At 71.9% G+C, this 55276-nt stretch carries 58 protein-coding genes and 1 pseudogene (2 of these 59 cut by a window edge); 44 read left to right on the top strand and 15 right to left on the bottom strand.

Annotated elements, in window-relative coordinates:
* Nucleotides 1-36 carry the 3' end of a M50 family metallopeptidase gene (locus ACZ63E_RS07255; protein WP_465335092.1) on the top strand. 690 nt of this gene lie to the left of the window's left edge, so the window shows 36 of its 726 coding nt (coding positions 691-726); its start codon lies off the left edge, out of view; the stop codon is at nucleotides 34-36.
* Here ACZ63E_RS07255 and ACZ63E_RS07260 read toward each other — a convergent pair.
* Together ACZ63E_RS07260 and ACZ63E_RS07265 are read right to left on the bottom strand one after the other, a co-directional pair.
* A complete protein-coding gene (locus ACZ63E_RS07260; RefSeq protein WP_465309763.1) occupies nucleotides 33-683 on the bottom strand; it encodes a response regulator in 651 nt (216 codons plus the stop codon). The two genes, ACZ63E_RS07255 and ACZ63E_RS07260, sit on opposite strands and share 4 nt — an antisense overlap.
* Entirely contained in the window at nucleotides 658-1896 is a 1239-nt protein-coding gene (locus tag ACZ63E_RS07265; protein ID WP_465335094.1) for a sensor histidine kinase, read from the bottom strand. Before ACZ63E_RS07265 ends, ACZ63E_RS07260 begins: the two co-directional genes overlap by 26 nt.
* A 167-nt stretch (nucleotides 1897-2063) precedes the next feature.
* Between ACZ63E_RS07265 and ACZ63E_RS07270 the strand changes: the two genes are divergently transcribed.
* The 5 genes from ACZ63E_RS07270 to ACZ63E_RS07290 all read left to right on the top strand — a co-directional run bounded on the left by ACZ63E_RS07270 (nucleotide 2064) and on the right by ACZ63E_RS07290 (nucleotide 6901).
* Nucleotides 2064-3518, top strand: a complete 1455-nt coding sequence (locus tag ACZ63E_RS07270; RefSeq protein ID WP_465335096.1) for an ArnT family glycosyltransferase — start codon at nucleotides 2064-2066, stop codon at nucleotides 3516-3518.
* An 11-nt stretch (nucleotides 3519-3529) separates the two neighbouring features.
* Nucleotides 3530-4183, top strand: a complete 654-nt coding sequence (locus ACZ63E_RS07275; RefSeq protein ID WP_465335098.1) for a GOLPH3/VPS74 family protein — start codon at nucleotides 3530-3532, stop codon at nucleotides 4181-4183.
* A 194-nt stretch (nucleotides 4184-4377) separates the two neighbouring features.
* Entirely contained in the window at nucleotides 4378-5142 is a 765-nt protein-coding gene (locus ACZ63E_RS07280) for an isocitrate lyase/PEP mutase family protein (RefSeq protein ID WP_465335100.1), read from the top strand.
* A 39-nt stretch (nucleotides 5143-5181) separates the two neighbouring features.
* The gene (locus tag ACZ63E_RS07285; RefSeq protein ID WP_465335102.1) at nucleotides 5182-6192 is read left to right on the top strand and encodes an aminotransferase class V-fold PLP-dependent enzyme; all 1011 of its coding nucleotides are present in this window, start codon (nucleotides 5182-5184) and stop codon (nucleotides 6190-6192) included.
* 79 nt (nucleotides 6193-6271) lie between these two features.
* Complete coding sequence (locus ACZ63E_RS07290; protein ID WP_465335512.1) at nucleotides 6272-6901, top strand: hypothetical protein; 630 nt, start codon at nucleotides 6272-6274, stop codon at nucleotides 6899-6901.
* Between the two features lie 40 nt (nucleotides 6902-6941).
* On the opposite strand, the gene ACZ63E_RS07295 is transcribed toward ACZ63E_RS07290, so the two are convergent.
* On the bottom strand, nucleotides 6942-7871 hold the full coding sequence (locus tag ACZ63E_RS07295) for a ferritin-like domain-containing protein (protein ID WP_465335104.1): 930 nt from the start codon (nucleotides 7869-7871) through the stop codon (nucleotides 6942-6944).
* A gap of 119 nt (nucleotides 7872-7990) precedes the next feature.
* Between ACZ63E_RS07295 and rimP the strand changes: the two genes are divergently transcribed.
* From rimP to ACZ63E_RS07330, 7 genes are all read left to right on the top strand, one after another.
* Nucleotides 7991-8533: a ribosome maturation factor RimP gene (rimP, locus tag ACZ63E_RS07300; protein WP_465335106.1), complete on the top strand. Its 543-nt coding sequence runs from the start codon at nucleotides 7991-7993 to the stop codon at nucleotides 8531-8533.
* Nucleotides 8530-9576: a transcription termination factor NusA gene (gene nusA, locus ACZ63E_RS07305; RefSeq protein WP_465335108.1), complete on the top strand. Its 1047-nt coding sequence runs from the start codon at nucleotides 8530-8532 to the stop codon at nucleotides 9574-9576. The genes rimP and nusA overlap by 4 nt, the downstream gene beginning before the upstream one ends.
* 110 nt (nucleotides 9577-9686) lie before the next feature.
* Complete coding sequence (locus tag ACZ63E_RS07310; RefSeq protein WP_465335110.1) at nucleotides 9687-9971, top strand: YlxR family protein; 285 nt, start codon at nucleotides 9687-9689, stop codon at nucleotides 9969-9971.
* A 77-nt stretch (nucleotides 9972-10048) separates the two neighbouring features.
* Nucleotides 10049-13042, top strand: coding sequence for a translation initiation factor IF-2 (gene infB, locus ACZ63E_RS07315; protein ID WP_465335112.1), 2994 nt, complete (start codon nucleotides 10049-10051; stop codon nucleotides 13040-13042).
* Between the two features lie 70 nt (nucleotides 13043-13112).
* A complete protein-coding gene (locus tag ACZ63E_RS07320) occupies nucleotides 13113-13406 on the top strand; it encodes a DUF503 domain-containing protein (RefSeq protein WP_465335114.1) in 294 nt (97 codons plus the stop codon).
* Between the two features lie 9 nt (nucleotides 13407-13415).
* On the top strand, nucleotides 13416-13892 hold the full coding sequence (gene rbfA / locus ACZ63E_RS07325; RefSeq protein ID WP_465335116.1) for a 30S ribosome-binding factor RbfA: 477 nt from the start codon (nucleotides 13416-13418) through the stop codon (nucleotides 13890-13892).
* A gap of 3 nt (nucleotides 13893-13895) precedes the next feature.
* The gene (locus ACZ63E_RS07330; protein WP_465335118.1) at nucleotides 13896-14720 is read left to right on the top strand and encodes an alpha/beta hydrolase; all 825 of its coding nucleotides are present in this window, start codon (nucleotides 13896-13898) and stop codon (nucleotides 14718-14720) included.
* On the opposite strand, the gene ACZ63E_RS07335 is transcribed toward ACZ63E_RS07330, so the two are convergent.
* Together ACZ63E_RS07335 and ACZ63E_RS07340 are read right to left on the bottom strand one after the other, a co-directional pair.
* Complete coding sequence (locus ACZ63E_RS07335; RefSeq protein WP_465335120.1) at nucleotides 14712-15326, bottom strand: class I SAM-dependent methyltransferase; 615 nt, start codon at nucleotides 15324-15326, stop codon at nucleotides 14712-14714. The genes ACZ63E_RS07330 and ACZ63E_RS07335 overlap by 9 nt on opposite strands.
* Nucleotides 15323-15865, bottom strand: coding sequence for a TetR/AcrR family transcriptional regulator (locus ACZ63E_RS07340; RefSeq protein ID WP_465335122.1), 543 nt, complete (start codon nucleotides 15863-15865; stop codon nucleotides 15323-15325). Before ACZ63E_RS07340 ends, ACZ63E_RS07335 begins: the two co-directional genes overlap by 4 nt.
* Before the next feature lie 173 nt (nucleotides 15866-16038).
* Between ACZ63E_RS07340 and ACZ63E_RS07345 the strand changes: the two genes are divergently transcribed.
* Both ACZ63E_RS07345 and ACZ63E_RS07350 read left to right on the top strand, forming a co-directional pair.
* Entirely contained in the window at nucleotides 16039-16278 is a 240-nt protein-coding gene (locus tag ACZ63E_RS07345; protein ID WP_465335123.1) for a hypothetical protein, read from the top strand.
* A 20-nt stretch (nucleotides 16279-16298) separates the two neighbouring features.
* On the top strand, nucleotides 16299-17447 hold the full coding sequence (locus ACZ63E_RS07350) for an SPFH domain-containing protein (RefSeq protein WP_465335125.1): 1149 nt from the start codon (nucleotides 16299-16301) through the stop codon (nucleotides 17445-17447).
* A 12-nt stretch (nucleotides 17448-17459) separates the two neighbouring features.
* Here ACZ63E_RS07350 and ACZ63E_RS07355 read toward each other — a convergent pair whose 3' ends face one another.
* Nucleotides 17460-18491 (bottom strand): TRM11 family SAM-dependent methyltransferase, encoded by a 1032-nt coding sequence (locus ACZ63E_RS07355; RefSeq protein ID WP_465335127.1) that lies wholly within the window; start codon nucleotides 18489-18491, stop codon nucleotides 17460-17462.
* Nucleotides 18492-18516: 25 nt separating this feature from the next.
* Between ACZ63E_RS07355 and ACZ63E_RS07360 the strand changes: the two genes are divergently transcribed.
* Both ACZ63E_RS07360 and ACZ63E_RS07365 read left to right on the top strand, forming a co-directional pair.
* The gene (locus ACZ63E_RS07360) at nucleotides 18517-19506 is read left to right on the top strand and encodes a DHH family phosphoesterase (protein ID WP_465335129.1); all 990 of its coding nucleotides are present in this window, start codon (nucleotides 18517-18519) and stop codon (nucleotides 19504-19506) included.
* Nucleotides 19507-19557: 51 nt separating this feature from the next.
* Entirely contained in the window at nucleotides 19558-20877 is a 1320-nt protein-coding gene (locus ACZ63E_RS07365; RefSeq protein WP_465335513.1) for an MATE family efflux transporter, read from the top strand.
* Between the two features lie 142 nt (nucleotides 20878-21019).
* On the opposite strand, the gene ACZ63E_RS07370 is transcribed toward ACZ63E_RS07365, so the two are convergent.
* On the bottom strand, nucleotides 21020-21832 hold the full coding sequence (locus ACZ63E_RS07370) for an SDR family oxidoreductase (protein WP_465335131.1): 813 nt from the start codon (nucleotides 21830-21832) through the stop codon (nucleotides 21020-21022).
* Nucleotides 21833-21989: 157 nt separating this feature from the next.
* Here ACZ63E_RS07370 and ACZ63E_RS07375 point away from each other — a divergent pair, with 157 nt between their 5' ends.
* The 13 genes from ACZ63E_RS07375 to ACZ63E_RS07435 all read left to right on the top strand — a co-directional run bounded on the left by ACZ63E_RS07375 (nucleotide 21990) and on the right by ACZ63E_RS07435 (nucleotide 34028).
* A complete protein-coding gene (locus ACZ63E_RS07375) occupies nucleotides 21990-23315 on the top strand; it encodes an MFS transporter (RefSeq protein ID WP_465335133.1) in 1326 nt (441 codons plus the stop codon).
* A 121-nt stretch (nucleotides 23316-23436) separates the two neighbouring features.
* A complete protein-coding gene (truB, locus tag ACZ63E_RS07380) occupies nucleotides 23437-24342 on the top strand; it encodes a tRNA pseudouridine(55) synthase TruB (RefSeq protein ID WP_465335135.1) in 906 nt (301 codons plus the stop codon).
* Between the two features lie 28 nt (nucleotides 24343-24370).
* Nucleotides 24371-25354, top strand: coding sequence for a bifunctional riboflavin kinase/FAD synthetase (locus tag ACZ63E_RS07385; RefSeq protein ID WP_465309804.1), 984 nt, complete (start codon nucleotides 24371-24373; stop codon nucleotides 25352-25354).
* Between the two features lie 82 nt (nucleotides 25355-25436).
* Complete coding sequence (locus tag ACZ63E_RS07390) at nucleotides 25437-25910, top strand: XRE family transcriptional regulator (RefSeq protein ID WP_465309805.1); 474 nt, start codon at nucleotides 25437-25439, stop codon at nucleotides 25908-25910.
* Nucleotides 25910-26413: an RNA 2',3'-cyclic phosphodiesterase gene (thpR, locus tag ACZ63E_RS07395; protein WP_465335137.1), complete on the top strand. Its 504-nt coding sequence runs from the start codon at nucleotides 25910-25912 to the stop codon at nucleotides 26411-26413. Before ACZ63E_RS07390 ends, thpR begins: the two co-directional genes overlap by 1 nt.
* Before the next feature lie 144 nt (nucleotides 26414-26557).
* Nucleotides 26558-26827: a 30S ribosomal protein S15 gene (gene rpsO / locus ACZ63E_RS07400; RefSeq protein WP_003084034.1), complete on the top strand. Its 270-nt coding sequence runs from the start codon at nucleotides 26558-26560 to the stop codon at nucleotides 26825-26827.
* A gap of 231 nt (nucleotides 26828-27058) precedes the next feature.
* Nucleotides 27059-29308, top strand: coding sequence for a polyribonucleotide nucleotidyltransferase (locus ACZ63E_RS07405; protein ID WP_465335139.1), 2250 nt, complete (start codon nucleotides 27059-27061; stop codon nucleotides 29306-29308).
* 134 nt (nucleotides 29309-29442) lie between these two features.
* Complete coding sequence (locus ACZ63E_RS07410) at nucleotides 29443-30807, top strand: M16 family metallopeptidase (RefSeq protein WP_465335141.1); 1365 nt, start codon at nucleotides 29443-29445, stop codon at nucleotides 30805-30807.
* On the top strand, nucleotides 30804-31544 hold the full coding sequence (gene dapB, locus ACZ63E_RS07415; RefSeq protein WP_465335143.1) for a 4-hydroxy-tetrahydrodipicolinate reductase: 741 nt from the start codon (nucleotides 30804-30806) through the stop codon (nucleotides 31542-31544). Before ACZ63E_RS07410 ends, dapB begins: the two co-directional genes overlap by 4 nt.
* Nucleotides 31541-31987, top strand: coding sequence for a tetratricopeptide repeat protein (locus tag ACZ63E_RS07420; RefSeq protein WP_465335144.1), 447 nt, complete (start codon nucleotides 31541-31543; stop codon nucleotides 31985-31987). The genes dapB and ACZ63E_RS07420 overlap by 4 nt, the downstream gene beginning before the upstream one ends.
* Nucleotides 31988-32011: 24 nt before the next feature.
* Nucleotides 32012-32764, top strand: a complete 753-nt coding sequence (locus tag ACZ63E_RS07425; protein ID WP_465335146.1) for a hypothetical protein — start codon at nucleotides 32012-32014, stop codon at nucleotides 32762-32764.
* 23 nt (nucleotides 32765-32787) lie between these two features.
* Nucleotides 32788-33621, top strand: a complete 834-nt coding sequence (locus tag ACZ63E_RS07430) for a helix-turn-helix domain-containing protein (protein ID WP_465335148.1) — start codon at nucleotides 32788-32790, stop codon at nucleotides 33619-33621.
* An 11-nt stretch (nucleotides 33622-33632) separates the two neighbouring features.
* Complete coding sequence (locus ACZ63E_RS07435) at nucleotides 33633-34028, top strand: DUF397 domain-containing protein (RefSeq protein ID WP_465335150.1); 396 nt, start codon at nucleotides 33633-33635, stop codon at nucleotides 34026-34028.
* Between the two features lie 207 nt (nucleotides 34029-34235).
* Here the strand turns inward: ACZ63E_RS07435 and ACZ63E_RS07440 are convergent, their stop codons facing one another.
* Nucleotides 34236-34754: a hypothetical protein gene (locus ACZ63E_RS07440; RefSeq protein WP_465309814.1), complete on the bottom strand. Its 519-nt coding sequence runs from the start codon at nucleotides 34752-34754 to the stop codon at nucleotides 34236-34238.
* On the opposite strand from ACZ63E_RS07440, the pseudogene ACZ63E_RS07445 reads away from it, so the two are divergent.
* Nucleotides 34708-35304 (top strand): annotated as a pseudogene (locus ACZ63E_RS07445) (GtrA family protein); the annotation flags it as partial. The gene ACZ63E_RS07440 and the pseudogene ACZ63E_RS07445 sit on opposite strands and share 47 nt — an antisense overlap.
* A gap of 66 nt (nucleotides 35305-35370) precedes the next feature.
* On the opposite strand, the gene ACZ63E_RS07450 reads toward ACZ63E_RS07445, so the two are convergent.
* Nucleotides 35371-35928, bottom strand: a complete 558-nt coding sequence (locus ACZ63E_RS07450; RefSeq protein WP_465335152.1) for a GNAT family N-acetyltransferase — start codon at nucleotides 35926-35928, stop codon at nucleotides 35371-35373.
* A gap of 59 nt (nucleotides 35929-35987) precedes the next feature.
* Between ACZ63E_RS07450 and ACZ63E_RS07455 the strand changes: the two genes are divergently transcribed.
* A complete protein-coding gene (locus tag ACZ63E_RS07455) occupies nucleotides 35988-37202 on the top strand; it encodes a winged helix-turn-helix domain-containing protein (RefSeq protein ID WP_465335154.1) in 1215 nt (404 codons plus the stop codon).
* Between the two features lie 3 nt (nucleotides 37203-37205).
* Here ACZ63E_RS07455 and ACZ63E_RS07460 read toward each other — a convergent pair whose 3' ends face one another.
* Nucleotides 37206-37787: a TetR/AcrR family transcriptional regulator gene (locus ACZ63E_RS07460; protein ID WP_465335156.1), complete on the bottom strand. Its 582-nt coding sequence runs from the start codon at nucleotides 37785-37787 to the stop codon at nucleotides 37206-37208.
* 74 nt (nucleotides 37788-37861) lie between these two features.
* Here ACZ63E_RS07460 and ACZ63E_RS07465 point away from each other — a divergent pair, with 74 nt between their 5' ends.
* Nucleotides 37862-38569, top strand: a complete 708-nt coding sequence (locus ACZ63E_RS07465) for an alpha/beta fold hydrolase (protein WP_465335158.1) — start codon at nucleotides 37862-37864, stop codon at nucleotides 38567-38569.
* Nucleotides 38570-38692: 123 nt separating this feature from the next.
* On the opposite strand, the gene ACZ63E_RS07470 is transcribed toward ACZ63E_RS07465, so the two are convergent.
* Together ACZ63E_RS07470 and ACZ63E_RS07475 are read right to left on the bottom strand one after the other, a co-directional pair.
* Nucleotides 38693-39643, bottom strand: a complete 951-nt coding sequence (locus ACZ63E_RS07470; RefSeq protein ID WP_465335160.1) for a DUF4097 family beta strand repeat-containing protein — start codon at nucleotides 39641-39643, stop codon at nucleotides 38693-38695.
* 11 nt (nucleotides 39644-39654) lie between these two features.
* A complete protein-coding gene (locus tag ACZ63E_RS07475; RefSeq protein WP_465335162.1) occupies nucleotides 39655-40173 on the bottom strand; it encodes a toxin-antitoxin system HicB family antitoxin in 519 nt (172 codons plus the stop codon).
* A gap of 111 nt (nucleotides 40174-40284) precedes the next feature.
* Between ACZ63E_RS07475 and thyX the strand changes: the two genes are divergently transcribed.
* The 8 genes from thyX to ACZ63E_RS07515 all read left to right on the top strand — a co-directional run bounded on the left by thyX (nucleotide 40285) and on the right by ACZ63E_RS07515 (nucleotide 49458).
* Nucleotides 40285-41037 (top strand): FAD-dependent thymidylate synthase, encoded by a 753-nt coding sequence (gene thyX / locus ACZ63E_RS07480; protein ID WP_465335163.1) that lies wholly within the window; start codon nucleotides 40285-40287, stop codon nucleotides 41035-41037.
* Nucleotides 41037-41435 carry an ACT domain-containing protein gene (locus tag ACZ63E_RS07485; RefSeq protein WP_465309822.1) on the top strand — a complete coding sequence of 133 codons (399 nt, stop codon included), beginning with the start codon at nucleotides 41037-41039 and terminating at the stop codon, nucleotides 41433-41435. The genes thyX and ACZ63E_RS07485 overlap by 1 nt, the downstream gene beginning before the upstream one ends.
* Nucleotides 41436-41564: 129 nt before the next feature.
* Nucleotides 41565-42806 (top strand): Nramp family divalent metal transporter, encoded by a 1242-nt coding sequence (locus tag ACZ63E_RS07490; RefSeq protein ID WP_465335165.1) that lies wholly within the window; start codon nucleotides 41565-41567, stop codon nucleotides 42804-42806.
* A gap of 23 nt (nucleotides 42807-42829) precedes the next feature.
* Nucleotides 42830-43273 (top strand): hypothetical protein, encoded by a 444-nt coding sequence (locus ACZ63E_RS07495; protein WP_465335167.1) that lies wholly within the window; start codon nucleotides 42830-42832, stop codon nucleotides 43271-43273.
* Nucleotides 43274-43343: 70 nt separating this feature from the next.
* Nucleotides 43344-44828 carry a serine/threonine-protein kinase gene (locus ACZ63E_RS07500; protein ID WP_465335169.1) on the top strand — a complete coding sequence of 495 codons (1485 nt, stop codon included), beginning with the start codon at nucleotides 43344-43346 and terminating at the stop codon, nucleotides 44826-44828.
* Between the two features lie 102 nt (nucleotides 44829-44930).
* Nucleotides 44931-45944, top strand: a complete 1014-nt coding sequence (gene dapA / locus ACZ63E_RS07505) for a 4-hydroxy-tetrahydrodipicolinate synthase (RefSeq protein ID WP_465335171.1) — start codon at nucleotides 44931-44933, stop codon at nucleotides 45942-45944.
* Nucleotides 45941-47638, top strand: coding sequence for a ribonuclease J (locus ACZ63E_RS07510; protein ID WP_465335173.1), 1698 nt, complete (start codon nucleotides 45941-45943; stop codon nucleotides 47636-47638). The genes dapA and ACZ63E_RS07510 overlap by 4 nt, the downstream gene beginning before the upstream one ends.
* A 173-nt stretch (nucleotides 47639-47811) precedes the next feature.
* The gene (locus ACZ63E_RS07515; protein ID WP_465335175.1) at nucleotides 47812-49458 is read left to right on the top strand and encodes a VWA domain-containing protein; all 1647 of its coding nucleotides are present in this window, start codon (nucleotides 47812-47814) and stop codon (nucleotides 49456-49458) included.
* Here ACZ63E_RS07515 and ACZ63E_RS07520 read toward each other — a convergent pair.
* Nucleotides 49455-50354 (bottom strand): TIGR03621 family F420-dependent LLM class oxidoreductase, encoded by a 900-nt coding sequence (locus ACZ63E_RS07520; RefSeq protein ID WP_465335177.1) that lies wholly within the window; start codon nucleotides 50352-50354, stop codon nucleotides 49455-49457. The two genes, ACZ63E_RS07515 and ACZ63E_RS07520, sit on opposite strands and share 4 nt — an antisense overlap.
* Nucleotides 50354-51385: a Gfo/Idh/MocA family protein gene (locus ACZ63E_RS07525; RefSeq protein WP_465335179.1), complete on the bottom strand. Its 1032-nt coding sequence runs from the start codon at nucleotides 51383-51385 to the stop codon at nucleotides 50354-50356. The genes ACZ63E_RS07520 and ACZ63E_RS07525 overlap by 1 nt, the downstream gene beginning before the upstream one ends.
* Nucleotides 51386-51507: 122 nt before the next feature.
* Here ACZ63E_RS07525 and ACZ63E_RS07530 point away from each other — a divergent pair, with 122 nt between their 5' ends.
* Complete coding sequence (locus ACZ63E_RS07530; protein WP_465309832.1) at nucleotides 51508-51942, top strand: VOC family protein; 435 nt, start codon at nucleotides 51508-51510, stop codon at nucleotides 51940-51942.
* A gap of 7 nt (nucleotides 51943-51949) precedes the next feature.
* On the opposite strand, the gene ACZ63E_RS07535 is transcribed toward ACZ63E_RS07530, so the two are convergent.
* Entirely contained in the window at nucleotides 51950-52903 is a 954-nt protein-coding gene (locus tag ACZ63E_RS07535) for a cyclase family protein (RefSeq protein WP_465335181.1), read from the bottom strand.
* Nucleotides 52904-53212: 309 nt separating this feature from the next.
* On the opposite strand from ACZ63E_RS07535, the gene ACZ63E_RS07540 reads away from it, so the two are divergent.
* On the top strand, nucleotides 53213-54562 hold the full coding sequence (locus ACZ63E_RS07540; protein WP_465309834.1) for a nucleotide disphospho-sugar-binding domain-containing protein: 1350 nt from the start codon (nucleotides 53213-53215) through the stop codon (nucleotides 54560-54562).
* A 152-nt stretch (nucleotides 54563-54714) separates the two neighbouring features.
* On the top strand, nucleotides 54715-55276 hold the start of the coding sequence (locus tag ACZ63E_RS07545) for a class I SAM-dependent methyltransferase (RefSeq protein ID WP_465335183.1). It continues 668 nt past the right edge of the window; 562 of the gene's 1230 nt are visible here — the first part of the coding sequence; its start codon is at nucleotides 54715-54717; its stop codon lies beyond the right edge, outside the window.

Below are 55276 nucleotides of genomic sequence, written 5' to 3' on the forward strand. Positions count from 1 at the left end.
GCGGTGTGGCGCGCCGTCCCCTTGCTGTGGCCTTAGCGGGCCACCAACCCCGCCTCATGCGCCAGCAGCCCCGCCTGAGTCCGGTTCGCACAGTCCAGCTTCACGAGCATCCGCGACACATAACTCTTCACCGTCGCCTCAGCCAGATGCAACCGCACGGCGATGTCCGCATTGGACAGTCCCTCGCCGAGGCACGCCAGCACATCCCGCTCCCGTTCCGTCAACCCGGCCGTCCGCCGCCGCGCGTCGTCGGACCGCTCGCGTCCGTCCGAAGACAACGCCACCAGCCGGCGCGCGGCCGACGGGGACAGCACCGTGTGCCCGTCCGCCGCCACGCGGACCAGGCCGATCAGGTCCTCCGGTGGGGTCGACTTCACCAGGAACCCCGCCGCGCCCGCGCGCAACGCGCGGATCACGTACGTGTCCGCGTCGAACGTCGTCAGCGCCACCACCGCCGGGGGATCCGGGAGCTCGACGATGCGCGCGATCGCCGTCAGGCCGTCGACACCCGGCATGCGCAGGTCCATCAGCACCACGCGGGGGCGGTGGCGGACCACCGCTTCGACCGCTTCGGCGCCGTCGGAGGCTTGGGCCACCACCTCGATGTCGCCCGCCGAACCCAGGATCGTGCGCAGGTGCGCGCAGACCATCGGCTCGTCATCGACCACGAGCACCGGGATCACTGTGCGTGCCTTCCGCCGTCGGAACGTAGGCGGGCAGTATCGCACCGACGCGGAACCCGCCGCCGGGCGCGGGGCCCGCGTCGAACCGGCCGCCGACCAGCTCGACGCGCTGGCGCAGGGCCGCCAGGCCCGACCCGGAACCGCTGCCCGCCAGCGCCGGGTCCGGCGGCCCGGCCGCCGCGGTGTTGCCCACCGAAACGTCCAGACCACCCGCGTGGTAGCGCAGCGAGACCGCCGCCGACGCGCCCGGCGCGTGCTTGCGGACGTTCGTCAGCGCCTCCTGCACCAGCCGGTACGCGGTGCGCGCGACCGTCGGCGACACCTGCGCCGGGTCGCCGTCCACCACCAGCTCCGTCGCCACCCCGACCGAGCGGGACGCCTCGACCAGCCGCGCCGGGTCGCCCGGCTCCTCCGGGCGCAGCGTCCGCGCGCCGCCGGTTTCCGCGCCGTTGCGCAGGACGCCGACCAGGTCGCGCAGCTCGTCCAGCGCCTGCGCGCCCTCACGCCGGATGTCCTCGGCCGCCGTCCGCACGGACGGCTCGGCCGACGTCACGCCGAGCGCGCCGGCGTGCAGCACCATCAGGCTGAGCCGGTGCGTGACGACGTCGTGCATCTCGCCCGCGAGCCGCCGCCGTTCCTCCGCGCGGGCCTGCTCGGCCAGCAGGTGCTGCTCGCGCTCGGCGCGTTCCGCGCGGTCCCGCAACGACTTGAGCAGCTGCCGCCGCGCCTCGCCGTACAGCCCCAGCATCGCCGGCAACGTCGTGCTGAGCACCGCGAACGGCGTGGTGCTCCAGCTCGGCACCCACGGCCGGGCCGCGATCAGCGTGAGGGCCCCGGCCACCCAGAGCACGGTCCGCCGGTCGAGCACCCGCGCCAGCTGCGTCAGCACGACGGGGGTGATGGTCGGCACCGTCGTCAGGGCCAGCGGGTGCGCGGCCACCAGCAGGCCGGGCGCGAACAGGTCGGACGCCAGCATCGCGACCGCCACCACGACCAGCGACCAGGCCACCTGCAGCGGGAACCGGAAGATCAGCACGAGCGAGAGGTCGCAGGCCACCTGCAGCACCAGGCCGGCCGCCGGGCCGAGCGGCCCGGTCGTGACCTCGCCCAGCGCGTACAGCAGGACGTTCAGCCCCGCGAACGCGAACGCCGCGAGGAACAGCCAGAAGGCGTCCGCGCGGCTCGGCCACAACGGCCTCCGGGTGCTGGTCACGCGGTCACGGTAGCCGCTCGCCGAAGCCGCCGCGCCGGATGCGCAACCAAAGTTGCGGCTGTCGCGCCGGTGCGCAACTTTTGTCGCCGCGACGACCTTCCTTGCCCGGTTACGGCCGGGGGCCCCGATCCGGTGGAGTGGGACCACCACAAGCGAGGGAGGCCATCGTGGTGACTGTCCAAACGCGACCCGCGACGCGGGTGGCGTTCGCCCGTGCCCCGGTCCTGGTGATCGCTGGGCTGGCCGGGCTCGCGCTGCTCCTCACCAGCGGGCGTTACGCCGGCGGGTTCGACGAGCTCTACTTCCTGGTGGCTGGTCGAAATCACCTGAGCTGGGGGTATTTCGACCAGCCACCGCTCATCCCGGCGCTCGCGGCGCTGATGGACTGGCTCGCGCCGGGCTCGCTGGTCGTGCTGCGGCTGCCGATGACGCTCGCCGCGGCCGCCGGGGTCGTCGTCACGGCGCTGATCGCCCGCGAGCTCGGCGGCGGCCGCGCGGCCCAGGCGATGGCGGCGGCGTGTTACGCGACGTCCAGCATCGTCATCGTCAGCCACTGGATCGGGACCTACGTGCTGGACCCGTTCCTGTGGACGGTCGTCGGCTGGCTGCTCGTCCGCTGGACCCGCACCCGCCGCGACGGCCTGCTCGTCTGGGCCGGCGTCGTGACGGCGGTGTCGCTGGAGACGAAGTTCCTGATCCCCGCGCTGTGGGCCGCGGTGCTGCTCGCCGCGCTGGTGTTCGGGCCGCGGGAGCTGCTCCGGCGCCCGAAGCTCTGGCTGGGCGCCGCGATCGCCGTCGCCGCCACCGTGCCGACGCTGGTCTGGCAGGCCACGCACGGCTGGCCGTACACCCACATGAGTGAAGTCGTCGCCGCGGAGTTCCCGGGGTACGGGGCCTGGGTGCGCGACGGGCTGCTCGGCGCTGGCATCGGGGTCGGCGTGCTGGCGCTGCTGTACGGCGTCTGGCGGCTGCTGCGGTCGCCGGAGCTGCGGGCCTACCGGTACCTCGGGGTCGCGCTGGTCCTGGTGGCGCTCGCCGTGGTCGCGACGCAGGGACGGTCCTACTACCTGATGGGCTGTTACGCCGTTCCGTTCGCGGCGGCGGCGACCGAGCTGACCCGGCGGAACCTGGCCGGCTGGTGGAAGGCCGTGGCCTGGCCGGCGTTCGTGTTCTCGGCGGTGGTCACGCTCGTCGCGCTGCCGGTGTGGCCGGCTTCGACGACGCGGACGTCCTTCGGGCCGTTTTCGCTCGGCAGCGCGTTCGCGCAGGGGGAGCTGCCGCAGCAGGAGCTGGCGAAGGCGATCGGGCAGACCTACGCGGCCCTGCCGGCCGAGGCGCGGGCGCGGACCGCGGTGTACGCCGAAATCTACCCGTTCGCGGCGGTGACGGAGTTCTACGGTGCGCCGTACGGCATCCAGCGCGTCTACAGTGGACACCGGGCGTACTGGTACTTCGGCCCGCCGCCGGAGACGGCCGACGCGGTGCTGTTCGCCGGGTTCGACCCGGGGCTGCTGCGGCCGTACTTCGCGCACGAGACGAAGCTGGTCGACGGGCTGGTGTGGGAGTACGACGGGCGGACGGCGCCCTGGTCGCGGATCTGGCCCGCGCTGAAGCGGCAATGAGAAGGAGCGAGATGAGCACGTTGTCCCTGCCCGCCCGGGCCTACCTGCTGGCCTGCGACACCGGGCGTGACCGGCTGCCCGACCGGGAGCGCGTCGCGCTGCTGGTGCGCGCGGCGGCGTTGACCGACCTGGTGCTGCGCGGCCTGGTCGCCGACGGCGACGGGCGGCCGGTGGTCACCGGCGCCGGCGGCACCGGCCACCTGGTGCTCGACGACCTGCTGGCCGAGCTGGCGGCCGACCCGCACCGCAAGTGGCGCGCCTGGGTTCGCCGCGACGCCCGCGAGACGCTGCGGTCGCTGGAAACCCAGCTCGACGCGGCGGGGGTGCTCACGATGCGGACGTCCCGCGTGCTGGGGCTGTTCCCGCGCCGCCGTCCGGTCGTCGCCGACCGCGCCGCGGTGGAGCGGCTGCGTCAGCAGGTGGCGGGGGCGCTGGCGAGTGACGCGCCGGTGCCGTCGGACGTCGCGGCGTTGACGGCGCTGGCCGGGACGGTGGAGCTGGGCACGGTGCTGCCGCGCCGCGAACGGCGGGCACACAAGGAGCGGATCGCGACGCTGGCGGAGCAGACGGGCGCGACGGTCCCGGCCCTGCGCAAGGTGATCCGCGAGCTGAACTCGGCCCGCAGCGCGTCGATCGCGGCGAGCTCCGGCGGCGGTGGCGGCTGACCGCTCCGGCCGACACGCGTGTCTGGACGGACGACACGGCGTGGGCCGGTTCCGGTGACCGAGGGAGGCGAGGGGGCTCCCTCGGTCACCGGCGCACCGCCGTCCGGGTCGCGGTAGTCCACTGTGGACATTTCCTCGGCCTGCGTCGTTCGCTTCGGCGGCCGCCGAAGCGTCGCGGGCCTAGGTTCGAGGGCATGGACGAATTCCGTGCCCTGCACGTCCCCGGGTCCCCGCTGCTGCTGCCGAACGCCTGGGAGTTCGGCGTCGGCGCCTTCCTCGCCGCCCAGGGGTTCCGCGCCCTCGGCACGACCAGCCTCGGGGTGTCGGCCGCGGCGGGGGAGCCCGACGGCGCGCCGTCGACGCGGGACACGACCGTCGCGCTGGCCGCGCGCCTGGCCCGGCTGGACGCGCTCGTCAGCGTCGACATCGCCGACGGTTTCAGCGCGGACCCCGCCGCGGTCGCCGATCTCGCCGAGGAGCTGGCCGGAGCGGGCGCGGTGGGCGTCAACCTCGAAGACGGCCGCGCCGACGGCTCCCTGGCCGCCGTCGACGTCCAGTCCGCGCTGGTCAGGGCGGTGAAGGAGCGCGTGCCGAGCCTCTTCGTCAACGCCCGGGCCGACACGCACTGGGCGGGTGACCGTTCGGTGGCCGAAGCGGAGAAGCGGGCGCGCGCCTACGCGGCGGCGGGCGCGGACGGCGTCTTCGTGCCCGGCCTGGCCGACCCGGCCGACGTCGAGCGGATCGTGGCCGTGGGCCTGCCGGTGAACCTGCTGTTCCTGCCCGGGAAGGTGACGCTCGCCGGGCTGGCGGAGCTGGGCGTCGCGCGGGTCAGCCTGGGGTCGCTGCCGTACCGGATGGCGCTCGCGGCGGCGGCCGGGACGGCGTCGGCGGTGCGGGACGGCCGGGAGCTGCCGCTGAGCCCGCCGAGCTACGCCGACGTCACCGCGCTGCTCCCGTGAATCCGTAATCGGCTTGCCCCGGTCTGCTTCGCTCAGGACATGCACGCCTTCGGAAGCGACTTCGCCGTCCCGCCCGGCTACCTGAACACCCCCAGCGTGGGCGTCCCGCCCGCGCCGGTGGCCGCCGCGGTGGCCGAGTCGGTCGACCGCTGGCGGACCGGCGCGAACCGGCCGGGGGACTTCGACGAGCATGTCGCGCGGTCACGGGCGGGGTTCGCGCGTCTCCTGGGGGTCGACGCCGGGCGGGTCGCGATCGGCGCGTCGGTCTCGCAGCTGGTCGCGAACGTCGCCGCCGCGCTGCCCGCCGGCACCCGCGTGCTCGCCGCCGAAGGCGACTTCACCAGCGTGACCTTCCCGTTCGCGGCGCAGGACGTCTCGATCACCGAAGTGCCCCTCGAGCTGCTGCCCGAGCGGGTCGAGGGGCACGACGTCGTCGCGGTGAGCGTCGTGCAGTCCGCCGACGGCCGGATCGTCGACCTCCCGGCGCTGCGTGCGGCCGCCGAAGCCGCCGGGGCGGCCGTCCTGCTCGACGCGACCCAGGCGGTCGGCTGGCTGCCGCTGGACGTCGCCTGGGCGGACTGGGTCGTCGCGGCGGGGTACAAATGGCTCCTCTCGCCCCGCGGCAGCGCGTGGCTCGCGGTGCGCCCGGACGCCCAGGAGCGCACGCGGCCGGTCGCGGCGAACTGGTACGCGGGGGAGGACCCGTGGACCACGGTCTACGGCCTCCCGCTGCGCCTGGCCCGCGACGCCCGCGCGTTCGACCTCTCGCCGGTCTGGCTCGCTCAGGTCGGCGCCGCGGCAGCGCTGGACTACCTCGGCGAGCTCGACCTCACGCAGGTCAGGGCACACAACACCGGCCTGGCCGACCTGCTGCTGGAGAAGCTCGGGCTGCCGCCGCGCGGCACCGCGATCGTGGCACTCGACGCCGACCCGGAGCGGGTCGCGGCGGCCGGGATCGTCTCGAGCGTGCGGGGCGGCCGGGTGCGCGTCGGATTCCACCTCTACAACACCGCTGACGACGTCGAACGCGTCTTACACGCATTCGAGTGAACGCCGCCGAGCCGGTGAACTACCGTATGGCCCCGTGGTTGGTGCGCATTTCACCCCAGGCCCGTCCGACACGGCCCCGCTGGGCGCGGTTCCCCCGCAGCCCCGCCCGCCGGCGCCGGGCCCGCCGGCGCGTGACACCCGGTCCCTGCTGCTCAGGGGCGCCGGGCTGGTCGCGATCGCCGTCGTCTCCGGCCTGCTCTGGTTCCTGATCCGGCACGACTCGACGCCGGAAGAGCCGGTCGCGCAGCCGCCGGCCAAGAGCACCGGGCAGTACCAGTTCACCAAGGTCGCCGGCCCGGACCGCGTCAACGACTGCACGGCGAAGGCCTACGGCCAGACCCAGAAGTTCTTCCAGGACACGCCGTGCCAGTCGCTGGCCCGCGCGCTGTACACGACGGAGGCCGGCGGCGCGAAGGCGCTGGTGTCGGTGGTCGTGGTGGGGATGCCGGACTCGACGAAGGCGAAGGCGCTCAAGACGCTGACCGACAAGGACGACACCGGCAACGTCACGGACCTGGTGCGGGACAAGACCTACACCGGCGACGGCGCCCCCAGCGTGAGCGGCAAGAACTCGGCCTACTCGTCGAAGGTCGAGGGCACGAGCACGACGATCGTGCTGGCCGACTTCTACGACAAGCACACGGACAAGAACCTGATCGAGAAGATCGCGGACGACGCCCTCCGCCTGTCCGCCGAGCTCCAGGGCTGACCCGCCCCGAGCGCCCCTCGGAGGCGCTCGGGGGCCGGGCTCAGCTCGCCTGGCCCGGCATGGCGATCGCCACCGGCTTCTCGCCCGCCTCGGACCGCCACGGCGTCCCGCGCCGCGAAGCCGCCACCAGCGCGTGCAGCGCCGTGGTCCGCAGCCCCGCGTCGTCGGTGTGGTTCACCACCGCGAGCCAGGCCGACGCGCAGTCCGCCTCGGCCGTCGCGACCACCAGGGCCGCCGACGCCGAGTCCGTCACCGGCTTCTTCGGCACGTACGCCGCCTCAGGAGCCACCGGGGTCGCTCCGGACGCCGCGAGCATCGTCTGCACCAGGTCACGGCGCAGGGCGTGCTCGGCGGCGCCGCTCTTCTCGGCGTCCCCGAAGTCGGCCGGCAGGAACGCGCCGACCAGGCCGTACACCCAGACCGCCGCGTGCTCGGCCGCGAGCGCGACCTGCAGCGGGTCGACGGCCTCGGCGGGCACGGCGCCGCCGGACCCGGTGAGCGCCGGGGCGTCCTCGCCGGGGCCGAGCGCGGGCGCCGTGCGCTGCAGCGCCGCGCAGCCCGCCGCCACCGCCGCGACCAGGCCGGCGCGGTAGCGGGGCAGCCCGCCGACGAGGTCTTCGGCCTGCTTGCGCGCGGTCGCCAGCCGCTCCTTCAGCTCGCTCAGGGCCGCGGGCGCGGGCGGCGGCGCGGCCGACGTCCGGGGCCGGTTGAGCCGGTCCACTTCGGACTTCAGCGCGGCCGCGTGCGCCGCGCGGGCGTCGGCCAGCTGGCCCGCGGCTTCGGCGTCGGCGCCCTTGGCCAGCGCCCGCGCCGCGGCGGCGTCCGCCTCGGCGGCGGCCAGCAGCGGCTGCAGCGGGTCGGGGCTTTCGTCGTAGCCGGGCCCGCACGCGGCCAGGGGGACGGCCAGCGCGGCCAGCGCCCCCGCGCGGAGGGCGGCTCGACGGGTCAGGTCGGTCGGTCTTCCGGTCACGTCGGCCCATCCTGCCAGGCCCCGGGCCGCCCCCGCCGCTCGCGCGTGCCGAGGGGGCGACCGGATAAGCTGGTCCACCACCGACCCGAACGCCCGGACCCGAACAAGGAGAGCCCCACGTGCCAGGAGAACTCGCCAGCCGGCTTCAGCCGATAGTGGCCGAAGCCGTCACCGCCGCGGGTTTCGACCTCGACTCCTTCGAGGTGCAGCAGGCCGGCCGGCGGCAGCTGGTCAAGGTCGTCGTCGACTCCGACGACGGGATCGGGCTGGACGAGGTCGCCGAGATCAGCCGCACGGTCTCCGCGGCGCTCGACGAGAACGACCACGTGCTCGCGAGCGCGTACACGCTGGAAGTCACCTCGCCGGGCCTCGACCGGCCGCTGACCCAGCAGCGGCACTGGCGCCGCGCGCGGTTCCGCCTGGTGAAGGTCACCCCGGCCGAAGGCGCGGCCTTCGTGGGCCGGGTCGGTCACGCGGGCGAGGACGCCGCCCGCGTCCTCGAGGGCGGCAAGCTCCGCGACGTCCACTACGCCGACGTGGCGAAGGCGGTCGTGGAGATCGAGTTCAAGCAGCCGCCCGCCGAGGACCTGAAGCTGTTGGAAGACGACGCGTCCGGCATGATCGGCGCCGGTCAGGCCGAGACGGAGAAGGGGTCGAAGTGAACGTCGACATCGCCGCGTTGCGGGCGATCGAACGGGACAAGGACATCCCCTTCGAAACGGTGATCGAGGCCATCGAGACGGCCTTGCTCACCGCGTACAAGCACACCGAGGGCCACCAGCCGCACGCCCGCATCGACATCGACCGCAAGACCGGCCTGGTGCGCGTGCTCGCGCGCACGCTGACCCACGACGGCGAGACCGACGAGGAGTGGGACGACACCCCCGAGGGGTTCGGCCGGATCGCCGCGACCACCGCGCGCCAGGTCATCCTGCAGCGGCTGCGCGACGCCGAGCACGAGAAGACCTTCGGCGAGTTCTCCACCAAGGAGGGCGAGATCGTCGCCGGTGTCATCCAGCGTGACGCCCGCGCCAACGCGCGCGGCATGGTCGTGGTCCAGGTGGGCGACACCGAGGGCGTGCTGCCCTCGGGTGAGCAGGTGCCGGGGGAGTCCTACGAGCACGGCAGCCGGATCAAGGCCTACGTCGTCACGGTGGCGCGCAGCAACCGCGGCCCGCAGATCACGCTCTCGCGCACGCACCCGAACCTGGTGCGCAAGCTCTTCGCGCTCGAGGTGCCCGAGATCGCCGACGGCACGGTGGAGATCGCCGCCGTCGCGCGCGAGGCCGGGCACCGCACGAAGATCGCGGTCAAGTCGACGGTGCCGGGGGTCAACGCCAAGGGCGCGTGCATCGGCCCGGTCGGCGCCCGCGTGCGCAACGTGATGAGCGAGCTGGCCGGCGAGAAGATCGACATCATCGACTTCTCCGACGACCCGGCCCGCTTCGTCGGGAATGCGCTGTCGCCCGCGAAGGTTGTCTCCGTGCGAGTAGTGGACGAGCGGGCCAAGACCGCTCGTGTCGTGGTGCCGGACTTCCAGCTGTCGCTGGCGATCGGCAAGGAGGGCCAGAACGCCCGCCTCGCCGCCCGTCTGACCGGCTGGCGGATCGACATCCGCAGCGACGCCGCACCGGTGGACGACGAGGGTGATCAAGACCACGCCAGTCCGTCGCGGCCCGCCGCGACAACCGGTTCGGCTGAGTGAAGGTCGAAGCGCTAGACTCAGGAGTGGTTCAACGCCCGCGGCGGGTAGCCGAGCACCAGCCCCACCGGAACGCTCCGGTGCGGACTTGTGTCGGTTGCAAGCGGCGGGCATTGATCGGTGAGCTGCTGCGCGTGGTCGCGGTGGCCGGGCGGGTGGTCGTCGACGAGCGTCGGCGGCTGCCGGGCCGAGGAGCTTGGCTGCACCCCGACCCGGACTGCCTGGCCAAGGCCGAACGGCGGCGAGCCTTCCCGAGAGCCTTGCGGGCTCCCGGGGCGCTCGACGCCCGCGAGGTCCGCGAGCACGTCGGGCGCACCACTACGCACCACGAAGCCGGGACGTTCCCGGCTTCGCGAGGAACCAAGGAAGCAGGTCGACCCGTCATGAGTCAGCCGTGAAGCTGAAGCCATGAACGCGCGACGATAAGGACGAGGTCAGCGGGTCCCCGCCTGGCCTCCCCTAGATGAGGAGAGCTGTGCCAGGCAAGGCCCGCGTACACGAGCTCGCAAAGGAGCTCGGCATCACCAGCAAGGACGTTCTCGCGAAGTTGAAGGAACAGGGCGAGTTCGTCAAGTCCGCGTCGTCCACGGTCGAGGCGCCCGTCGCCCGCCGTCTTCGCGACGCGTACGCCCCCAAGGGCGCCAAGAAGCCGGCGCCGACCCCCGGTCCGTCGGCCCGTCCCGGGCCCCCGGCCGCCAAGCCGGGCGCTCCCGCGCCCAAGCCCCCGGCGCCCGCGCCGCAGCAGCAGGCCCCGGCGGCGAAGGCCGCCCCCGCGCCTGCTCCGCAGCAGCAGGTCCCGGCTTCGAAGCCGGCCGCGAGCTCCGGTTCCCGTCCCGCGGGCCCCGGCCCCCGGCCCGGTCCGCGCCCGCCCGCGCCCGCTCCGCAGGAGCAGGTCCCGGCGGCGAAGGCCGAAGCCCCGGCCGCGCCCAAGCAGGAGGCTCCGGCCGCCTCGGCGGGCAACACCGGTTCGGTCGTCCCGCCCAAGCCGCAGGGCCCCAAGCCCGGCGGTCCCAAGCCCGGTCCGCGCACCCCGCGGGTCGGCAACAACCCGTTCGGCGTCGGCTCCGGCGCCCCGCCGCGCCCGCAGGGCCCGCGCCCCGGTGGCGGTCAGGGCGGCGACAACCGCCCGCCGCGTCCCGGTGGCACCGGTGGCGGCGGTGACCGCCCGGCTCCGCGTCCCGGCGGTGGCGCCGGTGGCAACCGGCCGAGCCCGGGCAACATGCCCCCGCGGCCGAACCCCGGCATGATGCCGGGCCGCACGCAGCGTCCCGCCGGTCCCGGTGGCGGCGCTCGTGGGGGACCCGGTGGCGGCGCCCGTGGCGGCCCCGGTGGCGGCGGCGGTCGTCCCGGTGGTGGCGGCGGCGGTTTCCGCGGCGGTCCCGGTGGCGGTGGCGGCGGCGGTGGCTTCCGCGGCGGTCCCGGTGGCGGCGGTGGCGGCGGCGGCTTCCGCCCGGGTGGCGGCGGCCCCGGTGGCGGCGCCCCGGCCGGTGGCGGCGGTTTCCGCGGCGGCGGCGGTGGCCGTGGTGGCCCCGGTGGCCGTGGCGGCACCGCGGGTGCCTTCGGGCGCCCGGGTGGTCCCTCGCGCAAGGGTCGCAAGTCGAAGCGGCAGAAGCGCCAGGAGTACATGGACAACATGCAGGCGCCCAGCGTCGGCGGCGTCCGCCTGCCCAAGGGCAGTGGCGAGACGATCCGGCTGCCGCGGGGTGCTTCGCTGACCGACTTCGCCGAGAAGATCGACGCCAACCCGGCTTCGCTGGTGCAGGTGCTCTTCCACCTCGGCGAGATGGTCACCGCGACGCAGTCCGTGTCGGACGACATCCTCGAGCTGCTCGGCGGCGAAATGAACTACAACGTTCAGGTCGTCTCGCCGGAGGAAGAGGACCGCGAGCTGCTGGAGACCTTCGACATCACCTACGGTGAGGACGAGGGTGGCGAGGAGGATCTCCAGGTCCGGCCGCCGGTCGTGACCATCATGGGTCACGTCGACCACGGTAAGACCCGCCTGCTCGACACGATCCGGAAGACGAAGGTCCGCGAGAGCGAGGCCGGCGGCATCACGCAGCACATCGGTGCGTACCAGATCGAGACCGAGCTCGAGGGCAACCCGCGCCTGATCACCTTCATCGACACCCCGGGTCACGAGGCGTTCACCGCCATGCGTGCCCGTGGCGCCAACTCGACCGACATCGCGGTGATCGTGGTGGCGGCCGACGACGGTGTGATGCCGCAGACGGTCGAGGCGATCAACCACGCGCAGGCCGCCAAGGCCCCGATCGTGGTCGCGATCAACAAGATCGACAAGGAAGGCGCGAACCCGGACAAGATCCGGCAGCAGCTGACCGAGTACGGCCTGGTCGCCGAGGAGTACGGCGGCGACACGATGTTCGTCGAGATCTCCGCGCGGCAGAACATCAACATCGACGGCCTGCTCGAGGCGATCCTGCTGACCGCCGACGCCGCTCTGGACCTCCGGGCCAACCCGGACATGGAGGCCCAGGGTGTCGCGATCGAGGCGCACCTCGACCGCGGCCGCGGCCCGGTGGCCACCGTCCTGGTCCAGCGCGGCACGCTGCGCGTCGGTGACTCGGTCGTGGCGGGTGACGCCTACGGCCGCGTCCGCCGGATGGTCGACGAGCACAACGTCGACGTCACCGAGGCGCTGCCGTCGCGGCCCGTCCAGGTCATCGGGTTCACCTCGGTGCCGGGCGCGGGTGACACCTTCCTGGTGGTCGACGAGGACCGCGTCGCCCGGCAGATCGCCGAGCGCCGGTCGGCTCGCACGCGGAACGCGCTCAACGCGTCGCGCCGCAAGCGGGTCAGCCTCGAGGACCTCGACTCCGCCTTGAAGGAGACGAACAGCCTCAACCTGATCATCAAGGGTGACAACTCGGGTACGGTCGAGGCCCTCGAAGCCTCGCTGCTCCAGCTGGACGTCGGCGACGAGGTCGAGCTGAACGTGGTCCACCGCGGTGTCGGTGGCGTGACCGAGTCGGACATCGACCTGGCGACCGCGTCCGACGCGATCGTCCTCGGGTTCAACGTCCGCGCCCAGGGCAAGGCGACCGAGCGGGCCACCCGCGAGGGCGTCGACGTCCGGTACTACACGGTCATCTACCAGGCGATCGACGAGATCGAGCAGGCCCTCAAGGGCATGCTCAAGCCGGAGTACGAAGAGGTCGAGCTGGGCCGCGCGGAGGTCCGCGAGGTCTTCAAGTCCTCCAAGATCGGCACGATCGCGGGTTGCCTGGTCATGTCCGGCGAGATCCGGCGCAACGCGCGGGCCCGGCTGCTGCGCGACGGCACTGTCGTCGCGGAGAACCTGCCGATCAGCTCGCTGCGGCGGTTCAAGGACGACGTGGTCGAGGTCCGCGAGGGCTACGAGTGCGGTCTGACGCTCGGTTCGTACGGCGACATCAAGGTCGACGACCAGATCGAGACGTACGAGCAGCGCGAGAAGCCGCGAGCGTAAGGAAGTTCGACACCGGGTGTGCGTTCTCGCGCACACCCGGTGTTTCCCTACTACACCACCAAAACTGCTTATGTTCGTCGGAGCCCTCGAGCTCGACATCCTGCTCGGTGACGTTCACTCGCTGAAGCAGAAGCGATCCGTGGTCCGTCCAGTGCTGGCCGAGGTGCGCAAGCGCTTCGCCGTGTCGGTGGCCGAAGCCGGTTACACCGACCTGCACCGGCGGATCCTCATCGGGGTGGCCGTGGTCGCCGAAGGTGGCGAGCACGTGCGCGACGTGCTCGACTCGTGTGAGCGGTACGTGGCGAGCAGACCGGAGTTCGAGCTGCTCACCGCACGCCGCCGGCTGCTCGGTCCGGAAGACTAGGAGAGAGACATGGCTGATCCTGCTCGGGCTCGCAAGCTCGCCAAGCGGATCTCGCAGATCGTGGCGTCCGCGATCGAGCACGAGGTCAAGGACACCCGGCTGGACTACGTGACGATCACGGACACGAAGGTCACCGGCGACCTGCACGACGCCACGGTGTACTACACGGTGCTCGGTGAGAAGCTGGACTCGGTGCCGGACTTCGCCGGCGCGGCCGCCGCGCTCGAATCGGCGCGCGGGATGCTGCGCACGAAGGTCGGGCAGGGCACCGGGGTCCGCTACACGCCGACGCTGACGTTCGTCGCGGACACGATTCCCGAGGAGTCGAAGCGGATCGAGGACCTGCTGGCGAAGGCCCGTGAGGCCGACGCGGAGGTCGCGCGCCGCTCGGCCGGCGCGCAGCACGCGGGTGAGGCCGACCCGTACAAGGCGCCTCGCGAAGAGGCCGAAGACGACGAGTTCGCGGAGGAGGAGAGCCGGGGCTGACCCGTGCTCTCCCGCCGCGGCCTGCTCGCCGGCAGCGCACTGGCGCTGCTGGCGGGCTGCTCGGCCGCCCCGTCCGGGCCGCCGCCCGGCCCGGCCGCGGTGCCCGCGCCGTCCCGGCCGACCGCGCCGCGCGACCCGGTGACGGTCCAGCGCATGCGGTCGGCGGCCCGCGGCGCCGACGTCGACCTCGTGCTGATCACCCCCGCCGGGGTTCCGGCGTCGGGGCTGCCGGTGTGCCTGGCCCTGCACGGCCGCGGCGCCCGCGCGCGAACCTTCCTCGAGCTGGGCGTCCCGGACCTGCTGACGGCGGCCGTGCGCGCCGGCGCCCCGCCGTTCGCCGTGGCCGCGGTCGACGGTGACCACTACTGGGTGGACGTCGGCTCCGGGGACGACCCGCAGCGCATGCTCACCGAGGAGCTCCCGGGCTGGCTGACCGCCCGCGACCTGCGTCCGGCGTCGGCGGTGCTCGGCATTTCGATGGGCGGCTTCGGCGCGCTCCGGTTCGCCCGCGCCCACCCGGACCTGAAGGCGGTGGCCACGGCGAGCGCGGCACTGTTCGTCAGCTGGCCGGATGCCCGCAGCCGCAAGGTGTTCTCCGGTGAGGACAACTGGCGCGCGGAAGAACCCTTGCTGCACCCCGGTGAGCTGCGTCCGGAGGCGCTCGGCGTCTGGTGCGGGGAGTCCGACCCGTTCCTGGGCGCGGACCGCAAGCTCGTGAAGGCGGTTTCCCCGGCGGTGTCCCGGTTTTCCCCCGGCGGGCACAAAGACGAGTACTGGCGCGGCATCCTGCCGGACGTGCTGAAGTTCGTCGGGCAGCGGCTAGCGTGACGCGAAGAGAATCGCCTGGGGCACCTCGGCTCCCGGGTTCAGCCGCCACTCGGCGTCGACGGTGAACCCCGCGTTCCGCAGCCACCGGGCCAGGTGCGCCGGCTGTCGCAAGTGGACGTTGACCCGCATCGGGTGCCCGTAACCCTCGGTCTTGAGCCGGGTTTCGTCGCCGACGTGGAAGCCGATCACCAGCCGGCCGCCGTGGCGCAGTACCCGCCGGAACTGGCCCAGGGCCACCGGGACCTCGGCGTCCGGCACGTGGATCAGCGACCAGAACACCAGCACCCCCGCGACGGACGCGTCGGGGAGGGCGAGGTCGGTCATCGAGCCGACCTCGAACCGCAGCTCGGGATGGTTCCGCCGGGCCAGCTCGACCATCGCCGGGGACAGGTCGACGCCGGACGCGTCGACCCCCAGCCCGGCCAGGTGTGCGGTGAAGTGCCCGGGGCCGCAGCCGACGTCCACCACCGGACCGTCGGCCTGCGCGGCGAACACCGACAGCGCCGCACGCATGTGCGGGTGCTTCTCGAGGGAGTCCGCCACGAACTCGGCGTAGTTCTCCGCCACCGTGTCGTAGGACGCGCGGGTGTCCGCGAGCCAGGTCATCGGGCGCGCAGCCCGTCCAGGACCATGCCGAGCGCGCGCCGCCAGTCCGGGGTCGCCGTCGCCGCGGCGAACACGATCGCCAGGTCTTCGCCGCGGAAGTCCCGCCGCAGCGCCCCGGCCTCCTGGGCCCGGGTGATGATCCGGTTCATCCGGGAAGCGTTGTCCTGCTTGGCTTTCTCCAGCCCGGACGCCGGGTCGAAGGCCCGCGAGCAGATCTCGGTGAAGCCGCGGTCGGACACCTGCATCAGGACCGACCGTTCGAGGAAGAGCACAAAACCGTCCCAGGGGTCGTCGACGGCGAGCGCCTCGTCGGCGACCGCCCGCGCTTCCTCCAGCGTCGGCAGGAACGCGGCCTCGACGAGGTCGGCCCGCGTCGGGAACCGGTTGTAGAGCGTGCCGATCGCGACCTCGGCGCGGCGGGCGATCTCGTCGAGCGGGGCGTCCACACCCTTGGCCCCGAACACCTCGCGCGCCGCCGCGACCAGCGCCTCCCGGTTGCGCCGGGCGTCCGCGCGCAGGGGGCGTTGCTCGACCGTCACGGCCCGGATTATAGCCAAACCGACGCCCCTCCCAGGTTCCGCACGCGCGGGCGGCCCGTCCGGTTGCCTCCTGATCGGAACCTCACAGTGCCGCACCGCCCCGCCGACCGGGAGCACAATGGGTGAGCGGGGGATGCCCCGCGTCGAGGCGGACGGGGCGAGGAGGCCGGCACATGCATTCCGACCTTTCGCCGTCGGGCCGTACCGGAGTCCTCCTGGTCGGCACCCGCGGGCAGCGGGGGCCCGGGGAGGTGCTGATCAGGATCCGGGGCGGGTTGGAAACCTTCCTGGCCTGGTCCGACACGGAGCTGCCGAAGGGGACGACCGTCCTGGTCGTCGAAACCCGGGGCCGGCGCACGGTCGACGTCGTGGCGTGGGACGTCCCGGAGTCCACGCCAGAACCCCCTTCCTAGTGTTCGTCTAAGGACAGTCGATGTTCGGTTACCGCGTTCCGGCCCCCAACGAGGCCATGCTGATTTCGGGCGGCAAGAGCAGCAAGGGTTCGTCGCCGTTCCGGGTCGTCACCGGTCACGGCGCGTTTGTCATGCCGGTCTTCCGGAAAGTCCGGTTCCTCACGCTTTCCATGTGTGAGGCCGAAGTGACCGAAGTGTGCGTCACGAAACAGGCGATCGCCCTGACCGTGCGGGCGGTGATCGCGTTCAAGGTCGGCAACGACACCGAGAGCATCGTCAACGCCGGGCAGCGCTTCCTCTCCGACCAGGACCAGATGTCGGTGCTGACCGGCCGGATCTTCTCCGGGCACCTGCGCTCGATCATCGGGTCGATGACGGTCGAGGAGATCATCACCGAGCGGCAGAAGCTCGCCACCGAGGTGCTGGACGGCTCGGCGGTGGAGATGGCGAAGATCGGCCTGTCGGTCGACGCGCTGCAGATCCAGTCGATCGACGACATGAAGCTCGGCTACATCGCGGCGATGGCCGCGCCGCACAACGCCGCGATCCAGCGGGACGCCCAGATCGCCCAGGCCGTCGCGAACAAGGCCGCGGCCGAGGCCGAACAGGAGTCGCAGCGGACGCAGGCGGAGTACGCCCGGCAGACGTCGATCGTGCAGGCGCGTTACCGCGCCGAGGTCGAGGCGGCCCAGGCGCAGGCCGCCCAGGCCGGGCCGCTCGCGCAGGCCAAGGCGCAGCAGGAGGTCATCGACGCACGGACCGAGCTGGCCCAGCGCGAGGCCGAGCTGCGGCAGCAGCAGCTGGTGGCCGAGGTGATCAAGCCGGCCGACGCGGAGGCCGAGCGGATCCGCATCCTCGCGCTGGCCGACGCGGAGAAGATGCGTGTGCAGGCGGAGGCGGCGGCGTCGAACAACCGCGTCGCGCTCGACCGGATGCTCATCGACCAGCTGCCGATGATCGTCAAGGAGGCCGGGCGCGGGCTGGCCGGCGCGAACGTCAACATCCTCAACGGCGCCGACGGCCTGGGCGAGATGGCCGCCGGGCTCGTCGGCCAGGGACTGTCCATTCTGGACTCGGTGAAGCGCGGGCTGAGCACCTCGCCGCCGGAGCCCGCCGGGGCGCCGGAGGAGAACGGGCAGGCGCCGGTGCAGGGTGAGCTCACCCAGTAGCGCTTTGTCGACTCAGGAGGCGGGCTTCACCGCGACGACCAGGTCACGCAGGATGGCCTGGTCGACCCGGTGGGTGAACTCCGCCCACGGGCCGCCCTCGCGGACGTCGAGCCCGGCCTTGCGCAGCACCTCGGTGAGCTCCTCGCGGGGCAGGACCGTGGTGTTCCAGGAGATGCCGAGCGCGCCGCCCGGGCGCAGCACCCGCGTCCACACCGGGACGGCCGCCGCCAGCAGGTCACGCGGGCTGCGCTGCAGACCGGCTTCGCGGTGGCTGCCGTGCTGCACGCCGTACGGCGCGTCGGTGACGATCACGTCGCACGAGTTCGCCCGCAGCACCTCGTCGGTGGTGAGCGTGTCGGCCTGGAAGTAGGTGAGCTTGCGGGTGTCGCCGGTTTTGTAGTCTTCCTTGTCCAGCGCGTACTCGATGTCGAGCCGGCGGCCGAGGCGGACCTTGTTGCGCCGCAGCTGTCCCGAGTCGGCCGTGTGCTTGACGCGCTTGTTGCGCAACCAAGTCTTGATGAACGCCTCGTAGGCCTCGAAGTCCTTGGCGTCGACGTCCAGGCCGGTGGCGTGCAGGCCGTACATGATCGCCTGGTTGAGCGTGGTGCCGCGGCCGCACAGCGGGTCGAGCAGGTACTTCGGCTTGTCCCCGAAGGGATCCGCGGTGGCCAGCAGCGTGACGTTCAGCAGGAGCTTCGTGAACGACTCGTTGGTCTTGCCGGCGTACTTCAGGATGGTCAGCAGGTCCGAGTCGGCCTTCGCCAGCGGTGTCACGGTGACCGGACGGAGGACGCCGTCACCCAGCTCGAACAGCGCGTAGAGCGAAGACAGGTTCGACAACAGCGCGATGTCGGGCTCGCCGAGCGCCGCCGAACTGGTGAACCGGACGTAGCCGACCCCGCCGAGCTCGACGTCCTCGATCCCGGACAGCTCGGCCGACAGCGCCGCGCCGAACACCGCCAGCTCGGCCCGCAGCAGCGCGGGCGCGGAGGCGGCGTAGACCCGGTTGGCGGACGGGTGGACCAGGATCACGTACTCAGGCATCCCGCAGAGCGTAGCGTGACGCACCGTGACCCCTACTTTGGCGCAGGACATCCGCGACGCGGCGGCGCTGCTGCGGTCGGCCACCGACGTGACCGTGCTCGGCCACGTCCGTCCGGACGCGGACGCGCTCGGCAGCGCGCTCGCCCTCGGCCGGGCGCTGCGCCAGCGCGGCGCGAAGGTGCGTGTGTCCTTCGGTGAGCCCGACGAGGCGCCGGAGACGCTGCGGTGGCTCGACGAGGACGGCCTGCTCACCCACCCGGACGACCTGCCGGACACCGAGGCGCTGCTGGTCTGCGTCGACACGCCGGTGCCGAAGCGGCTGGGCCGGCTGGCCGGGCGGGTCGAGCTCGCCGGGTCGGTGCTGGTCATCGACCATCACGCGACCAACACGTGCTACGGCGGCTGCAACGTCGTCGACGAGACCGCCGAGGCCAGCGCGATCCTGGTGTTCCGGATCCTGGACGAGCTGGGCGTCACCCTCGATGAGCCGATCGCGCGCGGGATCTACGCGGGGATCGTCACCGACACGAGTGGTTTCCGGCGGGCGAGTCCCGAAACGCACCGGATGGCGGCGCGGCTGCTGGAGGCGGGCGTCGACGCCGAAGCGGTGGTGCGGCGGATCGTCGACGAGCGGCCGTTCACGTGGCTGCCGATGCTGTCGGCCGTCTTGCGCGAGGCCGAACTGGAGCCGGAAGCCGCGCAGGGCAAGGGTTTTGTGCACGCGGTCGTCCGCGTCGACGAGGCGCGCACGGTGCGGGGCGAAGAGGTCGAGTCGGTGATCGACGTCGTCCGTTCGGTGCGCGAGGCGGCCGTCGCGGCGGTGCTCAAACAGGACGTGACGAACCCGGCGCAATGGCAGATCTCCTTGCGCTCGATCGGAATCGACGTCTCGGCGGTGGCGTCGGAGTTCGGCGGCGGCGGGCACCGGCAGGCCGCGGGCTGCACGATCGCGGGCAGCGCCGAGGAGGTCCTGGCCGGGCTGCGGGCCGCGCTGGAGCGGGCGCCGCTGCTGTGAGATTCCCGTCAGCCGGAACTGTCGGTGGCGGCGGTTAGAGTCCGGTTCGTGGTGAATGTGGACGAGATCGAACGGGTGCCGGCGAAGCGCGTGCTGGGCCTGGCCGTGCCGGCGCTGGGCGTGCTGGCCGCCGAGCCGTTGTACGTGCTGGTCGACACGGCCGTGGTCGGCCACCTCGACGCGCTGTCGCTGGCCGGCCTCGCGCTCGGCGGGGTCGTGCTGGCCCAGGTGTCGAGCCAGCTGACGTTCCTGTCGTACGGCACGACGTCACGCACCGCCCGGCTGCACGGCGCGGGCCGGCGCGGTGACGCGGTGCGCGAGGGTGTGCAGGCGACGTGGCTGGCGCTGCTGGTCGGGCTCGTCGTGCTGGTCGCCGGGCAGCTGCTGGCCTGGCCGATCGCGCGAGTGCTGTCGGGCAGCGATGTCACGGCCGTCGCGGCCGTGTCGTGGATCCGGATCGCCCTGTTCGGCGCGCCGATGATCCTGGTCACGATGGCCGGCAACGGCTGGATGCGCGGGGTGCAGGACTCGGCGAAACCGCTGCGGTACGTCTTGGCGGGCAACGGGATTTCGGCGGTGCTGTGCCCGGTGCTCGTCTACTGGGCGGGGCTGGGCCTGGAGGGCTCGGCGATCGCGAACGTCGTCGCGCAGGTGATCTCGGCGTCGCTGTTCTTCGCGGCGCTGGTGAAGGAGAAGGTCGGGCTGCGGCCGGACTTCAAGGTGATGCGCGCGCAGCTCGGCCTGGGCCGCGACCTGGTGCTGCGCAGCCTCGCGTTCCAGGCGTGCTTCGTCTCGGCGGCGGCCGTCGCGGCCCGGACGTCGACGGAGGCGGTGGGCGCCCACCAGATCGTGCTGCAGCTGTGGTCGTTCCTCGCGCTGGTGCTGGACTCGGTGGCGATCGCCGCGCAGTCCCTGGTCGGCGCGGCCCTGGGGGCGGACTCGGCGCGTCAGGCGCGCGGGGTGGCCGGGCAGATCACCCGGTACGGGCTGCTGCTGGGGTGCTTCCTGGGGGTGGTGTTCGCGGCGCTGTCGTGGGTGCTGCCGCACGCGTTCACGTCCGACCCGGGGGTGCTGGCGGAGATCCCGCACGCGTGGTGGTTCTTCGTGGCGCTCCAGCCGATCGCGGGGGTGGTCTTCGCCCTGGACGGCGTCCTGCTCGGCGCGGGCGACGCGGCGTTCCTCCGCAACGCGACGCTCGGCAGCGCGGCCCTCGGTTTCCTCCCGCTGATCTGGGCGTCCCTGGGCTTCGGCTGGGGCCTCACGGGCATCTGGATCGGTCTCTCGCTGTTCATGGTCTTCCGCCTGGCGGCGGTCCTGGCCCGCTGGCGCTCCGGAAACTGGGCCGTCACCGGCGCCATCCGCCCGGCCTGACCCGCGTGATCAGGAGCTCGACACGCGTGACTGGAGGGTCGACACGCGTGATCAGAGGGTCGACACGGCGAACGCCGGCCCGATGCGCCGTGTCGACCCTTCAATCACGCGTGTCGACTCCCCAATCACGCGTGTCGTCCGTTCAGGCTCGGGCTCGGCGGGCGTGGCGGACTCGGCGGTCCACCAGGCGACGCAGGATCGGGGCCGCGAGCGGGCCCAGCGCCGCGAGCAGGGCCACCGACCGGTCCGGGTACACCGCGTACCGCTCCCGCTCCACCGCCCGGACGATCGCCGACGCCACGGCCTCGGGCGCCATCGGGCGGATCGTGCCGCTGATCGCCGCCGTCGCCGCGGGTTTCCAGCGGTTCTCCTCCGCCAGCTGCGGGGTGTCGACGTCCGGCGGGTACACACACGCGACGTGCACCCCGGCCGGGTTCAGCTCGTCGCGCAACGCCTCCATCAGCCCGCGCACCGCGAACTTCGCCGGCGCATACGCCGTGTACCCGTAGATCCCCAGCACCGCGGCCGCCGACGAGATCGCGACGATCGAGCCGCGGCCCCGCCGGACCATCGACGGCGTCACCGCCCGGACCGCGTGCAGCGTCCCGAAGTAGTCGACCTCCACCATCCGCCGGAAGACCTCGTCGTCCAGCTCCAGGAACTCGCCCGGACGCGCCTGGCCCGCGCACGTCACCAGCACGTCGCACGGCCCCGCCGAAGCCACCAGCTCCGCGAAGACGGCGGACACCTCCGCCTGCGCCGAGACGTCGGCGACGGCGGTCCGGACCGAGGCACCGCGTGACTTCAGCGACACCGCGGCCTTCCGCAGCCGCGATTCGTCCCGCGCCACCAGGGAGACCGACGCGCCGCGCGCGGCCAGCGCCGCCGCCGTCGCCAGCCCGATCCCACTGGACCCGCCCGTGATCACCGCGTGCGCCCCGTGCAGGCCGGTCACGACACCACCCCCGAATGTGAAGAACATTCAGATACAACCATGTGGTGAACGCCACCGGGATCACAGCTATGTTTCGTCGTTGCTTAGGCGCTACAAGTAGTAGGGACGGCAGCGCAGGCGTCCGCACGGAACGAACGCCGAAACCCTGGAGGAACTTGTGCCGCCCGCCACCGGCCGCGCCACCGCCCGGTCCTGGCTCATCTGGCTCGCCGCCGTCACCGTCTACCTCCTCGCGGTCTTCCACCGCACCTCCTTCGGCGTCGCCGGCCTGCAGGCGGCCGAACGCTTCGGCGTCGGCGCGGCCGCGCTCGGCACCTTCACCGTCCTGCAGGTCGGCGTGTACGCCGCGATGCAGATCCCGACCGGCGTCCTGGTCGACCGCTACGGCCCGCGCCGCGTCCTCACCGTCGCGGTGCTGGTGCTCGGCGCCGGCCAGCTCCTCCTCGGCATCGCCCACTCCTACGGCCTCGGCCTGCTCGCCCGCGGGGTGCTCGGCCTCGGCGACGCGCTCACGTTCGTCAGCGTGCTTCGCCTGGTCGCGGCCCACTTCCCGGGTCGCCAGTACGCGCTGCTGACGTCGTTCACCGCGGCCGTCGGGTACATCGGCAACCTCGCCGCGACCGTCCCGCTGTCGCTGCTGCTCGACTCCGCGGGCTGGACCCCGACGTTCCTCGCGGTCGGCGCCCTCACCGTCCTCTACACCGTGGTCGTGACGCTGCGGGTCCGCGACGTCCCGGCCGGCGTGGAGCAGCCGGTCCGCGAAGCCGTCCGCCCGCGCGAGCTCGGCCACCAGGTCGCCGAAGCGTGGCGGACGCCGGGGACGCGTCTGGGCTTCTGGGTGCACTTCAGCACGATGTTCGCGCCGAACGCGCTGACGCTGCTGTGGGGCGTGCCCTGGCTGGTGCAGGGCCAAGGCCAGTCGAAGGCCACCGCGAGCGCGCTGCTCACGGTGTTCGTCTTCGGCTCGATGGCGGGTGGCCCGCTGCTGGGCGGCCTGATCGGGCGCCGCCCGTCGCTGCGGATGCCGCTGGTCGGCGGGTACATCGGCGGGGCCGCGCTGCTCTGGGCGGTGCTGCTGAGCTGGCCCGGCCGAGTGCCGGTGGCCGTGCTGGTGCCCGCGTTCGCGTTCCTCGCCCTCGGCGGCCCGGCGTCGATGATCGGCTTCGCGCTGGCCCGCGACTACAACCCGCTGGCCCGCGTCGGCACGGCGACCGGCGTGGTCAACGTCGGCGGCTTCGTCGCGACGACGATCGCCGCGCTCGCGGTGGGTGTCCTGCTGCAGTGGACGGGCGGCAGCTTCCGCCTCTCGCTGCTGGCGATCGTCGCGATCCTGGCGCTGGGCACCTGGCGGATGCTCACCTGGTGGCGCCGCACGCGCGCCCACCTGTTCCTGGCCGAGGCCCGCGGTGAGGAGCTCCCGGTCCGCATCACCCGCCGCCGCTGGGACGCCGCGCTGCCCGAGACGCCGATCGTCGCCGCCTGACCTTGAGCGCCCCAAGGCGGCCTTGGGTGCGTTCAACGCACCGAAGGCCACATCGGGGCGTTGTCCGGCCGGGGTGAACGCACCTGATCGTTCCGCGAGACCCGGCCGCTAGGGTTGCCGCGTGTCGAGCCCGAAACCGCCCCGCCGCCCCGCCCCGCCACCCGGCCTGCTCATCGTCGACAAGCCCGCCGGCATGACGTCGCACGACGTCGTCGCCCGCGCCCGCCGGATCATGGGCACCCGCAAGGTCGGGCACGCCGGCACGCTCGACCCGATGGCGACCGGCGTGCTGGTGCTCGGCATCGAACGCGCCACCAAGCTGCTGGGCCACCTCGCGCTCGACCGCAAGACCTACCTCGCCACGCTGAGCCTCGGCAGCAGCACCACGACCGACGACGCCGAGGGCGAAGTCCTCTCCAGCGCGGACACCCAGGCCGTGGCAGACGACGCCATCGCGCGCGGGATCGCCAAGCTCACCGGCGACATCCAGCAGGTGCCGAGCGCGGTCAGCGCCGTCAAGATCGACGGCAAGCGCGCCTACGCCCGGGTCCGCGCCGGCGAGGACGTCGTCATCCCGCCGCGCCCGGTCACCGTCTACCGCTTCGACGTCCTCGCGATCCGCCACGAGGACGACCGCGTGGAGGTCGACGCCGTCGTCGAGTGCTCGTCCGGCACCTACGTCCGCGCGCTGGCCCGCGACCTCGGCGCGGACCTCGGCGTCGGCGGCCACCTGCGGGCCCTGCGGCGCACCACGGTCGGCCCGTTCACCCTGGCCAAGGCGAGGACCCTCGACCAGCTCGAGGAGACGCCCGAGCTGAGCCTGGACCTCGACGCCGCGGTCGCCGCGGCCTTCCCGCGGCGCGACCTCGACGCCGCGACGGCCAAGGCGGTCCGCCACGGCCAGCGCATCCCGGCGGCCGGCGTCGAGGGCACCTACGGGCTCTTCGGGCCGGACGGGCGGGTGCTCGCGCTGGCGGCGGATGAACAAGGTGTGTCCCGAGCAGTGGTCGTGTTGCTGCCCGCCTAGGGTGGGCCCGGAGAGACGGGAGTGTGACGTGCTGCGGTGGCGTGGGCTGGGGGACCTTCCCGGCGGCTGGGGCCGGTGCGTGGTCACCATCGGCGTGTTCGACGGTGTGCACCGCGGGCACCAGGAGCTGGTGAACCGGACGGTCGCGGCGGCGGCCGAACGCGGGCTGCCGAGCGTCATGGTGACGTTCGACCCGCACCCGTCGGAGGTGCTGCGCCCGGGCAGCCACCCGGCGCAGCTGACCACGTTGCGGCGCAAGGCGGAGATCGTCGAGAGCCTCGGCGTCGACGTCTTCTGCGTGCTGCCGTTCACCTTGGAGCTGTCCCGGCTGCAGCCGGAGGAGTTCGTGCACGAGGTGCTGGTCGACCGGCTGCACGCGGCCGCGGTGATCGTCGGCGACAACTTCACCTTCGGCGCCAAGGCCGCGGGCGACGTCGCGCTGCTGCGCACGCTCGGCCGCCGGTTCGGGTTCGCCGCCTACGGCGCGGAACTGCAGGGCAAGGAACTGTCCGAAGAGGACCAGTCCGCCATCACCTTCTCCAGCACGTACGTCCGTTCGTGCATCGACGCCGGTGACGTGGTCGCCGCCGCCGAGGCGCTCGGCCGCCCGCACCGGCTGGAGGGCATCGTCGTCCGCGGCGACGGCCGGGGCCACGAGCTCGGCTACCCGACGGCGAACCTGTCGACGCCGCGCTTCGCCGCCGTCCCGGCCGACGGCGTCTACAGCGCCTGGTTCACCCGCTCGGCTGACCCTTCGCGCCGGTTGCGCGCGGCCGTCTCGGTGGGCACCAACCCGACGTTCTCCGGGCGCGAGCGGACGGTCGAGGCGTTCGTCCTCGACGTCGACGAGGACTTCTACGGCCAGCACGTGGCGATCGACTTCGGCACCCGGCTGCGCGACCAGGTGCGGTTCGCCGACTCGGCCGGGCTGGTCGCGCAGATCGACGAAGACGTCGTCGCGACGAGAAAGGCACTGGAGCTGCCCCCGGACGCCCCGACCGGGGGCGAATAGGGGCGTTTCGCGTTCACGCACGTGACAGCGGTGGCAAGATGCTCAGGCAGAGCGGGCGAGCGGGTTTAGGGGAGCGGAACTGGTGGAGGACCACAAGATCGTCCAGCGGAACATCGCGCTGCAGCGGGAGTGGTACGGCGAGCCGCTGGGTGACCGGGTGCGCCGCCTCGTGGTCGCGTTCGACGTTTCGCAGGCGTTCCTGGCCGAGGTCCTCGGCATCAGCGCCCCGATGCTCAGCCAGGTGATGAGCGGCCGGCGGGCCAAGATCGGCAACCCCGTCGTGCTGGCCAGGATGATCATGCTCGAGCGCAAGATCCTGGTGCCCGAGGTCGCCGCCGGCAACCGCGACGCGATGCTGGCCGCGCTCGAGGACGTCCGCGACTCCCGGCCCACCGTCGGCCGCGACAACATCCCGGTGGTCAACGACGACCAGGCCGTCCTCACCTACCTGCGCGACCTGGCCGAGGACGAAGACCTGGGCGAGGCCGCCAAGCGCCTCGACGACGACTTCCCGGCCATCGCCGACCTGCTCCGCCGGGCGGGCCACGGCGCCTGATGCCGGTCCTGTTCAGCGCGCTCGTCCCGCCCGCCGACGTCGTCGAGGCGGTCGCCGAGGCCCTGGCCGACCCGGACGACGGCCTGCGCTGGGAGCCGCCGGAGCGCTGGCACATCACGCTCGCCTACTACGGCCGGGACGACCTGGACGTCCGCGGGGCCTGGCTGGGCGAGCGCCTGGCCGGGCGGCCCGCGGTCGACGTCCGGCTGGAAAAGGCCGCGACGTTCCCGGGGGTGCTGTGGTTGACTGCCGCCGGAGCACAGCTGACGCCCCTCGCACACGCCGCGGGGGCCGGCGCCGAAGCGAGGCCGTACCGGGCCCACCTGACGCTCGCGCGGTTCCCCCGGGAAGAACCGGGGCGCGCCGGACGTTGGACAACGGCGTTGGCCGGTTTCACCAGCCGGAGCTGGACCGCCACGCACGTCGTGCTGATGACCAGCGAGCGCGAGCCGGGCGGGAGCCGCTATCGGGTGGTTCGCTCGTTCGGGTTGGACGACGCCTGAAGGCCCTGCTCAGGGGCGCTTGCGGCCTGAATGGTAACGTCGTGACCGGGTCCGGCTGCAGTCCGTGGCGGCCGTGACCGTCTTCCCGGCGTTCATTCCGCGTCCGGGGCCGCACGGCACTGATCATTTCGAGGAGTAACACAAGTGGCGCTGTCCACCGAAGAGAAGAAGTCGATCCTGGCCGAGTACGGCGTGCACGACTCGGACACGGGATCCCCCGAGGCCCAGGTCGCGCTGCTGACCAAGCGGATCGTCGGCCTCACCGAGCACCTCAAGGCTCACAAGCACGACCACCACTCGCGTCGCGGGCTCCTGCTGCTGGTCGGCCGTCGCCGCCGGCTGCTGAACTACGTGATGAAGGTGGACATCGAGCGTTACCGTGCGCTGATCCAGCGCCTCGGCCTGCGCCGATAGCTTGAAGCCGAAGGGGAGTGGCCGCCGGTCGCTCCCCTTCGGTCCAAAGAAGGAAGAAACGGCGCGAGCGCGCGCGAGGGACCGTCCGCCGGTCCTCGGTAGTGGCTTCCGGGAAGAGTCCCGGGGGCTTCGATCGAAGACCGGCATCACTCCTCGAGCGTCCTCAAGCGAAACGGGTCCCAGGGTGGGAGACTCGCGCCGGATAGAAGGAACCAAAGAGGAGAAACATCTATGACCGACTCCACCGGAGTCACCGTGCACGAGACCGAAGCCGTGATCGACAACGGCCGGTTCGGCACCCGCACCGTCCGCTTCGAGACGGGCCGCCTGGCCAAGCAGGCCGCCGGCGCCGTCGTGGCTTACCTCGACGAAGAGACCATGCTGCTCTCGGCGACCACGGCGTCGAAGCACCCGAAGGACCACTTCGACTTCTTCCCGCTGACCGTGGACGTCGAAGAGCGCATGTACGCCGCGGGCCGCATCCCGGGCGCGTTCTTCCGCCGCGAGGGCCGGCCCTCCACGGACGCGATCCTGACCTGCCGCCTGATCGACCGGCCGCTGCGCCCGTCGTTCACCGACGGTCTCCGCAACGAGATCCAGGTCGTCATCACCGTCCAGAGCCTCAACCCGGACGACCCGTACGACGTGCTGGCCATCAACGCCGCTTCGGCGTCGACCCAGATCGCCGGCCTGCCGTTCTCGGGCCCGGTCGGCGGCGTGCGCGTCGCCCTGATCGAGGACCAGTGGGTCGCGTTCCCGACCTGGTCGCAGCTGGAGAAGGCCACCTTCAACATGGTCGTCGCCGGTCGCATCGTCGGTGACGACGTCGCGATCATGATGGTCGAGGCCGAGGGCACCGAGCACACGCTCGACCTGATCGCCGCGGGCGGCAAGGCGCCGGACGAGGTCTCGGTCGCCGAGGGCCTCGAGGCCGCGAAGCCGTTCATCAAGGTGCTGTGCGAGGCCCAGCAGAAGCTGGCCGAGGTCGCCGCCAAGCCGACCGGCGAGTTCCCGGTCTTCCTGGCCTACGAGCAGGACGCCTTCGAGGCCGTCGCCGCGATCGCGACCGACGACCTGGCGAACGCCCTGCAGATCGCCGGCAAGCAGGCCCGTGACGCCGCGACCGACGAGGTCAAGGCCGCCGTCCTGGAGAAGGTCGGCATCGGCGAGGGCGAAGCCTTCGAGGGCCGCGAGAAGGAGATCGGCGCCGCGTTCAAGGCGCTGTCCAAGAAGGTCATGCGCAAGCGCGTCCTCACGGACAAGATCCGCATGGACGGCCGTGGCCTCACCGACATCCGGTCGCTCTCGGCCGAGGTCGCCGTGATCCCGCGGGCGCACGGCTCGGCGCTGTTCGAGCGCGGCGAGACCCAGATCCTGGGTGTCACCACGCTGAACATGCTCCGCATGGAGCAGCAGATCGACTCGCTCTCCCCGGAGACGCACAAGCGCTACCTGCACCACTACAACTTCCCGCCCTTCTCCACCGGTGAGACCGGCCGCGTCGGTTCGCCGAAGCGCCGCGAAATCGGCCACGGCATGCTCGCCGAGCGCGCCCTGGTGCCGGTGCTGCCGAAGCGGGACGAGTTCCCGTACGCGATCCGCCAGGTCTCCGAGGCGCTGGGCTCCAACGGCTCGACGTCGATGGGCTCGGTCTGCGCGTCCACCATGGGCCTGTACAACGCCGGTGTGCCGCTGAAGGCGCCGGTCGCGGGCATCGCGATGGGCCTCATCTCCGACGAGGTCGACGGCGAGACCCGCTACGTCGCGCTGACCGACATCCTCGGGGCCGAGGACGCCATGGGCGACATGGACTTCAAGGTCGCCGGCACCAAGGACATCATCACCGCCCTGCAGCTGGACACCAAGCTCGACGGCATCCCGTCGGAGGTGCTCGCCGCCGCGCTGAAGCAGGCGAAGGACGCTCGCCTCACCATCCTGGAGGTCATCGCCGAGGCGATCGACGGCCCGGACGAGATGAGCCCGTTCTCGCCGCGCGTCACCAGCGTGAAGATCCCGGTCGACAAGATCGGCGAGGTCATCGGCCCGAAGGGCAAGATGATCAACTCGATCACCGAGCAGACCGGCGCCGACATCTCCATCGAGGACGACGGCACGATCTACGTGGGCGCGGCCGACGGCCCGTCGGCGGAGGCGGCGATCGACCTGATCAACGCCATCGCCAACCCGCAGCTGCCCAAGGTCGGCGAGCGCTTCCTCGGCACCGTGGTGAAGACGGCCGCGTTCGGCGCGTTCGTCTCGCTGCTGCCGGGCAAGGACGGCCTGGTGCACATCTCCAAGCTGGGCAACGGCAAGCGGATCGCCAAGGTCGAGGACGTCGTCAACGTGGGCGACAAGCTCCGCGTCGAGATCGCCGACATCGACAACCGCGGCAAGATCAGCCTGATCGTCGTCAAGGAAGACGAGGCCCCCGCCGAGGGTGCCGCGCCCGCCGCCGACGCCGAGAAGGCCGACGCCAAGTAAGACGCAAGTCCCGCTGAAGGCCTCCTGACCCGCCCGGCGCAAGTTGTCGTGAGTGGTAATTAGGGTTCTAACCCGAATTACCACTCACGACCCCGGCGGCAGGGGGCCTTCACGGCATCGTGAGTAAGGAACCCATGGCACGGCAGGTTTCCGGGCACGAGCAGCCCATCGGCACCACCCGCACGCTGGAGTCCACTCCGGACGGCGCGGTCGTCAAGCGCAGCGTGCTGCCCGGCGGTCTGCGCGTGATCACCGAGCACGTTCCGGCGTCCCGCTCGGCCACGGTCGGGCTGTGGGTCGGCATCGGCTCCCGCGACGAGCCGGTGGCTGTCGCCGGCGCCGCGCACTACCTCGAGCACCTGCTGTTCAAGGGCACGAAGAACCGCGACGCCACGCAGATCGCCGAGGAGATCGACGCCGTCGGCGGCGAGTTCAACGCCTTCACGGCGAAGGAGCACACCTGCTACTACGCGCAGGTGCTCGACGCCGACCTCCCGCTGGCCGTCGACCTGGTCACCGACGTCGTGTTCGAGGCGCTGTGCACCGACCGCGACATGGACATGGAACGCAGCGTCGTGCTCGAAGAGATCTCGATGCGCGACGACGACCCCGAAGACCTGCTGCACGAGACGTTCGTCAGCGCGATCCTCGGTGAGCACCCGCTCGGCCGTCCGGTGCTCGGCACCGAGAAGTCGATCATCGAGATGTCGCCCGCCGCGCTGCGGAACTTCTACAAGCGCCGCTACACGCTGCCGCGGATGGTGCTGGCGGTGGCCGGGAACGTCGACCACAGCCAGGTGCTCCGGCTGGTGCGCAAGGCTTTGCACGGCCGCCTGGACGGCACGGCCACACCGGTCGCGCCGCGGGAGGGCCGCGCCCGGATCAAGACCCCGCCGAAGCTGGCCCTGCACACCGACGACACCGAGCAGGCGCACGTCATGCTCGGCCTGCGGTCGCTGTCGCGCCACGACGAGCGCCGTTTCGCGCTCTCGGTGCTCAACGCGGCCCTCGGCGGCGGCATGAGCTCGCGGCTGTTCCAGGAGATCCGCGAGCAGCGCGGGCTGGCCTACCAGGTGTACTCGTCCGTTGCGAGCTACTCCGACACCGGCCACATGTCCGTGTACGCGGGCTGCCAGCCGGAGAAGCTCGGCGACGTCGCGGGTGTGATCCGCGAGGTCCTCGACAAGGTCGGCGTCGACGGCCTGACCGAAGCCGAGGTGGCCCGCGCGAAGGGCCAGTTGCGCGGCGGGCTGGTGCTGGGCCTGGAGGACACGTCGTCGCGGATGTCGCGGCTCGGCAAGACCGAGCTCAACTACGCGCGTTATCTCGGTGTCGACGACACGATCGCCCGCATCGACGCCGTCACCACCGAGGACGTGTGTGCGCTCGCTCGCACTTTGTTCGCGCGGCCAGGCGGGGTCTCGGCGGCGGCGGTCGTCGGGCCGTACGCTCACGCCGACGACCTGCCCGACGACTTGCACGAGGTGATCGCTTCATGACCATCAACGTCGGTGTGCTCGGCGCCCGCGGCCGGATGGGCGCGACGGTGGTGAACGCCGTCGAGGGGGCCGGCGACATGAAGGTCGTCGCCGCTTTGGACGCGGGCGATGATTTCTCGGCGCTGGCCGAGGCCGAGGTCGTGGTCGACTTCACCCACCCCGACGCCGTGATGGACAACCTGAAGTACCTGATCTCGCACGACATCCACGCGGTCGTCGGCACCACGGGCTTCAGCGAGTCGCGGTTGGCCGAGCTGCGCGCGCTGCTGGAGCCGAAGCCGTCGCTGGGGGTGCTGATCGCGCCGAACTTCGCGCTCGGCGCGGTTCTGGCGATGCGTTTCGCGGCCCAGGCGGCCAAGTTCTACGCCTCGGCCGAGATCATCGAGCTGCACCACAACCGCAAGGCCGACGCACCTTCGGGCACCGCCGCGCACACCGCGCGGATGATCGCCGCGGCGCGGGCCGAGGCGGGCGTGAAGCCGGGTCCGGACGCGACGACGTCGGAGCTCGACGGCGCCCGCGGCGCCTCGGTCGAGGACGTCCACGTGCACTCGGTCCGGCTGCCGGGTCTCGTGGCGCACGAGGAGATCCTGTTCGGGGGCGAGGGGGAGACCCTGACCATCCGGCACGACTCGCTCGACCGGACGTCGTTCATGCCGGGGGTGCTGCTCGGCGTGCGCACGGTGGTGGCGCGCCCCGGCCTGACGGTCGGCCTGGAGAACGTGCTCGACCTGTGAAGGCTCGCAACATCGCGCTGCTGATGACGGCGGCGCTGGTCGTCTACCTGGTCCTGCTCGCCGACCGGGCGTTCGCGCTGTTCGCGTCCGGCTCCGGCGCGGGCATCGCGCTGGGCGTCGGGGTGCTGCTGCTGCCGATCCTGGGGATCTGGATCGTGGTGGTGACCTGGCGCAACGGGCTGCAGATCCAGCGCCTCTCGCGGCGGCTGGACTCCGAAGGCGAGCTCCCGGACGTCTCGGACCTGCCGCGCCGGCCCTCGGGTCGTGTCGACCGCGACGCGGCCGACGCGTGGTTCCAGGACCGCCGTGCCGAGGTGGAAGCGGACCAGGAGAACTGGCGGGCGTGGTACAAGCTCGCGTACGCGTACGACATCGCGGGCGACCGGCGACGGGCCCGCGAGACGATGAAGAAGGCTGTGGAGCTGGAAGCCGCCGACCGCTGAGTCTTCCCTGGCAGACTGGGATCAGTGACGCTGCTGCTGAAGCTCGTGCTCGCACCGCTGCTGGTGGTCGGGTCGTCGCTGGCCGGCCGCCGCTGGGGGCCGGGCCTGACCGGTCTGCTGGTCGCGCTGCCGCTGGTGGCGGGACCGATCCTGCTGATCACATACTTGGAGCAGGGCGCGGCGTTCGTCGCACGGGCGGCGTCGGCGTCCCTGCTGGGCCTGGTGTCCCTGGCGGCGTTCGCGGTGGTGTTCGCCCGGGTGAGCCGGGCGCGCGCCTGGCCGGGCACGCTGCTGGTGGGCTGGCTGGTGTGCTTGTCGCTGGATCTCGCGCTGTCGTTCGCGCCTGTCCCGCCGTGGGCGGGTCTGGGCCTGGCGTGGGCAGCGGCCTTGGCGGGCGCGCGGCTACTGCCCCCACCGGGCGAGCCGAGACCGGTGACGCTCCCGTGGTGGGACCTGCCCGCGCGGGCCGTGGTGACGGCGGGACTCGTCCTGGCGGTGACGGCCGCGGCCGGCCGCTTAGGTCCGGACTTGACAGGTGTCCTGGCCCCGTTCCCGACGGCGCTGAGCGTGGTGGCGGTGTTCGCCCTGGCACAGGGAGGCCCACCCGCGGCGGCCGCGACGGTTCGCGGGGTCCTGCGCGGCCTCGGCGGGTTCGCGGTGTTCTGTTTCCTGGTGGCGGTGCTGGCCGAACCGCTCGGCGGGTGGGCGTTCGGGGTTGCGGCCTGCGGGGTTCTGGTGTGGCAATTCGCTTACAGTTGTCGTTCATTCGGGAAATGACGGCGCTTCGTACCATCTCCCGCATGAAACCGACTTCCACTTCTCCGGCTGTGAGGGCGTTGTCCGCTTCGCTGCGCGATGCGCGTGAAGCGAAGAAGTACGGGCTGCGCCAGTTGTCGCGGGCGCTGGAGATCGACCCGCAGTTGTTGTCCCAGTGGGAAAGGGGGCAGCGGGTGCCGCCGGTGGAGGAGGTGGCTCGGGTCCTTGGGTATCTGCGGGTGGACAGGGAAACCGCTAAACGAATGCTGTTCCTGGCGAAGCACGCGAAGGAACCCAACTGGCTGGACTCCGGCTCCTGGGACCTGCCCGCCGCACTTACGGCGGTCATCCAGTGCGAGCAGACCGCTTCCGCGATCACCAACTGGGCGCCGCTGGTGGTTCCCGGTCTGCTGCAGACCCCTGACTACGCTCGCGCGTTGTTGAACTCATCCGGAATCGGCGTCGAGGAAGCGGATGCGCGGCTGGTGATCCGCCTCAAGCGGCAGAGGATCCTCGCCGGGCCCGAGCCCGTGCGGCTCAGGGCCGTTCTTTCCGAGCTGACGATCCGCGAAGTGGTCGGCGATGCCGACATCATGTCGGACCAGGTCGATCACCTGCTCACCATGGCCGAGCGCACCAACGTTTCGGTCCGCATCCTGCCCGCGGACGCGGGCTACCACCCGGGCAAGCTCGGCATGTTCACCTTGTACGACTTTCCCGTCGATCCCACGATCGTGGCGCTGGAGCACTATCACGCGAGCGCCTTCAGCAGCGAGTTGGTGGCTACCGCCGCCTACGTGAAGCTGGTAAAGGTTTTACTGGGCAAGGCTTTGACCGAGGACGCCTCGCAAGCCCTACTCCGCGAGGTGGCGCGATAGTCGGAGGCGATGTGTTCACTTGGCGTACGTCGAGCTACACCGGCGCATCGGGCGAGTGCGTCGAGGTCGGATTCCACTGGCGAACGTCGAGTTTCACCGCGACGGAAGAGTGCGTTGGGGTTGGCTTCACGTCGGGCAAGCCGAGTTCCAGCGTGACTGAAGGGCGCGTTGAGGTTGGCTTCACGTCGGGCAAGCCGAGTTCCAGCGTGACCGAAGAGCGCGTTGGGTCTGGCTCCACCTGGCAGAAGTCGAGCTACACCGCGAAAGAGGACTGCGTTGAGGTCCTGCTCGACGAACCCGTCGGCGTCCGCGACACCAAGGCCCGCCGGCTCGGCCAGCTCACCGTCACCCGCACCGCCTGGACCGCGCTCTGCTCCAAAGTCTTAGTGACTCAAGAAGTTAAGTGACTCCAAAGTTGCCATGACTCAAGGGGCTTAGTGGCTCCAAAGTTCCATGGTCAAAGGCTTAGTCGTTCCAAAGTCGCTGTGGCCAAAGGCTTAGTTTCTCCGAAGTCGCTGTGGCCAAAGACTTGGTTGCTCCGAAGTCTCTATGGCCCAAAAGTCTCAGTGACTCCAAAGGTTTAGCGACTCCAAGGTCGCAGCGACCCAAAAAGCTTAGTGATGCAACCATCCGGCGAACACCGCAGGTGAAGCGGCTATCAAACTGAAGCGGATCCACCTTCCGGCGAGCCCCGTGGTCAGGAACGTCGCAAGGCGCATCCGCACCAGCCCGGCCAGCACACTCGTCGCCATGAAGGGCGGCAGGCCGACCAGCGAGCTCACCCCATAGGTACCCGCCATCCAGTGCGGATGACGATGACAGCGCTCGCGCAGCCGATCGACCCAGCCGCGAATCCGCTTCGTCCGCAACTGCCAGCGCACCCGCCGAGCAGTCATCGGCCGTTCACGGTGCAGCCGGTCATGCAGCGGCTTAGGTAGCTTGATCGTCCCGCGCGCAGCAAGAAAATACAGCGTCTTCCCGGCAATCTGCCCGATGGCCACAGCGGCCCCCAGCCACACCCAGTGCAGCCCGGGATGACTGGCGCACAGCCCGATCAGGAACACTTCGGCGTTGATCAGCGGCACGATGGCCGAACCGAACGCGACGCCCAGCGTCAGCAGGATCCAGCTCATCGTGTCACCTCCTGAAAAGCTCTCGTGTTCTCTTCACGTTATCAGTTCGAAATCTCCGGACACTGGGGTTGGCCCCCGTCTTCGCTGGGTGGTCAGCACCAGAAGATCACCTGCCCGACGGCTTCCGGACACCTCCCGCTGGAACGCTGACGACGTGGCCGCCGAGCAGCTCCGTACGCCCGCTGACCGATTCGGCGCCCTCTGCCAGACCGTCGTGCGGGTGCTTCCGCTGGGTCTGTCGCGGATCGTGGCGCCGACGTTTCTGGGCTTCTGCCTCATCAACGGTCTGACGTTCGGCGTCGACCTCGGGTTGCTCACCGTTTTCCACGGCCTGCTCGGCTGGCCGGTGTGGCTCGCGATCACGGTCGCCTACGTCTGCGCGTTCGGGTTGAGCTTCGTGCTGAACCGGACGTTCAACTTCCATTCCCACGCCGCCGTCGGAATCCAGCTCGTCCTTTACATCGGTGCGATCGCTGTCAATTACGCGGCGTTTTTGCTGGGTGTGGGCGCGGGGCTGACGGCGCTGGGCGTCGAATACCACCTGTCGCGGCTGCTCGCGGGTGCCTGCGAGGGCGTCTTCATGTACTCCGTGATGCGGTGGGTGATCTTCCGGGACTCAGGCGAGGGCGAGATCGAGAGTGCCGGTGAGGCGGACCTCGCGCAGCAGCCGCTCGCCGGTGTCGAGGGTGCGGACGGTGGCGTCGGGGTTCCAGCCGGCCCGGCGGTAGAAGCCGAGCGAGGCGTGGTCGCCCTGGGCGACCCAGGTGATGCCGCGCGTGGCGCCGTCGGCCCGGAGGGCCGCGGCGGCCGTCGCGAGTAGGCGGCCGGCGTGGCCGCGGCGTCCCCAGCGCGGCTCGACGAGCAGCGTCGCGATCAGGCCGGTGGTGGCGGCGTCCTCGGGCAGGCCGCCCTCGGCGTCGGCGACCTCGCCGTCGGGCGCGCGGCCGGCGACGCAGAACCCGACGACGAACTGGCCCTCGGTGGCGACGTGGACGAGGCTGCCCGGGTAGTCGATGGTCTCGGTCCAGGTGCCGGCGAGGTCGGTCGCGTCCAGCTCGGCGAGCGCCTGCTTGCCGAGGAGATCCTCGTAGGCGGCGTGCCAGGTGTCACGCTGGATGCGGGCGATCTCCGCGGCGTCGGACAGGTCGGCGGGGCGGACGGCGGCGTCGCTCATGAGTGCTGAATCTAGTGGTGCGCGTTTTTGTCGGTGGTGGGTGGCACCATGACGGGACCATGCAAACGATCAGCGTCACGACGGCCCGGAAGACCTTTCTGGCCGCACAGGGCTTCGCCGACCCCCGTCCGTCCGGTCCGGTTTCCCGGCGGCACCTCAAACGGGTGCTGTCGCGGGTCCAGCTGCTGCAGCTGGACTCGGTGAACGTCGCGGTCCGGGCGCACTACATGCCGGTGTTCTCGCGGCTGGGCGCGTACGAGCCGGCGCTGCTGGACAGCGCGGCGTGGGCGCACTCGGCGCGGCAGCCCCGGATGCTGGTCGAGACGTGGGCGCACGAGGCGAGCCTGCTCCCGGTCGAAGACTGGCCGCTGATCCGCTCGGGCGCGAAGCGGGATGGCTGGTGGAAGCACTACGGGCCGCTGATCGAGAAGTCCCCGGGCCTGGTCGACGAGATCCTGTCGGTGGTCAAGGAGCTGGGCCCGATCGGCGCGGGCGGCATCGAGCGCGAGGTCGAGGCGGACGCCCAGCGACGCGGCCCGGGCTCGTGGTGGGAGCGGTCGGAGGTCAAGCGCGTCTGCGAGTACCTGTTCGGCGTCGGCCAGCTGACCACGGGCACCCGCCGCTCGTTCGAGCGGCTGTACGACCTCACTGAGCGCGTGGTCCCGCCGGAGATCCTGTCGGTGTCGGTGACCCCGGAGGAGGGCGCGCGCGGGCTGATCGAGCGTTCGGCGCGGGCGCTGGGCGTGGCCACGGAGACGGACCTGCGCGACTACTACCGCCTGGGCCCCGCGCCGGCCCGGCAGGCGGTGGCGGAGCTGGTGGAGTCGGGCGTCCTGGAGCCGGTCGCGGTCCAGGGCTGGAAAGCGGTGGCGTACCGGCATTCCGCCGCCCGGACGCCGCGTTCGGTGCCGGGCCGGGCGCTGCTGTGCCCGTTCGACCCGCTGATCTGGGAACGCGCCCGCACGGAGCGGCTGTTCGGGTTCCGGTACCGCATCGAGATCTACGTCCCGGAGCCGAAGCGGGTGTACGGCTACTACGTGTTCCCGTTCCTGCTGGACGGTTCCCTGGTCGGCCGAGTGGACCTGAAGGCCGATCGGGCGGCGGGAGTCCTGCGAGTCCAAGGCGCGTTCGCCGAGGAGGGCGCGGACCTGGCCCGGGTGCTCCCCGAGATGGCGGGGGAACTGAAGCACATGGCGGAGTGGCTGGGGTTGTCCGGCGTGGCGGTGGGAACGCGAGGGGAGCTGGCCAAGCCGTTGGCGAAACTGGTGCGCTGATCCTTAACCCAGCAGTCGCCTGAGGGCGGCGCGCGCTTGCTCTGGCGCCTTCGGGTCGTGGTGCAGCTGCCGGAAGAGGTTGAGGGTCAGCATCACGCCCACGATGTCGTACAGCAGCTGGTCCGGGTCCGTTTCCGGGGGCAGCTCGTCGGCCGCCAGGCGGATTTGGAGGCGCAGGTCGCGGTGCCAGAGCTGGGTCATGCCCAGCACGGCGTCGCGGACCGGGCCCGGGCGTCCGTCCACTTCGGACGCTGCCGCCGTGAAGAAACAACCGCCGGGCAACACGTCTCGCTCGAGGTAGGAGACCCACGCCTCGCAGAGTGCTCTCAGTTTCGGTAGCCCTGGTGATGCCGAGGCCTGCACTTCGCGGCCGAAGAGCGCCGCTGCCGCGTCGATCACGGCCAGCTGCAGGCCTTCTTTCGTGCCGAAGTGGCCCAGCAGTCCGGCTTTGCTCATGCCGAGCTCCGTCGCGAGGCGGCCGATCGTCAGGCCTTCGAGCCCTTCCACGGACGCCAGCGCCAGGCTGTGGTCGATGATCCGCTGCTTCGTCTGGCGGGATTCGACAACGGACTTCCGGGGGCTCATGACCGGTACTTTATCTTACGACCGATCGGTCGCTATAGTGTGCCGGGCATCGGACGAGCGGGACGGGGGCACGAGTGAGCGAACTGGTGACGGGGGCGTCCCCACCATCCGATGCCCAGACGGCGCGCACCTCGCCCCGCCGCGAGGTGCGCGCCGTCCCCGGCGTGGTCTGCGTGCACGCGGCCATGAGCAGCCCGGCCACCTGGGAACCGGTGCGATCGGCGCTCGGTGGTGATGTCCGTTGCCCGGCTTTGCCGGGCCATCCGGGCGGCCCGCGGCTGGACGCCTACCCGCTGACCGCCTTCCGCGACGCGGTGCTGGGGGCCTTGCCGGACCAGGGCCGGGTGGTGCTGATCGGCCACTCGCTCGGCGCGTTGGTAGCGACCCTGGTGGCAATGGAACGGCCCGACCGGATCGCGCGGCTGGTGCTCGAGGAGACGCCCGTCCCGAGGCGAACCCGCGCCGACGCGCCCCCGGCACGCAAGCGTTCGGCCGGGCTCGCGATGCGCGCGCTGGCGCGGGTGAGCGGCAAGTTCGACCCGGTGATGGTGCGGGACGTGCTGAGGGGACTGCGCGAACCGCAGCCGGACTGGTGGGCAGGACTGGAGAGGATCACGGCGCCGACGCTGATCCTCGCCGGCGGGCCGTCGAGTCATCTGGACCAGTCGCGGTACGAGCTGCTGGCAAAGGCCCTACCAACAGCCAAGACGACAACGATCGCGGTGGGCCACCGGATCCATACGAAGGCGCCGCAGGCGTGGCTGGCGGCGGTCGCGGGATAGCGCAGTCGAGCGCTCAAGCCGAGCCGGAGTCTCGAAGCCGGCCGGTGCGCGCACCGGACAGCCGCCAGGCATGGCGACGGGCCGTTCCCGGCCCCACCGGAAACGGCCCGTCTTCCCCTTTACTCAGCCGGCCGCGCGCGTCACAACGGCGTTGCCGGAGCCCGTTCGCGCCCGGATCTTCAGCTTCACTCCGTCCTCCGGGGCGCTGTCGGACACGTCCAGCTCGCTCGACACCCGGCCACCGCTGGAGGTCAGGTCGACCTCGGCCGCCGTGCCGGTGCGGATGCCGATCCGGACCTCGCCCGAACCCGTGATCAGGTCGAGCGTGCCCGAGCCCGCGTCGGCCACCGACAGGTCGCCGCTGCCCGTGCGGGCCATCACCTCGCCCGAGACCGCGCCCAGCCAGACGTCGCCCGTGCCCGTGGCCAGCGTCGCCGACCCGGCCAGTGAGGACGCCTCGACGCTGCCGCTGCCGCTGCGCAGCTGCAGCCCGCCCAGCGTCGGGCCGAGCTTGATGGCTCCGCTGCCCGTGCGGATCGTCGCCGAGCCGTCGGCGCGGTCGAGCTTCACCTCGCCGGAGCCGGTCAGCAGGTCGACGCGGCCGGCCGAGCCCGTCACCGTGACGTCCGCCGCGCCCGCCCGGACCTCGACGTGCGAGCCCGCCGGCGCGTGCACCTTCACCGCGAGCGCCACGTTCCGCAGCTGCCACGCCTTGGGCGCCTGCACGACCAGGCGGTTGCCGAGCTTCTCGATCCGGCTCTGCCGCACCGCCTCGGCGGGGGAGGCGCCCGGGTCGACCCCCAGCTGGTCGCCGAACCGCTCGCCGACCCACGACAGCAGGCTGTTCACGCCCGCCACCCACGGCTGCTGCTCACCCTGGTCGTGCCGCAGCTCGACCCGCGCGCCGGAGTCCCCGTCGAGGACCACCTCGACGCGCCCGATCGTCACCCCCAGGTCCAGCTCCAGCGGCACGTCGGTCTCGAACTCGTCGACCCGCACCAGCTCGTCGTTCGACGAAGGCGGCGGAGTCTCCTCGGCCGGCGTCTCCGGTGTGGTCTGGTCTTCGTCACTCATCGTCGTTCCCCTCAGCCTTCGACCCAGCCGTGCAGGCGCGAGCCGGACTGGCCGCCGCCCTTCCCGTGGTGCTTCGGGCCCGCGCCGAGCGAGCCGTGCCCCAGCGCCCCCTGCACCGCCTGGGAGACGAACGTGTTCAGCGAGACGCCCTGCGCCTGCGCCGCGCGTTCGGCCTGCCCCTTGATCTGCTCGACCAGGCGCAGGGTGATGCGCGAGATGTCACCGCCGTCCATCAGCGGTGGCATGGTGGTGTCACGTGGTGTCGCCCGTGGTGCCGGCTCCTCTTCGGCGGCTCCGGTGACGACGACGCGGACGTCACGGCCGTCGAGCCGCACGTCCACCACCTGGCCCGGCAGCGCGGCCGTGACCTCGGCGGCCAGGTCGGCCAGTGCGTTCATCAGGGTCAGGCGGACGGCGGGTTCGAGGGCGGAGGACAGCAGCGCGGCCGCCCGCCGGGTCTGCTCGTCCCCGGCGGCAGCCGTGTTCGCGAGGTCCTCGCGAAGGTTGGCGATGTACGGCGTCAGGTCCATGACACCACTATGACGTCACTCGTGGTGTCAGTCAAGGAGCTCGTGTCCCCCGGGAGTGGGCGGCCGTGCGCGGATAGGCTGCGGTCGGGAGTCGTCGTTAGGAGTGCGGACGTGGCCGGAACCGGGGCACCGAGGGTGCAGCTGATCGCGAAGACGGAGTTCTTCCCGCCCGAGGACGTGCCGTGGTCGACCGACGCGGACGGCGGCGAAGCGCTCGCCGAGTTCGCCGGCCGGGCCTGCTACCAGTCGTGGGACAAGCCGAACCCGGTCACCGCGACCAACGCCGGCTACCTCGAGCACATCATCGACGTCGGCCACCTCGCGGTGCTGGAGCACGGTTCGGTGACCTTCTACCTCACCGGGATCTCGCGTTCGCTGACCCACGAACTGATCCGCCACCGCCACTTCTCCTACTCCCAGCTTTCCCGCCGGTACGTGCCGGAGGGCGACGCGGCCGTCGTCGAGCCGGCGGTGATCGCGGACGACCCGGCGCTGCACGCGAAGTTCGTCGCCGCGACCCGGGCGAGCGCCGAGGCCTACGCCGAGCTGCTCGCCGGGCTCGAAGAGAAGTTCGCCGACGCCCCGGCCGCGAGCCTGCGCCGCAAGCAGGCCCGCCAGGCCGCGCGCTCGGTGCTGCCGAATGCGACCGAGACGCGCATCGTCGTCACCGGGAACTACCGCGCCTGGCGCCACTTCGTCGCGATGCGCGCCACCGAGCACGCCGACGTCGAGCTCCGCGACCTGGCCGTCGCGTGCCTGCGCGAGCTGCAGAAGGCCGCGCCGAACGTGTTCGCCGACTTCACCATCTCGACGTTGCCGGACGGCACCGAGATCGCCACGAGCCCGAAGGTCCTGGAAGGCTGATGAAACGACTCGCGATCGACGTCCGGCCCGGCGAATACGCCGTGGTCCGGCTGCCCGCCGACGCCCCCGTCCCCGCGGAGCTGCTCGCTCCCGGCGAACCTGCGTTCGTCTCGGTGACGCGTACGCCCGAAGAGCTTTCGGTGATCTGCCCGGCCGGGCGTGAACCGGCCGGCAGCACGGCGGCCGAGGACGGCTGGCGCCTGCTTTCGGTCCGCGGGCCGCTGGAGTTCACGCTCACCGGCATCATCGCCGCGCTCGCGTCCGAGCTGGCCGGCGCCGGGGTGGCGCTGTTCTCGATGTCCACTTTCGACACCGACCACATCCTGGTCCGGGCCACCGATCTCGACGAAGCGGTGAAGGCCCTGCGCGAGTCGGGCCACGAGGTCTCCCACCCCTGATCCCGCTTCGCGGACCGGTTCACGGGTACTCCCGGCACGAGGGTGGGAGCCGTCACCCTTGAAATCGAAAGTTCGGCACGCCTAAACTTCGATTTGGGGTTCCCGACATCCGGTTGAGAGGCAGGCGCCATGGCTGTGACCGAGGCCGCGCGGCCGAAGCTGACGTCGCGCCTGCGCACCGGGTCGGCCCTGCTGGGCCCCGCGTTCGTCGCCGCGATCGCCTACGTCGACCCCGGCAACGTCGCCGCCAACATCAGCGCCGGCGCCCGCTACGGCTACCTGCTGGTCTGGGTGATCGTCGCGGCGAACCTGATGGCCGTCCTCGTGCAGTACCTGTCCGCGAAACTCGGCCTGGTCAGCGGCAGGTCGCTGCCGGAGGCCCTGCGCGCCCGGCTGTCCCGGCCCGCGCGGCTGGCGTACTGGCTGCAGGCCGAGGTCGTCGCCATCGCCACCGACCTGGCCGAGGTCGTCGGCGGCGCGATCGCGCTCAACCTGCTGTTCGACCTGCCGCTCGTGGTCGGCGGCCTGATCACCGGCGCGGTCTCGCTGACGCTGCTGGCGGTCCAAGACCGCGGCGGCCAGCGGACGTTCGAACGGGTCGTCACCGGCCTGCTGCTGGTCATCGCCATCGGGTTCCTGGCCAGCCTGTTCGTCGAGCCGCCGTCCGCGGCCGAGACGCTCGGCGGGCTGGTGCCGAGGTTCGACGGCTCCGGCAGCGTCCTCATCGCCGCCGCGATGCTCGGCGCGACCGTCATGCCGCACGCCGTCTACCTGCACTCGGGCCTGGTCCGCGACCGGCACGGGCTCCCGGACGTCACCACGCGCCGCCGGCTGCTGCGCGCCACCCGCGCCGACGTCGGCCTGGCGATGCTGCTGGCCGGCGCGGTGAACCTCGGCATGCTGCTGCTCGCCGCGACGAACCTCCAGGGCCAGACGGGCGTCGACAGCATCGAGGGCGCGCACGGCGCCGTCGCGCAGGCGCTCGGCCCGGGCATCGCGCTGATGTTCGCGATCGGCCTGCTCGCCTCCGGCCTGGCTTCGACGTCGGTGGGCGCGTACGCGGGCGCGATGATCATGCAGGGCCTGCTGCACAAGCGGATCCCGCTGGTCCTGCGCCGGCTCGTCACGCTCACCCCGGCGATCGTGGTGCTGGCGCTGGGCGCCGACCCGTCCGCGGCGCTGGTCGTCTCGCAGGTCGTGCTGTCGTTCGGGATCCCGTTCGCGCTCGTGCCGCTGATCCGGCTGACCGCCGACCGCGACCTGATGGGCGCGGACGCCAACCACCGCCTCACGACGGTCGCGGCGGGTCTCATCGCGGCCGTCATCATCACCCTCAACCTGGTTCTGGTCTACTTGACGTTCACCGGCTGACCAAGAGCAGGGAGGCCGCAGCCATGGCCTGGATCTTCGCGCTGAACGCCGAATGCGGAGGGCGGGAGACCCACGCCCGGGACCTCGCACGCCACTTCGACGGCTGGCCGGCGCGTGTCTTCTCCGACGGCGCCGGCTGGTGGTGCGGTGTCGCCCCCGAAGGCGTGAGCCAGTCCGGTCCGCAGTCCGGCGAGGAGGCCACGGCGATGACGGCGGCCGGGCGGCGGCTCTACTGGCAGCTCCGCACCGCCCCGCCGGTCTACCGCTACGCCCTCGCCGGCGTCGAGACCGACCGGTTCCGCAGCTACGACGAGCTGATGGCCGAGGGCGCGAACCTGACGCGGTTCCCCGGTCTGGTCGTCAGCGAGGACATCTGGGCCGCGACCGGCCGGCGGGCCGAGTTCAGCGACTTCGCCCCCGGCTACCGGTGGCTCCCGTACCGCGGGGAGACCTTCAAGCGGACCTGATTTCGTGGAACCTCCGGCGGCGCGCGACGGTCCGACTAGCATCTGCGCGACCGCCGCTTGAAGGAGCACCGTGACCGACGAACAGACCCGGCCGTACCCGCCGCAGGCGCCCGTCACGCCTGGTCAGCGGGTTGTCGCCGGCCGTTATGCCCTGCTCGGTGAGCTCGGCCGGGGCGGCATGGGTGTCGTCTGGCGGGCCCAGGACCAGGTCATCGGCCGCCAGGTGGCGGTCAAGGAGCTGCGGCTGCCCGACGCCGAGTCCGCCGCGGTGTTCTCCGAGCGCGCGCTGCGCGAGGTGCGCACCGGCGGGCGGCTCAACGACCCCGCCGTCGTCACGGTCTACGACGTCGTCACCGACGGCGGCACGACGTTCATCGTGATGGAGCTCGTCGAGGCGCCGTCGCTGGCCGACCTCGTGCGCCAGCGCGGCCCGATGCCCGCCGCGCAGGCCGCGCTGATGGGGGAGCGGGTGCTGGCCGCGCTGCAGGCGGCCCATGCGGCCGGGATCGTGCACCGCGACGTCAAGCCGGCGAACATCCTGGTCGGGCCGGACGGCCGCGTGAAGCTCACCGACTTCGGCATCGCCCACGCCGTCGACGACCCGCGCCTGACCACCAGCGGCATGATCGTCGGCTCGCCCGCGTTCATGGCGCCGGAGCGCGTCGAAGGCCGCGAAGCGCTGCCCGCGTCCGACCTGTGGTCGCTCGGCGCGACGCTGTTCTTCGCCGTCGAAGGCTCGATCCCGTTCGAACGCGCGACCACCGCCGCGACGCTGCACGCGATCATGACCGAGATCCCGTACCTGACCCGCGGCCAGGGCCCGATCGCCGCGGCCATCCTCGGCCTGCTCGTCGCCAATCCCGACGCGCGCCTCACCGCCGCCCAGGCGCAGAACCTGCTGACCACGGCGCAGGGCGTGCGGCCGACCCCGCCGGGCGGCACCGCGATGGTCCAGCCGGTGACGCGGATGGCGCCGCGGCCGCCGAAGCGGAACCTCCGCGTGCTGTGGCTCTCGCTCGCCGCGGTGGCGGTCGTCGCCGCCCTGGTCGGTGGCTTCTTCGCGGGCAAGGCGTTCGAGACCCCGGCCGTCGACGAGCAGAAGCTGCCGACCGTGACGTTCGGGCTCGGCGGCCAGATGCGCGTCGACGCCAGCTCCAGCTACCCCTGCTACAACGCGGCGGTCCAGGACGGCGGGGTCATCAGCGGGGACAACGACGGGGACTGCAAGGACAGCCACACCCTCGAGATCTACGACGCCGGCGACGTCATCGGCACCACGAACTGGAACGACACCGACGCGGCGGTCGCCGCCTACCCGGGGCAGGCCGCCGCCACCGCGGCGGCCGAGGCGCGCTGTGCGGCGTCGTTCCGCTCCTCGATCGTCCCCGAAGCCAAGCGCGACGGCCTCAAGTACCGGGCGCTCGTGCCGACCCAGCAGGAGTGGCAGAGCGTCCCCACCGAGAGCGGCGAATACCCCACGCGCGAGTTCTACTGCGTGCTCGCCAAGGCCGACGGCGGCCCGATCTCCGCGCCGATCGTGACCAAGGTCAAGTAGAAGTTCCGCGACGAGCGGCCGACTCGCGGAAATCCTCCGCACTTGGCCGGGGGTGACCAGGTCGGCGCGGTTTTCGCCGGGCGGACGGGGTACCGTCTGGGCATGTCCACCCCACCTACCGCAGCGCCCGGACGGCCGTTCGGGCGTGTGCTCACCGCGATGGCGACCCCCTTCGACGCCGAGGGCGCACTGGACCTGAAGCGGGCGCAGGAGCTCGCCGAGCACCTTGTGGAGCTGGGGAACGACGGTCTCGTCATCAACGGCACCACCGGCGAGAGCCCGACCACGAGCGACACGGAGAAGCAGGAGCTGATCCGCGCGGTGGTCGAGGCCGTCGGCGACCGGGCGACGATCGTGGCCGGCGCGGGCACCAACAACACCGCGCACAGCATCGAGCAGGCCCGGCAGGCCGAAGCCGCCGGCGCGCACGGCCTGCTGGTCGTCACGCCGTACTACTCGCGGCCCAGCCAGGCCGGGCTGTACGCGCACTTCACCACGGTCGCCGACACGACCGAGCTGCCGGTGATGCTCTACGACATCCCGCCGCGCTCGGTCGTCCCGATCGAGGTCGACACGCTGCTGCGGCTGGCCGAGCACCCGCGGATCGTCGCGGTCAAGGACGCCAAGGGCGACCTGATCGCCGGCTCCGAGGTCATCGCCAACACCCACCTCGCGTACTACTCCGGCGACGACGGGCTGAACCTGCCCTGGATCTCCGTCGGCGGCACCGGCGTGGTGAGTGTGATCGGTCACGTCGTCGCGGGCCGGATCCGCGCGATGATCGACGCCTACGAGAACGGCGACACCTCCACCGCGCGCACCAACCACCGCGGCATGCTTCCGGTGCTGCGCGCGATGTCGCGGGTCGGCGGGGTCGCGTTCAGCAAGACGGCGCTGCGCCTGCGTGGCTTCGACATCGGCGCCCCGCGGCTCCCGATCGTGGCGCCGAGCACCGACCAGACCGCCCTGATCGCCGCCGATCTGGCCCAGGGCGGCGTGCCGCTGGGCGACACGGCGGCCCAGGACTGGCATGGTGAGCGGGTGGCACAAGCAGATTCGAGGGCCGCCTACGTGGCGCCGACCTCGCACACCAGCGTTGGGACCCTGCCTCGGTGAGCTCACTTCCCCCCGGTCCAGGCCCCACCAACGCCCCGCCCGAACTGCCCGCCGGAGCCCTGCGCGTCGTCGCGCTGGGCGGCATCGGCGAGGTCGGGCGCAACATGACCGTCTTCGAGTTCGGCGGCCGGCTGCTCATCGTCGACTGCGGGGTGCTCTTCCCCGAGGACGACCAGCCCGGCGTCGACCTGATCCTGCCGGACTTCCGCGCGATCGAAGACCGCCTCGACGACATCGAAGGCCTCGTGCTCACCCACGGGCACGAGGACCACATCGGCGCCGTCCCGTTCCTCCTGCGCCTGCGGCCGGACCTGCCGATCTACGGCTCGCGGTTCACCAACGCGCTGCTCGCGGCGAAGGCCAAGGAGCACCGGCAGCGGCCGAAGCTGATCGAGGTCCGCGAGGGCGAGCGCCGCGACGTCGGCGTGTTCAACCTCGAGTTCTTCGCGGTGAACCACTCGATCCCGGACGCGCTGGCCGTCGCCATCCGCACCCCGGCGGGCGTCGTCCTGCACACCGGCGACATCAAGCTCGACCAGCTCCCGCTCGACGGGCGCCTCACCGACCTGGCCGGGTTCTCCCGGCTCGGCGACGAGGGTGTCGACCTGTTCTGCGTCGACTCGACCAACGCCGAGGTCCCCGGGTTCGTGATGCCCGAGCGCGACATCGGCCCGGTGCTCGACGACGTCATCCGCCGCGTCGACCAGCGCGTGATCGTGGCCTGCTTCGCCAGCCACGTGCACCGCGTCCAGCAGGTGCTGGACGCCGCGCTGCGCCACGGCCGCCGGATCGCGTTCGTCGGCCGCTCGATGGTCCGCAACATGGGGATCGCGGCCGAGCTGGGCCTGCTCAACGTCCCGGACGGCCTGCTGGTCGACCTCGACCAGGCGAGCACCCTGCCGGAGAGCAAGGTCCTGTTCGTCTCGACCGGGTCCCAGGGCGAGCCGCTCTCGGCGCTGTCACGGATGGCGCGCGGTGAGCACCGGCAGATCTCGATCCGCGCGGGCGACACCGTCGTGCTGGCCAGCTCGATGATCCCGGGCAACGAGACCGCGGTGTTCGGCGTGGTCAACGGCCTGACCCGACTCGGCGCGAACGTCGTCCACCAGGGCAACGCGAAGGTGCACGTGTCCGGGCACGCGTCGGCGGGCGAGCTGCTCTACCTGTACAACGCGGTGCGCCCGAGCAACGTGATGCCGGTCCACGGCGAGTGGAAGCACCTGCGCGCGAACGGCGAGCTGGCGGTCCGCACCGGCGTCGCGGCGGAGAACGTGGTCATCGCCGAGGACGGCGTGGTCGTCGACCTGGTCGACGGCAAGGCCTCCCGCACCGGCCGCGTCGAGGTCGGGCACGTCTACGTCGACGGCCTCTCGGTCGGCGACGTCGGCGAGTCGACCCTGTCCGACCGGCTGGTGCTGGGCGAGGGCGGGTTCATCTCGATCAGCGTCGCGGTCGACTCCAGCACGGGCCGCGCGGTCAGCAGCCCGACGGTGTCCGGCCGCGGCTTCTCCGACGACCCGAAGGCGCTCGCCGCCGTCGTGCCGCTGGTGGAGATGGAGCTGGCGCGCACGGAGGCCGAAGGCATCACCGACACCCACCGTATCGCGCAGGCGGTCCGCCGGGTGGTCGGCCGCTGGGTCGCCGACACCTACCGCCGCCGCCCGATGATCGTCCCGACGGTCATCCCGGTCTGAGTTCGGTCCGCGGAACGCCCTTCGCCTCCCCTGGAGCGCGGAGGGCGTTCCGCGTTTCACCCGGCCAGGATTTCCCTGAGGGGCCCCGTTGTTACGCCGTCCGGAGCACGTGGTGGCGGTCGGCTGCGGTCTAACCTGGGTCCCACCTCGCCTCGCGTAGAGAGGCCGCGCCGATGGGACGTCACTCGCCGGACGGAAGACGACGCCGGCTGCTGGTTCCCGTCGTGGCCACGGCGCTGGTGCTCGTCCTCGGGGCCGGTGCCTGGGTCACCGTTTCCGTCGTGACCGCAAAACCGCCGTGTCAGCAGCCGGTGCAGGTGCTGGTCACCGCGTCCGCCGACATCGCGCCCGCGCTTTCGCTCGTCGCTCGGGGTCTCGACCTGCCGTGCGCCTCGGTCGCGGTGGAGACACGGGAGGCGACGCCGGCCGCCGAGCGGCTCGCGCTCTCCGACGGCAGCTCGCGGGCGCAGGTCTGGGTGCCGGACTCCACCCTCGCGCTGCGCCGCGCGCGTCAGCTCGGCGCCGCCGACGTGCCCGAGTCCGGGGCGTCGGTGGCCAGCTCGCCCGTCGTGCTCGCCGTCGCCGAAGACGTGGCCAAGGGTCTCGGCTGGCCCGAGCGCACGCCGAGCTGGACCGACGTCCTGGGCGCGCCGGGGGCCGTCCCGGGGATCCCGGACCCGGCCCGCGACGCGGTCGGCGCGTCGGCGCTGCTCGGCCTGCGGGAGACCGTCCGGACCGCGGCCGAGCCCGCGGCCGCTTACGTCGCCCTGCTGCGGCGGTTTTCGGCGAACACGCTCGGCGGTGAGACCGACCTGATCGCCCGGCTGCCGGGCTCGGGCGACCCGAGCGGCACGGCCGCGGTGACGACCTTCCCCGTGTCGGAGAACTCCTTGCTGCGCCACAACATCGAGGACACGGCGTCGCCGCTCGTCGCCGTCTACTCGACCGCCGTGCCGACGCTGGACTACCCGTTCGCCGAGCTGGGCGGGATCACCCCGGCGCAGCGACCGGTCGTCGAGGCGCTGCGGGACGCGCTGCTCGGTGACGCCGGCGCCGACGCCATCACGAAGACCGGCCTGCGCGCCGCGGGCGGGCAGGCGCTGCGCGACCACGCCGACGACCCGCGGGTGGCCCCGGCCGGCATCCGCACCGCGAACCTGCCGCCCGCCGCGAGCGTCGACGAGCTGCTCGGCCAGTGGGCCGGGGTCAACCTGAGCGCGCGGGTGCAGGTGCTGCTGGACGTCTCGGGGTCGATGAACGCGCAGGTGCCGGGCACCGGGCTGAACCGGATGCAGCTGACGACGCAGGCCACCGCCAAGGCCCTGCACCTGTTCCGGCCGACGACCCGGCTGCGCATGCTGGCGTTCTCGACCCGGCTCGACGGCGACAAGGACTACCGCGAGATCCTGCCGATGGCCGCGGTGTCCCAGCACCTGGCCGACGGCGCGCTCGAGAAGCTGAGCCGGCTCAAAGCCACGCCGAACGGCGGAACCGGGCTCTACGACAGCATTCTCGACACGTACCGCACGGCGCGGCGCGAGTGGGAGCCCGGCCGGCTGAACCTGGTCATCGTGATGACCGACGGCCGCAACGAGGACCCGCACGGCATCTCCCGCGCGGACCTGCTGGCCGAGCTGGCGAAGCTGCAGGACCCGCGCCGCCCGATCCCGCTGATCGGCGTGGGTGTCGGCCCGGACGCGGACCAGCCCGAGCTGGACCAGCTGACCGCGGCGACCGGCGGGCAGGCCTTCGTCGCCCCGGACCCGGCGAAGATCACGGGCGTGTTCTTCGCGGCCCTGAGCCGGATCGCCGGTGGTTAGAGGTGCGGAATGACCTTCGCGAATTCCTGGTGGTCGGCCTCGATCACCGAGAAATAGCTGAAGCCGAACTTCCGGTGGTTGTACCGGACCTGTTCGGCGATTTCTTCGACGGTGCCGATGAGCAGGCTCGGCGCGTGGGAGATCTGCCGTGTCTCCATCCCGAGCAGGTTCGCGAACTCGGCGGCGGCCGTTTCGCGGTCGTCGGTGACGATCACCTTCGCGATCTGGAGGTTGAACTCGACGTCGCCGGCCCGGGAACCCAGCGCCTCCTGGGCCACGGCGACGTGTCGCGCCACCTCGTCGTGCTCGGCGATCCGGAGGGTGACGCCGTCGGCGGCCTTCTCGATCCCGGTGAAGCCGATGATGTCCGCCACCGAAGCGGTGTAGCGCAGCATGCGGGGACCCCGGGCGCCGATCAGCAACGGCGGCGGGGGCGCGCCGGCCTCGGTCACGGCCGCGTGGATCGCGTCGACGATCGTCTCGAGGTGGGTGATGCGCTCGCCCGGGCTCTTCCACTGCAGGCCGGCGGACTCGACCTCGGTCCGGTCGTACCCGGTGCCGAGCCCCAGTTCGAGCCGGCCCTCCAGCAGCGTGGCCGTCGTCGCGACGTCCCGCGCGAGGATCAGCGGGTTGTAGAAGGCGGTGTTGAGGACCAGCGTGCCGGCGCGGGCCTTTTCCGTCGCGGCGGCGGCGAGGACCAGGCCCGGGAAGGGCGACGGCGTCGCCGGGTGGTCCCGCGCGACCCGCGGGTCGGGCGCCACCAGGTGGTCGGGCATGGAGATCACGCTGAAGCCGGCGGCCTCGGCCGCGCGGCACTTCTCCGCCCACTTCGCGCCCGGCGCGGGGTAGGTCATGTTCACACCGAAGCGAAGCGGCCGCTGCGTCGGGTCGGTCATCACGCGCTCCTCAGTGTTGTGCGCCGGCGCAGCGGGAACCCGGCCGCGTGGTACACCGCGTCGATCAGCTCGGCGGTGGCCACGGTGTCGTCGAGCCCGTACGGGAACTCCGCTCCCGAGCGCAGGTGCGCCCGCAGCGCTTCGAGCTGGAAGTAGTAGCTCGCGTCGGTGCCGAGCTGCTCGGTGCGTTCCCCGTCCGGTCCGGTGACGACGATCCGGTCGTCGAACTGGGGGAGGACCGGGTCGCAGACGAGCGCCTCGCCGCGCTCGCCGACCACCCGGGCGCTGCTCGACCAGACGACGTCGGCGTCCATGTCGCAGTGCAGGTAGCCGGTCGCGCCGTCGGGGAACAGCAGGTCGGCGGTGATCGAGCTGTCCACCCCGGGCGAGCGCTCGGTGCCCGAAGCCGTGACGACCTTCGGTTCCCCGCCCGCGAAGACGCCCAGCTGCCGCTGGAGGTGCAGCGCGTAACAGCCGAGGTCCATCAGCACCCCGCCGGCGAGGTCCCACGACCACCGCAGGTCGCCCTCGGGCGGCGGGAGCATGCGCACCGACGTCTCGACGCGGGTGATCCGGCCGAGCTCACCGGAGCCGGCGATCTCGAACAGCCGCCGCAGCACCGGGTGGTGCATGTTGTGGACCGCTTCCACCACGACGACTCCGGCGTCGCGGGCGACCGCGGCGACCTCCGCGGCCTCGGCCGCGTTGGCCGCGAACGGCTTCTCGACGAGGACGTGCTTGCCGGCGGCAATGGCCGCGCGGGTCCACGCGCCGTGCATGCCGTTGGGGAGCGGGACGTAGACCACCTCGACCTCGGGGTCGGCGAGGACCGCCGCGTAGTCGTCGTGGACCTTTTCCACCTTGTGGGCCGTGGCGAACGCCTGGGCCCGCCCGCGGTCCCGCGCGGCGACGGCCACCAGCCGGTCGCCGCTCGCCGCCGCGGCCTGGCCCATCGCGTAGGTGGCGATCGTGGCCGCGCCGAGGATCCCGAACCGCAGCGGATCGCCGCCGGGAGCTTTTGCGTCACTCACGAGCTACTCCTTCGGTCGGCGGGTCGCGTCGACGGTAGGGCGGCCGGATCCGCACCGGCGACTCCGTGAGTGCTCAAAATGGCGTCGAGTGAATCACTAGCGCCGGAAATTATGCTCACAAAATGACAATTCAGCGACTCGACCACGTCGGCGTTGTTGTCGATGACCTTCCGGCAGCGATCGCCTTCTTCCTCGAACTCGGCATGGAAAAGGAGGGCGAGGCGGCCCTGCGCGGCGACTGGGTCGACCGGGTCGTCGGGCTCGACGACGTCCGGGCCGAGATCGCCGCCGTGCGGACACCGGACGGCCACGGCCGGATCGAGCTGACGAAGTTCCTGACTCCGCCGGCCCACGACGGCAACCCGGACGCGCCCGTGAACACCCTGGGCGGTCACCGTCTCACGTTCGCCGTCGAAGACCTCGACGACGTCCTCGCCCGCCTCGCCACCCACGGCGCCCGGCTCGTCCGCGAAGTGGCGCAGGTGGAGGACTTCTGCCGCTACTGCTACGTCCGCGGTCCCGAGGGCATCATCGTCGGGCTGGTCCAGGAGCTCTGAGCCACGCTCAGAAGGTGGCGATGGGGTTGACCGGGCTGCCGGACGTGCCGGCGAACCGAATCGGCGCGAGCGCCAGCTGGAAGTCCCACTGACCCAGCTCTTCCGCCGTCGTCGCGCACGCCTCGAGGTCGCAGTTGTCCAGCAGCCACAGGCCCATCGCGACCAGGCCCACGGCGTGCACCGGCATCAGCACGTCGCGGTAGCCCGACGGCTGGACGTCCTGCGGGGTGTCCGCGCCGATCAGCGCGACCCCGCGTTCGTGCAGCCACGGCAGGCAGGAGGCGTGCCAGCCCGCCTGGGTGAACCCGCCGTCCGGGCCGGACTCGTGCCGGGAGCGGCCGTAGCCGGTCCGCAGGAGCACCGCGTCGCCCGGCTGCACGCGCACGCCCTGGCGGCGCTCGGCTTCCTCGAGGTCCTCGGGGAACACGCCTTCGCCCGCTTCCAGCCACGGCACGTCACGGACCTTCGCGACGTCCAGCAGGACACCCCGCGTGACGATCCCGTCCGCCGCCGCGGTGACGGCGCCCCACGCCGAGCCCGTCTCTTCGTCGACGAGCGAGTGCGGCCGCCCGTTGTACATCTTCCCGTCCCAGAAGATGTGGCACGGCGAATCGACGTGGGTGATCGTGTTGCCGTGGAACAGGATGCCGAGGTGCTCGTTCGAGTACCCCCAGCGCCGGTCGTTGCGGAACAGCACCGGCATGTGCTCGGCGCCCGGCATTTCGGCCGAGCACGGGCACGACGTCGTCGACCGCGCCATGTCGTCCGGGACGGCGACCTCCCACGCGCACGACACGCTCTTGCCGTGCCGCACGGCCCGCGCGGCCGCCAGCCGGACGTCGTCGGTGATGTGGTTCAGGGTGCCGATTTCGTCTTCGTCGCCCCACCGTCCCCAGTTCGACAGCGTCTCGAAGTAGCCGAGCACGTCGTCCTGAGTCGGCATCAGCCGCCCTGCCGTCATCCGAGCCTCGACTCCTCCGGTCACGCTGCCGGCGGTCGCCGGTCACAGAGAGCGTAGGGCACGCGCGCGGACCCCGCGTCCCGGCGGGGGGCCGCAGTCCAGGAGATGCCCGGGGGGCCGGGCGGGCCGGAGACTGGCCTGGATCTGACACGCGTCGACACTCCTGATCCGGGGTCCGGGCTTCGATGCACATCGCCACCCCGCCAACCGGAACGTCGCCACCACGATCCGATCTCCCACCACCACCACAACAGCACTCCCCGGCACCTGGATTCCCCAGCGCCCGAAAGACGTCCAAGGAGTTCCACCATGCGCGTGGCTTTCACCATCTGGCCGGCACCGGCACACCTGTACCCCATCGTCCCGCTCGCGTGGGCGCTCAAGGCGGCCGGCCACGAAGTGGTCGTGGCCACCCACCCGGCGATCGCCGCGGAGACGGCGTCGATGGGCCTGACGCCCGTTTCGGTCTGCGAAGCCGACAGCACCCCGCTCCTCGGGCCCGCTTCGCCTTACGTCACCGAGCGGGAGGACCTCGCGAAGATCACCGCGGGGCTGGACTTCGGCCCGGACGACCCCGACCGCGAGCACTGGGACGTGCTGACCCAGTACTACGTGCCGTCGATGTGGGACTTCCTGCCGTACCGGGCCGACCCGGCCACGGAGATGCCCGCCATGGACGGCCTGGTGAGCTTCTTCCGCACCTGGCAGCCCGACCTCGTGCTCTGGGACCCCTGCATGCCCGGCACCGCCGTCGCCGCGGTCGCGGTCGGCGCCGCGCACGCCCGGTGGTGGACCGCGCCCGACGTCTTCTGCCGCAGCATGGACACGATCGCCAAGGTCAACGCCCGCCCCGGCGGTGAGCACGTGGACAACCCGATCGCCGAGACCATCCGGGGGATGGCCGAGCGCTACGGCGTCGAGGTCAACCAGGAGCTGCTGGTCGGGCAGTGGACGGTGAACCCGCAGCCGCCGGCCATCGGCCCCGAGATCTCCGCCCACGTGCTGCCGATGCGCTGGATCCCGCACGTCAAGCAGCAGGTCCTCCCCGACTGGATCTACCCGAAGCCGGAGCGCCCGCGCGTCGCCATCTCGCTCGGCCTGTCCGAGCGGTCGTTCATGGCGGGCGGCTGGTCGCACATCCCCGCGCTGCTCGAAGCCGTGTCCACCTTGGACATCGAGGTTGTCGCGACGCTCAACGACAAGCAGCTGTCCGAGGTCACCAAGATCCCCGACAACGTGCGCGTGGTCGAGTACGTCCCGCTCAACCAGCTCATCTCGACCTGCGACCTGCTGATCCACCACGGCGGCATGGGCACCGTGCTGCCCGCCATCGCCAACGGCATCCCGCAGATCGTCGTCGACTTCGTCGGCAACGCGATCTTCGCGACGCCGGACTCGGGCGAGGGGAAGATGGGCCGTTCGCGGTACAGCCTCGGCCCCGCGTTGGCCCGCTACGCCACGGACTCCGGCGCCGGTCTCGTCATGAACATCACCGAGCCCGACCCCCTGGAAATGCGCCGGCAGATCCTCGAGGTCCTCGACGGCGAGTCGTTCAAGGAAGGCGCGAAGAAGATTTACCGGAACTGGCTCTCCACACCCAGCCCGAGTGAATTCGTTCCCGTTCTCGAGCGCCTCACCGCCGAACACCGGACCCGGTGACGACGGCCTGCCGATAATTGCAACGGCGAAGCAATAAGCGAGACGACGGCGGAATTCGGTCGCCGTACGGTGGCTCTACCGCAGAACCGTACGGCCCGAGTCGCTTCGCGCTGTCGTCCACCGAGTTTCCCATTGTCCAAAGGAGTTACGTCGTGAGTGACGGAAGAACATTCTGCCAGACGTGCGGGGACGTCGAGGTCCGCGAGTTCCTGTCGCTCGGCCTGCAGCCCGCGGTCCACTTCCTGGCGAACCAGGAGGAGGCGGAGAACGAGCAGGCCTGGCCGCTCGCGCTCGGATTCTGCGAGCAGTGCAGCCTGGTGCAGGTCATGGAGTCGGTCAGCGAGCGCATCCTGTTCGCCGGCGACGACTACCACCACATGGCCGGGCTGACCGCCGGCTACCGCAAGCACCTGCAGGGGCTCGCCGACAAGCTCGCGGAGCTGTACACGGGGGCCACCGGCCGGACCGTCGTGGAGATCGGGAGCAACGACGGCAGCCTCCTGGACGCGCTGGCCGAGCGCTCGTTCGACGTCCTCGGGGTCGACCCGGTCGGCGCCCCGACCGCCGCCGGCTCGCCCGTGGTCCGGGACTACTTCGGCTCGGCGCTCGCGGCGGACCTGCGCTCGAGCCGCGGACCGGCGAACCTGGTGCTGGCGCTGAACACGTTCGCGCACGTCACCAACCTGCGCGACGTCCTCGACGGGGTCACCGCGC

The organism is Amycolatopsis sp. NPDC104819 (assembly GCF_055583145.1).

Excerpts from the sequence above, each read along its gene's own strand:
- ACZ63E_RS07280 (WP_465335100.1), top strand. The coding sequence starts at position 4,378 with ATGGACGAATTCCGTGCCCTGCACGTCCCCGGGTCCCCGCTGCTGCTG.
- thpR (WP_465335137.1), top strand. The coding sequence starts at position 25,910 with ATGCCGGTCCTGTTCAGCGCGCTCGTCCCGCCCGCCGACGTCGTCGAG.
- ACZ63E_RS07410 (WP_465335141.1), top strand. The coding sequence starts at position 29,443 with ATGGCACGGCAGGTTTCCGGGCACGAGCAGCCCATCGGCACCACCCGC.
- ACZ63E_RS07355 (WP_465335127.1), bottom strand. The coding sequence starts at position 18,491 with ATGCCTGAGTACGTGATCCTGGTCCACCCGTCCGCCAACCGGGTCTAC.
- ACZ63E_RS07515 (WP_465335175.1), top strand. The coding sequence starts at position 47,812 with ATGGGACGTCACTCGCCGGACGGAAGACGACGCCGGCTGCTGGTTCCC.
- ACZ63E_RS07320 (WP_465335114.1), top strand. The coding sequence starts at position 13,113 with ATGTTCGTCGGAGCCCTCGAGCTCGACATCCTGCTCGGTGACGTTCAC.
- ACZ63E_RS07405 (WP_465335139.1), top strand. The coding sequence starts at position 27,059 with ATGACCGACTCCACCGGAGTCACCGTGCACGAGACCGAAGCCGTGATC.
- dapA (WP_465335171.1), top strand. The coding sequence starts at position 44,931 with ATGTCCACCCCACCTACCGCAGCGCCCGGACGGCCGTTCGGGCGTGTG.
- ACZ63E_RS07530 (WP_465309832.1), top strand. The coding sequence starts at position 51,508 with ATGACAATTCAGCGACTCGACCACGTCGGCGTTGTTGTCGATGACCTT.
- dapB (WP_465335143.1), top strand. The coding sequence starts at position 30,804 with ATGACCATCAACGTCGGTGTGCTCGGCGCCCGCGGCCGGATGGGCGCG.
- ACZ63E_RS07455 (WP_465335154.1), top strand. The coding sequence starts at position 35,988 with ATGCAAACGATCAGCGTCACGACGGCCCGGAAGACCTTTCTGGCCGCA.
- ACZ63E_RS07345 (WP_465335123.1), top strand. The coding sequence starts at position 16,039 with ATGCATTCCGACCTTTCGCCGTCGGGCCGTACCGGAGTCCTCCTGGTC.
- ACZ63E_RS07430 (WP_465335148.1), top strand. The coding sequence starts at position 32,788 with ATGAAACCGACTTCCACTTCTCCGGCTGTGAGGGCGTTGTCCGCTTCG.
- ACZ63E_RS07460 (WP_465335156.1), bottom strand. The coding sequence starts at position 37,787 with ATGAGCCCCCGGAAGTCCGTTGTCGAATCCCGCCAGACGAAGCAGCGG.
- ACZ63E_RS07335 (WP_465335120.1), bottom strand. The coding sequence starts at position 15,326 with ATGACCTGGCTCGCGGACACCCGCGCGTCCTACGACACGGTGGCGGAG.
- ACZ63E_RS07520 (WP_465335177.1), bottom strand. The coding sequence starts at position 50,354 with ATGACCGACCCGACGCAGCGGCCGCTTCGCTTCGGTGTGAACATGACC.
- ACZ63E_RS07485 (WP_465309822.1), top strand. The coding sequence starts at position 41,037 with ATGAAACGACTCGCGATCGACGTCCGGCCCGGCGAATACGCCGTGGTC.
- ACZ63E_RS07450 (WP_465335152.1), bottom strand. The coding sequence starts at position 35,928 with ATGAGCGACGCCGCCGTCCGCCCCGCCGACCTGTCCGACGCCGCGGAG.
- ACZ63E_RS07535 (WP_465335181.1), bottom strand. The coding sequence starts at position 52,903 with ATGACGGCAGGGCGGCTGATGCCGACTCAGGACGACGTGCTCGGCTAC.
- ACZ63E_RS07490 (WP_465335165.1), top strand. The coding sequence starts at position 41,565 with ATGGCTGTGACCGAGGCCGCGCGGCCGAAGCTGACGTCGCGCCTGCGC.
- ACZ63E_RS07440 (WP_465309814.1), bottom strand. The coding sequence starts at position 34,754 with ATGAGCTGGATCCTGCTGACGCTGGGCGTCGCGTTCGGTTCGGCCATC.
- ACZ63E_RS07350 (WP_465335125.1), top strand. The coding sequence starts at position 16,299 with ATGTTCGGTTACCGCGTTCCGGCCCCCAACGAGGCCATGCTGATTTCG.
- ACZ63E_RS07475 (WP_465335162.1), bottom strand. The coding sequence starts at position 40,173 with ATGGACCTGACGCCGTACATCGCCAACCTTCGCGAGGACCTCGCGAAC.
- rbfA (WP_465335116.1), top strand. The coding sequence starts at position 13,416 with ATGGCTGATCCTGCTCGGGCTCGCAAGCTCGCCAAGCGGATCTCGCAG.
- ACZ63E_RS07285 (WP_465335102.1), top strand. The coding sequence starts at position 5,182 with ATGCACGCCTTCGGAAGCGACTTCGCCGTCCCGCCCGGCTACCTGAAC.
- ACZ63E_RS07275 (WP_465335098.1), top strand. The coding sequence starts at position 3,530 with ATGAGCACGTTGTCCCTGCCCGCCCGGGCCTACCTGCTGGCCTGCGAC.
- ACZ63E_RS07495 (WP_465335167.1), top strand. The coding sequence starts at position 42,830 with ATGGCCTGGATCTTCGCGCTGAACGCCGAATGCGGAGGGCGGGAGACC.
- ACZ63E_RS07470 (WP_465335160.1), bottom strand. The coding sequence starts at position 39,643 with ATGAGTGACGAAGACCAGACCACACCGGAGACGCCGGCCGAGGAGACT.
- ACZ63E_RS07540 (WP_465309834.1), top strand. The coding sequence starts at position 53,213 with ATGCGCGTGGCTTTCACCATCTGGCCGGCACCGGCACACCTGTACCCC.